The organism is Saccharicrinis sp. GN24d3 (genome assembly GCF_052400645.1).
In the GTDB taxonomy this organism is placed as follows: Bacteria; Bacteroidota; Bacteroidia; order Bacteroidales; family Marinilabiliaceae; genus Saccharicrinis.
Window position 1 is genome coordinate 1 of record NZ_JBQTGI010000037.1, and the last position, 40,748, is coordinate 40,748.

The 40,748-nt window shown below is 38.8% G+C and carries 30 protein-coding genes; 10 read left to right on the plus strand and 20 right to left on the minus strand.

Going from position 1 to position 40,748, the window contains the following annotated elements; translation table 11 throughout:
* The 4 genes from ACT29I_RS23820 to ACT29I_RS23835 all read left to right on the plus strand — a co-directional run.
* A partial coding sequence (locus ACT29I_RS23820) for a transposase (protein WP_444794622.1) occupies window positions 1-948 on the plus strand: 948 nt, incomplete at its 5' end.
* A gap of 177 nt (window positions 949-1,125) precedes the next feature.
* Window positions 1,126-4,230, plus strand: a complete 3,105-nt coding sequence (locus ACT29I_RS23825) for a glycoside hydrolase family 2 TIM barrel-domain containing protein (RefSeq protein ID WP_444794623.1) — start codon at window positions 1,126-1,128, stop codon at window positions 4,228-4,230.
* 292 nt (window positions 4,231-4,522) lie between these two features.
* Window positions 4,523-6,220 carry a serine hydrolase domain-containing protein gene (locus tag ACT29I_RS23830; protein ID WP_444794624.1) on the plus strand — a complete coding sequence of 566 codons (1,698 nt, stop codon included), beginning with the start codon at window positions 4,523-4,525 and terminating at the stop codon, window positions 6,218-6,220.
* 232 nt (window positions 6,221-6,452) lie between these two features.
* Window positions 6,453-6,671, plus strand: coding sequence for a hypothetical protein (locus tag ACT29I_RS23835; protein WP_430936230.1), 219 nt, complete (start codon window positions 6,453-6,455; stop codon window positions 6,669-6,671).
* A gap of 10 nt (window positions 6,672-6,681) precedes the next feature.
* Here ACT29I_RS23835 and ACT29I_RS23840 read toward each other — a convergent pair whose 3' ends face one another.
* The 19 genes from ACT29I_RS23840 to ACT29I_RS23930 form a co-directional block, all read right to left on the minus strand.
* A complete protein-coding gene (locus ACT29I_RS23840; RefSeq protein WP_430936232.1) occupies window positions 6,682-6,936 on the minus strand; it encodes a putative signal transducing protein in 255 nt (84 codons plus the stop codon).
* Between the two features lie 267 nt (window positions 6,937-7,203).
* Entirely contained in the window at window positions 7,204-7,749 is a 546-nt protein-coding gene (locus ACT29I_RS23845) for a YkgJ family cysteine cluster protein (RefSeq protein ID WP_430936234.1), read from the minus strand.
* Between the two features lie 267 nt (window positions 7,750-8,016).
* Window positions 8,017-8,271, minus strand: a complete 255-nt coding sequence (locus tag ACT29I_RS23850) for a hypothetical protein (protein ID WP_430936236.1) — start codon at window positions 8,269-8,271, stop codon at window positions 8,017-8,019.
* 36 nt (window positions 8,272-8,307) lie between these two features.
* Window positions 8,308-10,344: a tetratricopeptide repeat protein gene (locus tag ACT29I_RS23855; protein WP_444794625.1), complete on the minus strand. Its 2,037-nt coding sequence runs from the start codon at window positions 10,342-10,344 to the stop codon at window positions 8,308-8,310.
* The gene (locus ACT29I_RS23860) at window positions 10,331-11,275 is read right to left on the minus strand and encodes a glycosyltransferase family 2 protein (RefSeq protein WP_444794626.1); all 945 of its coding nucleotides are present in this window, start codon (window positions 11,273-11,275) and stop codon (window positions 10,331-10,333) included. Before ACT29I_RS23860 ends, ACT29I_RS23855 begins: the two co-directional genes overlap by 14 nt.
* A 144-nt stretch (window positions 11,276-11,419) precedes the next feature.
* Window positions 11,420-12,550, minus strand: coding sequence for a Gfo/Idh/MocA family protein (locus ACT29I_RS23865; protein WP_430936242.1), 1,131 nt, complete (start codon window positions 12,548-12,550; stop codon window positions 11,420-11,422).
* Window positions 12,551-12,615: 65 nt separating this feature from the next.
* Window positions 12,616-12,978, minus strand: coding sequence for a hypothetical protein (locus ACT29I_RS23870; protein ID WP_430936244.1), 363 nt, complete (start codon window positions 12,976-12,978; stop codon window positions 12,616-12,618).
* Window positions 12,979-13,168: 190 nt separating this feature from the next.
* A complete protein-coding gene (locus ACT29I_RS23875) occupies window positions 13,169-14,503 on the minus strand; it encodes an MFS transporter (protein ID WP_430936246.1) in 1,335 nt (444 codons plus the stop codon).
* Window positions 14,504-14,766: 263 nt separating this feature from the next.
* On the minus strand, window positions 14,767-15,768 hold the full coding sequence (locus tag ACT29I_RS23880; RefSeq protein ID WP_430936248.1) for a sugar phosphate isomerase/epimerase family protein: 1,002 nt from the start codon (window positions 15,766-15,768) through the stop codon (window positions 14,767-14,769).
* 165 nt (window positions 15,769-15,933) lie between these two features.
* On the minus strand, window positions 15,934-17,343 hold the full coding sequence (locus ACT29I_RS23885) for a Gfo/Idh/MocA family oxidoreductase (protein WP_444794627.1): 1,410 nt from the start codon (window positions 17,341-17,343) through the stop codon (window positions 15,934-15,936).
* Between the two features lie 92 nt (window positions 17,344-17,435).
* The gene (locus ACT29I_RS23890) at window positions 17,436-18,845 is read right to left on the minus strand and encodes a Gfo/Idh/MocA family oxidoreductase (protein WP_444794628.1); all 1,410 of its coding nucleotides are present in this window, start codon (window positions 18,843-18,845) and stop codon (window positions 17,436-17,438) included.
* A 30-nt stretch (window positions 18,846-18,875) separates the two neighbouring features.
* Window positions 18,876-20,303, minus strand: a complete 1,428-nt coding sequence (locus tag ACT29I_RS23895) for a Gfo/Idh/MocA family protein (protein ID WP_444794629.1) — start codon at window positions 20,301-20,303, stop codon at window positions 18,876-18,878.
* A gap of 9 nt (window positions 20,304-20,312) precedes the next feature.
* Window positions 20,313-21,068 (minus strand): 3-keto-disaccharide hydrolase, encoded by a 756-nt coding sequence (locus ACT29I_RS23900; protein WP_444794630.1) that lies wholly within the window; start codon window positions 21,066-21,068, stop codon window positions 20,313-20,315.
* 250 nt (window positions 21,069-21,318) lie between these two features.
* The gene (locus ACT29I_RS23905; RefSeq protein WP_444794631.1) at window positions 21,319-22,131 is read right to left on the minus strand and encodes a sugar phosphate isomerase/epimerase family protein; all 813 of its coding nucleotides are present in this window, start codon (window positions 22,129-22,131) and stop codon (window positions 21,319-21,321) included.
* 6 nt (window positions 22,132-22,137) lie between these two features.
* A complete protein-coding gene (locus tag ACT29I_RS23910; protein WP_444794632.1) occupies window positions 22,138-23,361 on the minus strand; it encodes a ThuA domain-containing protein in 1,224 nt (407 codons plus the stop codon).
* Window positions 23,362-23,399: 38 nt separating this feature from the next.
* Window positions 23,400-24,752, minus strand: a complete 1,353-nt coding sequence (locus tag ACT29I_RS23915) for a Gfo/Idh/MocA family protein (RefSeq protein WP_444794633.1) — start codon at window positions 24,750-24,752, stop codon at window positions 23,400-23,402.
* Window positions 24,753-24,891: 139 nt separating this feature from the next.
* Window positions 24,892-26,229 carry a Gfo/Idh/MocA family protein gene (locus tag ACT29I_RS23920; RefSeq protein WP_430936264.1) on the minus strand — a complete coding sequence of 446 codons (1,338 nt, stop codon included), beginning with the start codon at window positions 26,227-26,229 and terminating at the stop codon, window positions 24,892-24,894.
* Window positions 26,230-26,419: 190 nt separating this feature from the next.
* Window positions 26,420-27,949, minus strand: coding sequence for an SUMF1/EgtB/PvdO family nonheme iron enzyme (locus ACT29I_RS23925; RefSeq protein WP_430936266.1), 1,530 nt, complete (start codon window positions 27,947-27,949; stop codon window positions 26,420-26,422).
* Window positions 27,950-28,350: 401 nt separating this feature from the next.
* A complete protein-coding gene (locus ACT29I_RS23930) occupies window positions 28,351-30,906 on the minus strand; it encodes a LamG-like jellyroll fold domain-containing protein (RefSeq protein ID WP_444794634.1) in 2,556 nt (851 codons plus the stop codon).
* A gap of 361 nt (window positions 30,907-31,267) precedes the next feature.
* Here ACT29I_RS23930 and rpsO point away from each other — a divergent pair, with 361 nt between their 5' ends.
* The 6 genes from rpsO (at window position 31,268) to ACT29I_RS23960 (ending at window position 39,825) form a co-directional block, all read left to right on the plus strand.
* Window positions 31,268-31,537, plus strand: a complete 270-nt coding sequence (gene rpsO / locus ACT29I_RS23935; RefSeq protein WP_430936270.1) for a 30S ribosomal protein S15 — start codon at window positions 31,268-31,270, stop codon at window positions 31,535-31,537.
* Window positions 31,538-32,174: 637 nt separating this feature from the next.
* Window positions 32,175-34,313: a polyribonucleotide nucleotidyltransferase gene (pnp, locus tag ACT29I_RS23940; protein WP_430936271.1), complete on the plus strand. Its 2,139-nt coding sequence runs from the start codon at window positions 32,175-32,177 to the stop codon at window positions 34,311-34,313.
* Between the two features lie 182 nt (window positions 34,314-34,495).
* Window positions 34,496-34,987, plus strand: a complete 492-nt coding sequence (locus ACT29I_RS23945; protein WP_430936272.1) for a hypothetical protein — start codon at window positions 34,496-34,498, stop codon at window positions 34,985-34,987.
* Between the two features lie 100 nt (window positions 34,988-35,087).
* Entirely contained in the window at window positions 35,088-37,229 is a 2,142-nt protein-coding gene (locus tag ACT29I_RS23950; protein WP_444794635.1) for a prolyl oligopeptidase family serine peptidase, read from the plus strand.
* Window positions 37,230-37,235: 6 nt separating this feature from the next.
* Window positions 37,236-37,886, plus strand: coding sequence for a deoxynucleoside kinase (locus ACT29I_RS23955; protein WP_430936276.1), 651 nt, complete (start codon window positions 37,236-37,238; stop codon window positions 37,884-37,886).
* Between the two features lie 217 nt (window positions 37,887-38,103).
* Window positions 38,104-39,825 (plus strand): tetratricopeptide repeat protein, encoded by a 1,722-nt coding sequence (locus tag ACT29I_RS23960; RefSeq protein ID WP_444794636.1) that lies wholly within the window; start codon window positions 38,104-38,106, stop codon window positions 39,823-39,825.
* A 430-nt stretch (window positions 39,826-40,255) separates the two neighbouring features.
* Here ACT29I_RS23960 and ACT29I_RS23965 read toward each other — a convergent pair whose 3' ends face one another.
* On the minus strand, window positions 40,256-40,540 hold the full coding sequence (locus tag ACT29I_RS23965) for a DUF427 domain-containing protein (RefSeq protein ID WP_430936280.1): 285 nt from the start codon (window positions 40,538-40,540) through the stop codon (window positions 40,256-40,258).
* Window positions 40,541-40,748 lie beyond the last annotated feature (208 nt).

A 40,748-nucleotide genomic window follows, 5' to 3' on the forward strand; every position in this document is an offset into this window, starting at 1 on the left:
AAACAGCAAAGCAGAAAGGAAGCATACCACGACCTTGAAGACAGGCTGAAAGAATCGGGGCAGTCACAGATTTCCACGTCCGACCCCGACAGCCGTCACATGATCACCCGCAACAACATCACCGAGGTGGCCTACAATGTTCAAACCACGGTTGATGCACAAAATAATATACCGATTGATTACAAAGTGACCAATGTTAACGACAGCAAGGCCATGGGCAATATGTTACAAAGGGCCAAAAGTATACTAGGGAACAATCAATTTACGGCACTGTACGACAAAGGCTATCATACCGGTTCTGAATTCGATACCGCCAATTTACTGGGGATAAAAACCATTGTAGCCATTCCCACTGTAGCTGCCCAAGCTCCAAATCCGGCATATAATGTCGAACACTTTAAATACAATAAAACCAGTGACTGTTACATCTGCCCTGAGCAACAAAAGCTGGTCACAACCGGTAATGTACACCAGGCAAAGACCTACCAATTTAAGCGCTATACAACCAAAGCTTGTTTGTGCTGCCAAGTAAAGGATCAATGCAGTAAGGCCAAGTATGGCAAGGCAATTCAGCGGAGCGGGTACCAAGAGCTCATCGAACTTAACAAAGAAAGAGTAAGGGGAAATGAAAATTATTATAAGCGGCGACAGGCCATTGTAGAACACCCCTATGGTACCATCAAACGGCAATGGGGGTTCAATTACATTATTACAAAGAAATATATTGATCGGGCCGAAGCAGACCTTGGTCTGATAATGAATGCCTATAACCTACGCAGAATTATCAATATAATTGGAAAAGACCAACTGGTAAAATACCTGCGAAGCATTGCCTTTGTGTTAATGCCTCAAAAAGTTATATATCGATTGTTTTTGGATATTTTAAGCCATTTACTTATCAAAACAAATTATTATCATTATTTTCAATTCGTAAATAGAACGGCCTAAAACAAGCTAAAAAATAGCCTGTAAAGCAACAAAAAATCAGTTGCTTTTAGTTTTTAGACAGACTGACGTTGGCACCAAGCAAAATGCATCGATGAAAATTCATTTAATAAGATTTTTTTATAGAATTTAGTTTAAATAGTATCTTCATCCATTATTAATTCTAAGATTATTGACATTATGAAATCGATTTATATAGCGGTTATTATTGCACTTTGTTTCAGCCCATTATTGCAGGCTCAGCAGGCTCTTGATTGGGAAAATCCAGAAACATTTGGTATTAATAAAGAAGAGGCACATGCATATTTTATTTCCTACAATAATGCAGCAGCAGCTATCGAAGACAGTTTAAAAACACCATACTACCAATCTCTCAATGGTGAGTGGTCATTTAACTGGAGTAAAAATGCCGATGAAAGAAACTTGGAGTTTTTTAAAAATGAGTTTGATTTAAAGGATTGGAAAACTATTACTGTTCCTTCCAACTGGCAAATGAATGGATTCGGCTTTCCACTCTATGCTAACATCACTTATCCCTTCCCTTTGAACAAACCGTTTGTACCACATGACTACAACCCTGTAGGTCAATACAAGAAGTCTTTTGAAATACCTATTGATTGGAAAAATAAGGAAGTATTTATCCATTTTGGAGCAGTAAAATCTGCCTTTTATCTGTGGGTAAATGGTGAGAAAGTAGGCTACAGCCAAGGCAGCAAATTGCCCGCTGAATTCAATATCACCAGATATCTTAAGACAGGCATCAACGACGTAAGTATAGAGGTTTACCAGTATACAGATGCCAGTTATCTCGAAGATATAGATTTCTGGAGGTTGGCAGGAATCGAAAGAGATGTCTTTCTACATGCCCGACCAGAATTTATGATCCAAGACTTCTTCGCAAAATCAACCTTAGATGCCAGCTACATAAATGGTGAATTAGACGTGTCAGTTTCACTCAAGAATAATTCTCAAACAGAGGGTATAAAGAAGGTCGAAATTAAACTTTTGGATGGAGAGCAGGTAATTCATAATTCTATCAAAGAAAGTCCGATAGCCGCCAGATCAACATCTACAATAAACTTCCAACATAGTATTCCAAATGTAAAAGCATGGTCAGCCGAAAAACCAAACCTATATACATTGCTTATTTCCTTGTACGATAACAAGGATGAGCTTCAAGAATGCACCTCTCATCAAATCGGTTTTAGAACTGTTGAATTGAAAGAGGGCCAATTACTCGTCAATGGACAAGCTATATTGCTTAAAGGTGTCAATCGCCACGAACATGATCCAAAATTAGGACATGTTACGACTAAAGAAATGATGCTTAAAGATATTAAATTGATGAAGGAATTCAACATCAATGCTGTTCGTACTTCTCACTACCCCAATGACCCATATTGGTATAAACTCTGTAACCAGTACGGACTTTATGTAATAGATGAAGCTAATATTGAATCGCACGGTTATGGCTGGATTGTTAACCAAGTTTCCAGAGATCCTAGTTTTCACGATGCAATGGTAGATCGCATCCAAAGACTTTTCTATAGAGATAAAAATCATCCATCTATAATTACTTGGTCAATGGGTAATGAAGCCGGTACTGGCTTACCGTTTATAGATGCATATAATTGGCTCAAGAAAATGGATGATACAAGAGTGGTTTCCTATGACCGTGCTGAAGTTGATCCTGAATTTGATCACATTAGACATACCGACATCATCGGTTATATGTATGCACCGATTGAAGAAGTTAAGCTGAGTCACTTGCCAAATAATCCAAACCGACCCTTTATCTGGGTAGAGTATGCACATTCAATGGGAAATAGTACAGGAAACCTCAAAGAATTATGGGACTTCGTCAGGTCAGAACCGAGAGTCCAAGGTGGTTTCATTTGGGATTGGGTAGACCAAGGAATAACAAAGACAGACGAAAATGGAGTTGAATATTGGGGTTATGGTGGTGATTTTGAACCTGAGGGCGTAAGAAATGATGGTGCTTTTTGCTTAAATGGTATTGTCTATCCAGATAGGTCAATCCAACCTGCTCTTTGGGAGGTAAAAAAACAGTACCAAAACATACATATATCAGCCAACAATTGGAACGAATGGTCTTTTGACATCTATAATGAGAACTTCTTTACCAATTTATCTGCCTTTGATTTATCTTGGGAGATACTAGAAAATGGACAAAGCATCAAGCAAGGGACAACTGAGCTTAGCTGTAGTCCACAAGAAACTACCACCTTAGTCTTGCAAGAGTCAATGCCAAAGCTTAAACCTGGGTCAGAATACGTCATCAATTTCTATATAAACACATTAGCACAGGAGGGCGTCCTTAAAAAGGGGCATATGGTAGCTTCAGAGCAATTGTTAATTCCTAACGCAGCTTCAATAGAAAATCCTGTTGTCAAGTCTTCAGACATTAGCGTAAAAGATACCGAAGATTACATCGTATTGAGCTGCGAAAACAATATTAAGATCACTTTTGACAAAAAGAAGGGGCAACTAATATCCTTAGAACATAAAAAGCAAAATTGGCTTAAAACTCCTCTTACCCTCAACACTTGGAGAGCACCTATTGACAATGATTTGGGAGCTGGTTTAGAAAAGAGTTGTGAAATATGGAAAGATGTAGAAACTAAACTGGAAACTAAATCTGTTTCTTGGCAAGAAATGGAGGGTGGTCAAGTATCCATTAGTGTCCTTAAAAACAATCCTAAAATGACCAACTTCCATATCAATTACACAATTCATGGAAGCGGCAAAATCATGGTTAAATATGTGTTCGAACGTGTAAGCTCCGTACCCTTTTTACCCAGAATGGGAATGAATCTCCAAATTTTGAGGGAGTTTGATCAAGTCAAATATTACGGTAGAGGACCGCATGAAAACTATCCGGATAGAAACACCTCAGCATTTATCGGAATATATGAGTCGCCAGTGGGTGACTTTTACACCCCATACATCCGACCCCAAGAAAATGGCTACAGAACAGACACCCGCTGGATGGAAGTTAGAAATGCAGAAAACCAAGGTTTGAAGTTTTACAGCAAGAGCAATCTTGGGTTCAATATCAATCATTTTACGAACGAAGATTTCGAACCGAGTACCCTAAATAAGCATACAATAGATATTAAAGAGCAAAACCATACCAACATTAACATTGATTATCGTCAAATGGGAGTTGGTGGTGATACTAGTTGGGGAACAGTCCCATATCAACCATATCTTATTGTCCCTGAGCCAATGAAGTTTACTTTTGTGATTGAGCCAATATTTTAGTTATCTATATGCAAATCATCTGTTTTTTCAACACGATGAGCTGCCAAAATCGATAATTTCAAGTGCTATATATTAAGGAATGGTACTTTGAAATGCCTAGGTGCTAACAATAAATATACGCAAGTTGGGGATGTAGGGTAATTTTGCTTTTATACATTTACTCAAAACAGTAATGGTTTGTCAACTAATATCTTCGAAATACCAACCTCCGCATATTCGAGCCGTTGTGTGCAATTTAAAACCTTATCCCAATTAGATTTGTTTATATAATCATGAATTTAAAAACTGTAAAATGAATTATCTCTATAAACTTTTAATAATATGTTTTTACATACTAATATTTACAACTGACCTTCAATCTCAGGAAAGCCTCGAAAATGAATTTAATATAACTCGAATAAGCGGGGAAATTGACAATCTGTTTAAGGATTATAATTTGGATAATCCGGGAATAGCTATTGGAATTGTAAATCAAAACGAATTAGTAATTCAAAAAGAATATGGACTTGCAAACCTGGAGCATCAAATTCCTATAACCAATAAAACTACCTTCCATGTAGCATCAGTTTCAAAACAATTTACTGCTTTTGCAATTTTGTTGTTGGAAGCTGAAGAGAAACTTTCATTAGATGATAATGTAAGAAAGTACATTCCTGAAATGAATGAATTTAATAATAATATAACTATAAGAAACCTTCTTAATCATACAAGTGGAATAAAAGACCAATGGAATCTCTTAAGGCTTGCTGGATGGAGATTAGATGATATGATTAGTAATAATCAAGTTCTTGACCTTATTTACAAACAACAATCGTTAAATTTTACACCCAATGAAGAATTTATGTATTGTAATTCTGGTTATACTCTTTTAGCTGAAATAGTTGCACGGGTTTCTGAGAAATCATTTGCTGAATATATGAAAGAAAACATCTTTATACCTTTAGGAATGTACAATACACAATTTATTGATAAAGAAGGTTTCGTAATTAATAATAAGGCAAATTCTTATTACAAAAGAGATGAACAATTTGTAGAAGATATTTTTAACAATACAAGTGTAGGAGCAACAAATCTATCCACAACTATTGAAGATTTGAGTAAGTGGACAATTAACTTTACAAAGAAAACAATTGGAAATGAAAGTATCTTTCAAAAAATGAACACTTTAGGAAAGCTAAATAGCGGTAATTCCTTTGGTTATGCACTTGGTCAATTTGTAAATACTTATAAAGGTTTAGCTAGAATTGAACATAGCGGTATGGACGCCAGCTATCAAGCATATTTAGGTAGATTTCCTGAACAAAACATCAGCATTATAATAGCTATTAATCGTTCTGACATTAATGGTGGTAAAATTGTAAGACAATTGACAGACATTTGTTTACAAGAATACTTTTTACAAGAAAAAGGTATATCTGATGTTAAAAAGATTCTTTCACATAAAAAGCCAATTCAAAAAAACACAAAGGAACTTGTATCTTTAGAAGGTTATTTTTGGAATGACAAGGATAATTATTCAAGACAAATTGCGATTTTAGACGATACTTTGTATTATATGCGACCTAATAATGATAATACTGCACTAATTCCTGTTGGAGAAAATGAATTTGAAATGCAAACAGCTGAATATACGTCTGTTTCCTTTAGTTCTAATCAAATGACAGTAACGTTAGATGATGGATATGTTATTTTATTTAACAAATACATTCCTGCAAATTATAACATGAATTCTTTAGAAGAATTTACCGGATACTATTTCAGTCCTGAATTGGATGCATATTATAATTTTTATATCAAAGAAAATATTCTACATGCAAATCACCAAAGGCTGGGTAATTTTAGGTTAAAAGCTGTAATGGCTGATTATTTTATTGGCAATAAAGGTTCTTTTCGGGAAATTAATTTTCAAAGAGATAATTCAGGAAAAGTTGAAGGTTTCAATGTTTCAAGTAGCCGGGCAAAAAATATTTTCTTTGAAAAAGTTAGGTAGTAAAAAAAGCACATAACACGCGGTCATAAAACATTGCGCGGATAGTGCTATATTTAAACGAAATAACATTTAATCAACGGCTTAGCGGGCTGATAAGGTTGTGTTTCAAAATGCGCAACGTTTCATACCGCCACCGTCAGACTGTCTAAAAACCAGACCTCCTGTTGATAACGGTTCATAACTACTGCGCATAAAGCTAGAAGAAGAAGCTGTTGTTTTGTATCTTATAGGTATGAAATTCATACAAGGACAAAACAGGGATCAAACACATCTTTTTCCAATTTCTTTGGAACAGGTCAGTGGCCCGGACAATGAAGTACGCATGATAGATTTGTTTGTTGATAATCAATCACAGGAGGAGGAAGTACATTTAGAGAATGAAAAGAACTGGTTGGGACTTTATTACACTTACACCACACCCGGAATTCATACCATAGCAGGAGTCCTATAAAAAGGAATAATTACTCGCCGGTATTTTGATTTTTAAGATACTCTTCCATTACTATTTTCGCGCTTTCAAAATCTAAGCTAGATATTACCACTTTAACAGATGCTACACCACCTGGAGAAGTATGCCAAGGGGCAATGGTACCCATGAATTCATCTTTTAAAAATGCTTCTATCTCAGCATCGTGTAATAAACTTTTAACAATTCCGGCTTCTATGGATGAGCCGGCGAATATTTCTATTAGTTCGTTTGTTTTACTTGTTCCCATAAAGCAGAAGTGACTTGTTTTAGCTATAAAGTTATCGATTAATTATTGATATTAGTTGGTTGTTTTCTGTTTAAATTTAATCCTAGCGCAAAAGAAAACCTGGCTATTCCGTTGTTTAAATCCCGTGCAATAGCTACTCCGATAAAAGGAGACATTTTTTATCTGGCACCGAGAGTCTGCTTCAATGCTAAACCAATAATATAGCTGTTATTTTCAGGCATATAAAGATAGTTTATAGATCTTTTGGAATCAAATTGTAAAACAATATTAATCATTATCCCAACCTAACTCTATTTTTAAATGCTCGCAAATATTAAAAACAATGGGACATATTTCATAGTTCTGGAGTATGCCAACTATTCTTGAAACAAATTGGGCTCTGTCCATGTATGGATATAAACGGCATTCTTCAGGCCTTTCCAGATATTTGGTGCATTTCTTGTCTTTTACATGTTTACATTGAATGCACATTGCGTATTTAACTTCCTCGATCTTATCAGCATCAACAAACTGACGCAGTACTTCCTCCGATGCCACTGGTCTGAGGTTTAAGCAACAATTGCCACAAGCTGTACAATCTATTTGAGGAGTAATATCTTTGTTGAGCCTATAAACGATGGCATCCACTTTTTCTGAATCCTGTTTTTCAAGAAAAATACTAAAAGATCGATTGCTCTCTCTTTTTTGAATGGCTATTGTCTGGATGTTTTTAAGATTTGTTTCTAATGTCATATCATAAGTGTGCGCCTGCATGAGCATCAGTGCACCCACCCCGGAAGTTGTTGAATGGCCGAAAGTACAATTAAAATTCAACAAATATGGGATTTGGATAGAAATTAGTTTTGCTTGAGTAACCCAAAACAGCACTACAGAATACGGGGCACGACTTTAAGTCGCACCCCAAATAAAATTCGCTCCCTATCAAATTTGGAACTGTAAATAAAAATTCCGTACCCCATCGCATGGGGGAGCTGTAAATAAATAATCCGCTCCCTATCGTAAGGGGGAGCTATAAATAATTATTCGCTGTCGTCGCACCATTTAGGAGCTGTAAATAAATAATTCGCTGTCGTCGCACGACTATTTCTTTTTCTTCAAGGCAACAAAACCGATTCCGCCGATGGCCACTACGGCGATAACAATACCGATAATTACACCATTTGAGCCCTTCTCTTCTTCTTCGTAAGCATCTTCATCATACAATACAGGCGCCATATCGTCAATAGATAAAGAATCCGTTACGGCATCATGATCTTGAGCAAAAACAGCAGCTCCACCGCCTAATCCTGTGGCTAAAAAACACACAAACAATAGTCTAAAAACTAATTTTTTCATAATCGTAAATTTTAAATTGTAAATTTATATAATTGTTTAATTTGTTTCGGTTATCTCGTTTTTAATTTCTTTTTTCATGTCAATGGCCAGTTTGTAATTTGGATTAAGCTTTAAGCATTGATCCAATAATTCGATGGCATTTAATTTTTCGTTTAAGCTTTCTTTTAATTGCGCATAAGCCAAATAAGTTTTATAACTCTTACTGTTATTTTTTAATATCTGCTTATAAAAGTTCTCTGCTTTTTCCGGTTTACCAGTTAGTATTTCTATCTGCGCCAAATAATACATGCTGGGTTCATAATCCGGTATCATGTTTAAGCATTGCGAGAAAGCTTCTTTTGCTTTGTTGTATTTCGACAATTTCAAATATGATTTACCCAAATTGATCCAGGCAATTTCGTTTCCGGGATCTATTTGGGTAGCCATACTCAAATATGAAACTGCTTGCGTATAGTCTTCATTTTCGTAGGCCAGTTTGCCCAAATAATCATCGTGTGTTTGTCTTTTAACGATAACACAAACCGCTATTCCTTCTGTATTGATGCATTTCAGCGTGCCGGTCGGTGGCCATAATTTCTGACTGGTTTGAGAAGGTGCAATGGTGGTACGGTAAAAAATTCCATAATCCCAATCTGTATTTCCTCTTGAATAATATGGGGTGTAGGCAAATGATATTGCCTTATCGCTTTTCTTAAAATAATCACTGATACCATAATTGGAAGCGATCTTTACCTTATTCGCATCATTTTTTTCAATATGATTCTTTAACCAGAGAGAAGCCTCCCTAACACTGTGGTAATAATAATCTAATTCGTAGTTGTTGGCTACATTATTATAATCGCCGGCTAACTTATTAAAGTAAGTATATTCTAAAGGATGATTCCTAATAATAAAAGATGTTGACGGCAATAAGGTCAGCATAAAAACTATAATTATCCCGTTTTTAACAATTTTCATTTTAATAGGAATCATGATGTTTGATAAGCCTATTGCTGCTACAATTACCAGAGGGGGATAGGTAAACAATAAATGACGCCAAGCCCCATACACATTTGAATCGGCAACGATGGTAAACCCAAAGGGGAAAATGATCACAAATAATAGCAGGATTTTTTTAAGAAACGGTATGGGCGACTGTTTTTTATTAAAAATGCAGATAACATAAATAAGCGTAAGTGGTAATATTACTATGGGAATAGTAATGGTAACATACTTAATTAAATAATACCATGGTAGTTGATCGCTCCAAAAAACTACCCCTTCAAACAATTGACGAAGCCTTACCGGGTAATCCGACATCATCTTCATAGAAATAATTGGATTGATGATGGGGTTCTCAAGCGCATAAGGCCAAAATAATAAACCAATAAAATAGGATGATACAACAATGAGGACAAAGGTAAGCAAGAAGATTAAAAAACGTGGTTTATCATTATTTTCGGATTTAATACCTATAAAGTAAGCAATGGCGGCAAACAATACAAAATAGCAGAATACCAGTAGTCCACCAGGCCTGATGCTCAATGTTAAGGCCATAGATAAAATCAGGCCAACGGCATATTTAAGTTTTATATTTTTAAGGTCAGATATCACCTTCATCGTAAAAAAGATAGAAGCAACATAACCTAAGGCAAAAGGAATATCTTTTAGGTTATTTAGCGAATGCCCAATAAACCGTGGAGAAGCGGCCAGAAGAAGCACCGTGAAAATAGCCGCTCTATATCCGCTAAGATGAACGGCAATTAAGGCAGCAAACAAAATACAAAGCCAACCAACAAGCGAATTGCAAATATGGCGGAAAGTATAAATATCTTCTATCCCCAATAACTGGGCCCATAAGGTGGTTAGGTTATCAAATGATTGTCCGTAATATTTTAAATTAGTGACGGGTGTGTTGAGTGCAGCTTTATCCTGGCCGAAACTGGCATAGTATTTAATCACAAATTCAGCTTGTTTCAGATGCACTTCTTCATCGCCGGATATTCCTGCATCCAGGCTTAAAATTGGCATAAGTACAAGTAATACAGCCAACAACGAAAATAGTATATGTCTTGTATCCTTAAACCATTTCATTGTCCTTATTCTTTACTTGTTTTGAATAAAACTCTCGCACAAAATAGATGGGTCTGTTCTGCGATTCCCTATAAATGCGGAATACATACTCACCCAATATTCCCAAGAACATAAGCTGTATTGATCCTAAGAAGAAAATACTGGTTAGGGTTGATGACCATCCTAATGGAGATAGCTCCAGTATTTTAGATAGCAAAATATATATGCCTGCTAAAAATGAAGTGACGATTCCGATAATACCCATGATAAGGCAAAACTTAATGGGCAGTTTCGAGAAGGAGAAGATAGCATCAAAAGCCAGTGCAAATAGCTTTTGAGTACTCATGGAATCGCCTGATTCACGTTCGTCCCGCTTGTAGCTAATGGTTGTGTTTCTAAAACCTATAAAATGACGCAGACCTGGCAGGTATCTGGTTTTTTCTTTTAATGACCGTAATGCTGCAATGGCCGATTTATTCATCATGGAGAAATTGCCAATATGCTCCACATCTTCCAGGCTGGATAGTTTACCGAAAGATTTATGAAACAACCAGCTAAATAACCCTTTAGGTTTATTTGAAGTTTTACTTTTTCTATAGCCATTAACAATGTCAAAATCACCTGCGGACAATAGCTTGAACATTTCGGGAATCAGCTCTGGTGGATCTTGCAAATCTCCGTCCATCAATGTCATATAATCCCCCTGAGCATAATCAATTCCGGCTGTGTAGGCTGCCTGATGGCCAAAATTCCGCGACAGGGAAATCATTTTGATTCGGGCATCATTTTTCTGAGCTTGCAATAACAATCCCAAACTATTGTCGGTTGAACCATCATCAACAAACAATATCTCAAAGTCCTGTTCGGTTTGTTCAAGGGAAGCCACTGTGCGCTTCAACAACTCACCAATCAGTGATTCTTCGTTATATATGGGTATTACTATTGATATCATAATAATAGATAATAGACATGAGACGAAAGATTATCGGTTTTTTTATCCCCATCCCCACACTTTGGGTGTGGTAGTTCCCCTTATCCTCAAGGATAAGGGGAAGAGCTTTTATTGCTTACTGTTGACTGCGTACTGAGAACTTTTTTAAAGTTCCTTCCAAACGTTACCTTCCTTGTTCGATTCTACCACGTTTTTGATGAACTTCATCCCTCTAACGCCATCATCAACCGTTGTAAATTCGCCATCATGAATTTCTTCACCTCGAATAGATTTAGCTGCTCCTGCATACAAGTTGGCAAATGCTTCGTAAATCCCTTCGGGGTGACCAAATGGCATGGTGTGGCTGTTTTCTGCGAATTTTGTATTGTACGGATTACCCGGTTTATATACTACACGCGGCTGGTCGGCAGGAATAAAATGTAAATAATTAGGATCTTCCTGTTTCCATTTTAAACTTCCTTTAGATCCATAAACAGCAATGCTAATGTTGTTTTCTTCTCCGGTGGCCATTTGACTGGCGCGTACCAATCCTAAAAATGGTTCGTCAAAACGTAACATGACCGTTCCATCCAAATCTAATTGCGATTTGTCAACCACATTGTTTAAATCGGCTAGCACTTTGGTGATTTTTTTACCCGTAGTGTACTCAATCAGGTTAAATGCATGAACACCAATGTCTCCCATGCAGCTTGAAATTCCGGCTACCTTCGGGTCGAAACGCCAAACACCCAAACCGGCATCTTCACTATGCATGATTCCGTTAACCCAGCCTTGGTAGTATTGTGCATCCACACGCTGAATCTGCCCAAGTTTTCCTTCTTTAATAAATTCGCGCATCTGACGAACCATTGGATAACCGGTGTAAGTATGCGTTAAAACAAAGGTTAAACCTGTTTTTTCCACAAGCGATCTAAGATCATCAGCTTCTTCCACAGTCATGGTCATAGGCTTTTCGCATATCACATGAAAACCATTTTCTAATAATTTTTTTGCAAATGGATAATGCAAAAAGTTAGGTGTTACGATAGAAACAGCCTGAATGCGTTCTTCTTGCGGTAATGCTTTTTCTTTTTCAATCATGGTATCCACATCAGGATAAGTACGATCTAAGGAAATAGCATCCTGTTCTGCAAATTGCTTAGCTTTTTCATAATTCACATTAAATACGCCACCAACCAGTTCAAATTGGTTACTGATGCGGGCAGCTCTTCTGTGGGTATCACCGATAAAAGCGCCCAATCCGCCACCTATCATTCCTAATTTTATTTTTTGCATGTTTTTTAAATTTTGAGATAATAGATAATAGACCCTAAACGACTTGGTTTAGTGTCTCTTATCTCTTATCTAGTTGTCTGAATAATTTTTCCATACTCTTCTTTCAATCGTTTAGCCCTTTCTGTTACCTTTTCGGGATATTGATTAGCTAAATTAATTATCTCGTTCGGGTCCTTTTTTAGGTTGAACAGTTGCACCGCTTTGGTTGTGTCCTTGTTTCCATGGGGTTGCTCGGCCATTTTATCAATGGCAGGTGTTTGGTAGCCTTTTGCTCCAAAGCAACCAATATCACCATATCCAAGTTCATCGGTAAAAATAATGATAACATTGGGTTTATCAGATCTTCCTGATTTTGCTGATACGGTTAGTGTAATCGCAAAACAACAATATAAGAGAGTGAGAAAGTTTATGAACGATGATGTTTTCATTTAAATTTATTATGAACCTGATAACTAAAGGTATTTGTGAATTATAAGCTAAAAATCCCCTTCTCCACACCTTTGGTGTGGTACTTTCTCGCGAACTTGCATTCGGTAGGCGCTTACTCTCAGGAGTAAAGGGAAGCGCCGAAACGATAGTAGTCAGCTCTGTTTTTAACTGTTTACAGCTAAATGCTGACTAAATACTTTCGGGTTTTCTTTTTCTATAAACAGAATATAAGATGACGAAACCTACCATTAAGATAACTGGTAATGCTCCTATACTTTGTAAGGCCACTTTTTCGTTATGTTCTTCCATGATACGTCCCATTACAGGCAAAAACATAGCTACGGAAACCATTCCTGCACCACCTAATAGTGATAATCCTAAAGCACCACTTTTGGGTATATATTCAGCAATAAAACCTAGCATAGTTGGCCAAAAATAGGTAACACCAATAGCAAATACTACAGAAGAAATAATTACCATCATCGGAGATTCAACTGCACTTAAGGCATAAATTCCAATGGCTGAAAAAACAGACGATAGTAATAAAACTCCCACTGGATTTAGGCGATGTACAAGTCCTCCGGCAAAAAAGCGGCCTACCGCCATAATTCCGGTAATCAATGCTAGCATTAACATTGGACTTACACCGGCTTGGGATAATAGTGCGTTAACCCATTGTGTAGTTACTAACTCCGTAGAAGCAGTCAGCAACATAAAGGTAAACATGATGGGGAAAATCATACTTGTTTTGCGTATCATTAAAGCTTCAATGGCAGAAACAACTACGATGGCACCTACTACGGCCAAGTACATCCATCCTTCAGTAAATTTTACAATATTAATTGCTAATAATAACATCAAAGTCATGGAGGCAATTATGGTTACGGGAGCTCCAGTTGCATCTAACATACCTTTGTAGGTAACACCACTTGAAACGCGTTCTGTCTCAGGTATTTTTTGTCCGAAGAATAATGCCCCATAAATGGCTAGCGGTAAAAATAAAACGCCAATGTATATTTGCCAGCCAATTTCCAGCGTGTCCATCATAAAGAATGCTAACAAGCTACCAATTACGATTCCGCCAGGAAACCAAACGTGAAAACGGTTCAGCATGGTTGTTTTGTTGTTAGGGAAGATGGTGGCGATTAATGGGTTGAAAGCAGCTTCTACACAACCATTTCCTAGTCCAATAAAAATATTAGCTATAAAAAGGGTTTCCTTATCCTTAGCTAAGATAAAAGCAATGGCGCCCACAAAATGCAAGACAAAAGCAGCCCATACTACCGACTTGGTTTTAACGATGTCAATCAGGAATCCACCGGCTACCATGGCTACCGTAAAACCCCAAAAGGCGGGACCAAATGCCCAGCCTATAGATTCTTTGCTTAGTCCGAAAATTCCGCCATTGCTAACCGGGCCAAAAACTTCCTCTATTTTTGCCCTCATGGCAAAAGTTAACGAAGTTACCAGCAAGGCCAGGCAACTCCCAATAAATAGTCTTGATTTGTGAATAGATTTTTCCATATTTTCTAGATTAAACTAATTAGCACCGCGTTTTTAGGAGGTGTTTGAATAAGTTTGTTTCACTCCCCAACCTTTGGCTAAAACTTAGTGCCAGTGAGTAATATTCAATGTCTCTGAGTTTTATTAACTATGATATAAACAGGGATTAATAAAAGAAGTCAAGAACAAGGCTTGTGCAGTCTGTGAAAACGCAGTTTAACTTGTGTAAATGAGTATTTCACAGACAAGCATAACGCAGTTATTGGCTTATTTTGTAATCCCGACTATTGATTTTCTTTGTCGAAAGCTGCATCAAAAGCCAAATTAGAAGGTGTAAAGTCAACTTGCTTAACAAAAGCACACGACTCCTTAGCTCCTTGCTCGCGATCCATAGCGCCATCTTCCCATTCAACAGAGAGAGGACCTGAATATTCGATGCGATTTAAGGCTCTAATGATTTTCTCAAAGTTAATGTTACCTCGTCCCATACTTCTGAAATCCCAGAAACGACGGGCATCACCAAAATCAGTGTGTCCACCAAATACGCCTGCTTCAACTGGAACATCGCTCCAGCCGGCATCTTTCATATGAACGTGTACGATCTGCTTGGCAAACTTATCGATGAATTTTACATAATCAACACCTTGGTAGCCTAAATGACTTGGATCATAGTTAAATCCAAAACAAGGATGGTAATTGATAGCTTTTAATGCTCTTTCGGCAGAAGCAATATCAAAAGCTATCTCGGTAGGATGCACCTCTAGCCCAAACTTAATTCCCAGTTTCTGGAATTCATCCATGATAGGAGTCCAACGGTCGGCGAAATCCTTAAAACCTGCGTTTATCATTTCTTGCGAAGCAGGAGGGAAGGAGTATAACAAATGCCAGATAGAACTTCCGGTAAATCCGTTGACAATTTTTACGCCTAACCTTTTGGCAGCTTCGGCCGTCTTGATGACTTCGGCAGCGGCTCTTTGACGAACTCCTTCAGGTTCACCGTCACCGTATATATAATCGGGCAGAATAGCTTTGTGGCGCTCATCTATTCGGTCGCAAACCGCCTGACCAACAAGGTGGGTAGATATGGCGTAAACTTCTAAATCGTATTTTTTAAGAATAGCCAGTTTTTCTTCGCAGTAGGCCTGGTCGGCTTTATCTACTTCGAAATGGTTTCCCCAGCATGCTAGTTCCAGCCCGTCGTAGCCAAAGCTTTTAGCCTTTTGGCAAATGGTTTCAAAATCCAAATCGGCCCATTGACCGGTAAATAGTGTGACTTTTCTGCTCATTGATTTGTTCTTTAAAGACATTAGATAAAAGACAAAAGACTTTTTCATGCTCTAAAAATTGAATAGTCCTTATCCTTCCCGCTTATACGGGACAGGTTATGCCTTAATACTTAATACTGATTTATAACTTATAACTTTTAACTTGGTACTAGCAACTGTGTTGCGCTATCCCCAAAGGTTTTCGCCATATGCCCAACCTTTTCTAACGGGCTCCTTAATATAGGCATTTAATTCAGGATGGTTGGTTACCTTCATATTCTTGGCATCGAATTCAATACGTTTATCGAAACGTTGAGCCATTACCCCTACAAGCGCCATTTCAGTTAATCCGGCACCATATTCAAAAGTAGATCCAGGCATTGGGCCTTCGCCCCTGATTGCATTAATAAATTCTTTGTACTGATTTTGCTCGGGTATACGAGGTATGCTTTGTTCCCATCCTTTTTTCTTAAAGGCTTGCCATTCTTCCTTAGGCATGATAAGTCTGGCATCATTTGGGCGACCTCCTGTCATTACCGACATTTTTTCACCCACCATAATCATTCCGTTACCGCCTAATTCTTTGGTCAGCCATTCAGGTCTGTTTTCCGGCTTTTCACCTCCCTCGTACCAGTTTAAAGTAACAGGCGCTTTATTTCCTCGCTGGCCAAATTCGAATTTAAGAACAGATGAATCGGTCACTATTTTGTCAGGCATTCCCTCGTTGCGCACTGATAGTATTGGTTCCACTACATTAGGTGAGCCTAGTTCCAAGGACCAATAAGGAGCGTCTAACGTATGACAAGCCCAATCTCCTAGTTCAGCATTGCCTAATTCATAAAAGCCTCTCCATCTGCGAGGTACATAACACTTGTTGAAAGGTCTTTCTTTTGCTGGTCCTAACCATAAATCCCAATCCAACCCTTCTGGCACAGGTTGACTGGTTGGAGGGTAAGCATCGGGCTTAACAAAGTAATTTCCTTTGAAATCCGGTCCGTTAAACCAGGCATGTACTTCTTTTACCTCACCCAGGATACCTGAATCATACCACTCCTTAACGTTTCTGATTCCATCGGAAGCATGTCCCTGATTACCTAATTGGTTGATAACACCATAATGTTTTGCCGCTTTAACAAGTGTACGTAATTGCCATATGTTATGAGCCAATGGCTTCTCAACATAAACATGTTTGCCCAATTCCATGGCTGCCATGGTAACGGCAAAGTGGGTATGGTCGGGCGTAGAAACAATCACCGCATCTATATCCTTGTGCATATTATCCAGCATTACCCTAAAATCTTTAAAGGTCTTTGCTTCAGGGAATGTCTTGCTTACTCCAGCTAGGATGTTGGCATCCACATCGCATAAAGCAACCACTCTCACATTAGGATTCAGAACCCTCTCTTTAGTTTGTTTGTTGTAAGATTCAGTAATAAGTCCCTTCCAGTTACCGGAACCTCTACCACCAACACCAACGATGGCAAGGTTAACGATACCATTTTTTTTAGTACAGCTAACCAGGTTGGGCAGAACAATAGCTCCAGCGGCTACAGCGCCTGAAGTTCGTAGGAAATTTCTTCTTGATATATTTTTCATTCTATTTAGATGTTTGATGAACACTGAGACACACGGACGCAGCGTGTTATTAATTTATTACAATTACCAATGACTAGTGACCGTTAACTAATTTACTTCCAGAGTTTTTCTCCATATTGCCAACCCGGTCGTACTTCTTCTTTTATAAAAGCATTTAACTCGGGATGGTTGGTTACTTTCATGTTAGCAGCATCAAATTCGATTCGTCTATTAAATCGCTGTGCCATAACTCCCATAAGTGCCATTTCGGTTAATCCTCCTCCATACTCAAAGTCGGAACCTGGCATTGGACCTGCACCTCTAATGGCATTGATAAATTCTTTATATTGATTTTGTTCCGGAACACGAGGGATAGTTTGTTCCCAACCTTTCTTCTTAAAAGCTTCCCATTCGCCACCAGGCATCATTAAAACCGGATTGTTTGGGCGTGGCGTTGTAGTCATTAAAGTCATTTTTTCGCCAACCATTATCAGTCCTCCTGTTTTGTTTAGTTTAGGAATGTTCCATTCCGGCTTTAACACTGGTAGCATACCACCTTCGTACCAGCGCATGGTTACTGGAGGTTTATGGCCCCTTTGAGGGAATTCAAAACGAAGGATGGACTCATCGGTTACATATTGATGGGGCAGCATGCTCAACTTGGCATGTTCCGGCTCAATTACTGAAGGAGAACCTAAATCTAAAGCCCAGTAGGGAGCATCTAAAGTATGGCAGGCCCAATCACCTAACTCTCCGTTGCCCAGTTCATACCATCCTCGCCAAAACCGTGGGGCATAAATAGAATTATACGCCCTTTCTTTTGCAGGTCCCAGCCATAAATCCCAATCCATATGTTCGGGGATGGGCTGGCCGACAGGAGGGTGCTTTTGTGGTTTTCTAAACGAACCGGTAATAAAATCGGGTCCATGAAACCAGGCGTGTACTTCTTTTACTTCTCCAAGAATTCCCAGGTCGTACCATTCCTTAATATCTCGGATACCATCTGTTGAATGCCCTTGATTTCCCAGTTGGTTTACCACATTATAATACTTAGCTGCTTTTTTTAAGGTACGCAATTGCCAAACATTATGCGCAAGCGGTTTCTCAACATAGACATGTTTGCCCATTTCCATGGCCGCCATTGTTATGGCAAAGTGTGTGTGGTCGGGTGTGGAAACTACCACCGCATCAATATCCCGGTGCATTGTATCCAGCATTACCCTAAAGTCCTGAAAGGTTTTTGCCCCAGGTAACTTTTCGCTTGTTTGGGCCAGATTTTCTTTGTTTACATCGCATAAGGCTACTATCCTGACATGAGGATTGAGCGTTCGCTCGTTAGTTTTTCTATCGTACGATTCGGTAATCATACCTAACCAGTTGCCCTTGCCTCTTCCATTAACTCCTACTATGGCTACATTGACAATGCCGTTTCTGGAACAGCTCATTAAATTGGGTAGCACCATGGCTCCAACAGTAGCAGCACCCGTATTTTTCAGGAAATTTCTCCGAGATATATTCTTCATGTTTATTTTATAAAGACAAATAACAATTTATTACCATAACTCCTCGCCGTACTGCCATCCTTTTCTAGCCGGTTCTTTGATGAAATTATTTAACTCTGCATGATTAGTTACTTTCATGTTGGCTGTGTCAAATTCAACCCGTTTATTAAAGCGTTGTGCCATGGCACCAAGCAGCACAGTCTCTGTTAAATCGGCTCCATACGCAAAGCTGGAACCTGGTTTGGGTCCGTAGCCCCTGATAGCATCAATAAATTCATCGTGCGGACTTTCCCTGGGAATTCTGCGAATAGATTTTTCCCAACCGTTCTCCTTAAAATCTTTCCACTCATTATTGGGCATGATTAAGTGTGCATCCCATGGTTTTCCTCCTGTCATTGCAGACATTTTGTCGCCTACCATAATCATTCCCGATCCGGGAAGTTGCTTACGTAACCATTCAGGCCTGTTTTCTGGTTTTAAGCCACCATCGTACCATTTGAGTGTTACAGGAGGTTTGTTTCCCCGTTTTGGGAATTCGAAACGTAAAATGGATTTATCCGTGATAAACTGACTGGGCATTCGGGAATTGCGTTCTATTTGTTCCGGTTCAACAACGTCAGGAGAACACAGGTCAAGAGACCAGTACGGGGCATCCAATGTATGGCAGCCCCAATCACCTAGCATTCCTGTTCCAAGGTCGTAGTAGGACCTCCATAAACGAGGTAAATATTCAGGGCTGTACCCTCTTGCTTTTACCGGGCCTTGCCATAATTCCCAGTCTAGTCCATCCGGTATAGTTTGCTGAATTGGAGGGTAGTTGGCTGGTTTTTTAAAATATATGCTGCTAAAGTCCGGTCCACTAAACCAGGCGTGTACTTCTTTTATATCTCCAAGCATGCCTTGGTCGTACCATTCTTTAATATTTCGGATTCCATCGGAAGCATGTCCCTGGTTGCCAAGCTGTGTGACAACACCATAATAATCGGCTGCTTTTTTAAGTGTTCTTAGTTGCCAAATATCATGGGCCAAAGGTTTTTCAACGTATACATGTTTCCCCATTTGCATGGCTGCCATGGTAGCTGCAAAGTGCGTATGGTCGGGAGTAGAGACGATAACGGCATCAATGTCTTTATGCATTTCATCCATCATCACTCTAAAATCTTTATACTTGCGAGCTTGCGGAATCAGTTCATAAGCTTTGGCTGCCGCCCTGTCATCCACATCGCACATGGCTACAATTCTGACATGTGGATATGGTTGTTTGGGCTCGTCCTTATCCAACCCCAGTCTGATTCTTCTTTTGTCCTTCCAAACACCAATCATGCTGGTCCAGTTGTCCATTCCGCGACCACCAACCCCAACAACGGCAACGTTCACGGTACTGTTGGCCGAACAGCTGATAAAATTAGGAATGATCAAAGTGCCAGCAGCGATCCCACCTGAGGTACGCAGAAAGTTTCTTCTCGAAATACTTTTCATAGCAAAGACTTATAGTTCTCTAATCCAGATGTTGCGGTAACTTACCTCGTTAGTGTGGTCTTGAAGCGCAATGGGCGCTTTCGCCTCATGGTAGCTGTACGACGGATACCCTTTGAAAACAGTAGGACCTTTTATCTCAACATGGTTTTGAACCAATACACCATTAAGAATGACAGTTACATATGCTGGCGATTTTAGTGTTTTGTCGGCATTAAACTTAGGTGCCGTAAATATAATGTCATAGCTTTGCCATTCGCCTGGTTTTAAAGTAGCATTAACCAAAGGAATATGTTGCTTGTAAATACTTGAAGCCATACCGTTGTAATAGGTTTCGTTCTCAAAAGAATTCAATACTTGCACTTCGTATCTGTCCATTAAAAATATACCACTATTGCCACATCCTTGTCCTTTTTTTCCGGCCTTAACATCTTTTTTCGGTGACATCCACTCAATATGCAACTGACAGTCACCAAACTTCTGTTTGGTTTCAATACCTCCACTTTTAGGAACTACATGCATTGCTTTTCCTTTTACTTTCCATCCGGCAGGCTCGTTACTGCCCTGTTTTTTCCATTGATTCAAATCTTTACCGTCAAACAGAACGATGGCATCTGAAGGGGCTATTGACTTTTTGCCTGGTGTAACTACTTCAGGTTTTCGGCTCCAGTCTTCGGTGTCTTGGGGTTTTATTTCTTCTTTGTTTTGTGCAAATGAAGAAATCCCTCCTAAAAATATAAGCGATAGTGTAAGTGACTTTAATTTCATTGGTATGTAGATTTTATGATGGTATTAATTAGCCCTAATTGAGGGACTTTATCTAATATTTGACGTAAACTGAATTTGTATAATAAATGAACTTAGCGGTGTGTCGATTTTAATTTGTTGAATAACCCCGGGTTAAAAACCCGGGGTTATTCATCTTTAAATCACGAAGTGGTTTTTATAGTTTTTTTAAAATGGCATGTAGTCTCTTATCTAGTGTCTCAGGTAATGCTGACGGCCAACTGCTGACTGACTACTTTGTTTTGGCATTAAAAAATGCGACGTTCTTCTTTAAGTCAGGAACTGGTTTTTCCCAGTTATATTCGTGTTCTATAACAAATTTACCTTTGAATTTTTGACGTTTTAACTCACCAAAAACTTTTGTCCAGTCTATAACCCCCTCGCCCCAAACTACAGCGTGACCTTCTTTGTCTGTTCTGTTCACATCTTTCATATGAATTTCAAAAACACGTCCTTCCAGTTTTTTAAGGCATTCTGTTGCATCTAGGCCTGAACGGGTCCAGTGACCAACGTCCGTACAGGCTCCCATGTATTTGCTTCGTCCCTCCAGTGCTTTTAACACAATTTCAGGGTTCCAATAACGCGTTGGATCAGGGTGATTATGAATGGCCACTCTGATTTTGTATTCCATGCATAAACCATCAATCATTGGAAGCAGTTCCTGAACGGGCTCAGAAACAATAGTTTTGATTCCCATTTTTTTTGCGAATTCAAATAATTGCTTCCATTCTTTTTCCTTTTTGGGAGAAATTACGCCGTAACTCTTTACTTTTATACTGTGTTTTTTAAGCATAGCCTTTAATTCAGCTATTTGCTTGTCAGGCATACTAAAATGAGTGGTACGATTATCGTCGGCAGCAATTTTTTGATTAGGAAACATTTCAATGTATTTGATACCCAGCTTTTCCATCTCTTCCAAGGTCTCGGTTAAGGTGAACCTATTAAAAGTCCAGGCCTGACAGGCTAGATCCCATTTGTCTGCCTTTATGTTGGATGTGGATATCATAAGAATAGTCAATATTGCGATTAATTGTAAGTTTTTCATAACCATTTAGTTTTGTGAAGTTAAGCGTTCAATGGCGAATTTGGCCATGTCAGCTGTCTCAGGTTGATTTGATAAAGCTTCCAAAGCAGCTAAGGATTTTTGAGAGCCGATCCAGCTGATTTCTTTGCAGATAAAGTTCTTTGCATCAGGAGTACAATCGTCAGTGCTTAATAACTCGATCATTTTACCTTCTATTTCGGCCAGGTATTCAGCATCATTGCTATGGTTTTTAATGCGCTGAAGGATTAGGTTTAAGTACCTTTTGGTTTTACCAACTTCGTATTTTCTGGCATTCTTAAAAAGGCCATCGAGCGTGAAGCCTTTGTATGCAGGTAACACTAAAGGAGTGCTTTGGTTTGGAAGGTCCTCAGGAGTAGCTTGGGTAACCTGTCCTGCAGCCGCCCACTCGGTTCCTCTTTGCATGGCATAAATAAAGTAGGCGCTTTTGTAGGCAATCATTTCTTCATCTTTGCCTACATGGCCTAACACGTTATGAAAGATACGTCCTTTGCCATAATCCACGGTGAACAAAACCGGCTCATGTTTTCCGGTTCCCCGTGTTTTAGGGTTTGAATAAGCAGTGGCTAAAACAGTCATATTTTCAGCAGGACCTCTTAATTTACCATACAATTCATCTGTAGTATGCATGCTTTTTAATGGCAAACCTTTCATGATAGGATGTTCAGGCATTCGGGTGTCAATCACAAACGGATTCTTTTTTCCGTGTGTTCCTCCTTTTCCGGGAGTATTATCTTTTACAATTTTACCATTTTCCCAACGTACGTAAGGGCCATCTTTTTCCGTTCTGCCTTTCCATCCGCCAAGAGCCGTCATTTTATTAAACTCTTTCCATTCGGGGAAACTATTGTTGGTACCATGGAATACCACCAAACCACCGCCATTTTTAACATAGTGTTCAAAATTTGCTTTAGTGGCATCCGACCAGGAATCTCCATCATAATCAACTATAACTACATCATATGATTTAAAATCAGGATTAAAAGTTGACATATCAGCTCCTTGTTCCGGACTTATTGCCACATCCACAGTAAACAGTTCGGTGTTTTCGATGATTTGCTTAACAGCTACATGGGATGCTTTCCAATTGTGCGATTTATTACTTTGTCCGGTTACAATTAACGCGTCGTACTTTTTTGTTCCACATGAACTAAATGCCACGATGAAGCCAAGTAATATTATATATATGGGTGATTTAAAATAGTTTTTCATTTTTAAGACTTTATAACTTTCAACTTTAAACGGATTACTTATTGAGCAAGTTGCCATGGCGCACGGAAAGGACGACTTAACAAACGGTTTGCTCTTTCACTGTTTGTGAATCGTTCGGTTTTACCATCCCACCTAAGTTTCTCATTGGTAAGCATAGCAATTTCGCCTAATAGCCCAACGCTTATTGAATTATGCGCTACATGTGCAGGGGTAATGGTTTCTTTACCTGATTTGATACAATCGATAAAGTTTTGCCAGTGGTTATCGCTTTTGTAAATAGGCGCTTTAATTTCAGAAGTTGGTGTGTCCAAAAAGCTTTGTTCGCTGGCCCATATGCCACTTCTATCTACGTGAATCCAGCCTTTGTCGCCATACCAAACGGTACCCATTCCCCATCTTTTATGCTTAATATCTGTTCCCTGACCTTTCCTGTTAGGGTAGGCACTTGCATTGGCTACACGAACGGTAACTCCGGTATCATATTTACAAGTAAAGTCGTATGCGGTAGGAACGTCGTAGATTCCCTCAATAGGATAAACTCCTTTTCCTTCCACCTCAATAGGTGCTTTATCGTCATAACCCAATCCCCAGTGAGCAATATCAATATGATGTCCAGCCCAATCTGTTAATTGACCGCCAGAGTAGTCCATAATCCATCTCCAATGAAAATGTAAAACACCGCGGAATGGTACTTTAGGAGCAGGTCCTAACCACATATCAAAATTCACACTTTCTGGAGGAGTTTGAACAGCAGGGGTTCCTATGGATGCTTTTCCGTCGGGCAACCCAACTTCTACATGGTTTACCTTACCTATAACACCATTTCGAACCAACTCGGCTGCCTTATGGAAATTTGATACAGATCTTTGCCAACTTCCGGTCTGCCAGGTGATATTGTTTTTTTGCACAGCATCTACTATAGCTCTTCCTTCTTTTATGGTGCGCGCAAGAGGTTTTTCACCATAGATATGAATGCCTTTATTGGCAACATGAGTAGCCATAACACTGTGCCAATGGTCGGGCAGGGCAAGAATGGCAGCGTCCATACTTTCAGTTTCAAGTAAATCTCTAAAGTCACCATATTCACGGGCATCTGATTTACCGCGTATATCTTTAATTATTTTTTGCGCATTGGCAATTTGCTTGGTGTCCACATCGCATAGAGCAACTATTTCAACCTGCTTGTTCTTAAGATTAAGCAGGTTCTTCATGTTAGCGCGGCCCATACCTCCTGACCCAATAAGTGCCATTTGCATGCGGTCGCTCGGGGCAATGAAGCCACCTCGGCCTAATGCAGATGCAGGTATGATAGAGGGAAATACAGTTGCGCCAACAACTGCGGCAGCACTCTTTTTTAAGAAACTTCTACGACTTTGAGATTTATCTTTCATGGTAGTGTATGATTTTTAAAGGATATTCTTTTATGTAAAATTTGACAACCTGTTTTTTTGAAGGGAACGATTCGTTAATCCACACGAAAAAGAACCGCCCCTATAACCAATACAAAATATCAATTTGATTCTTTTTTTATTACGATTTGATTGCTGTACCAGGCACGGGCACGGGAAATTCCATATCTACATCACCCATATGGTATTCTTTAGGACCAAGGCGCATTTCAGACTTCATGATTTCTTCCCAGGTAATTTTTTTACCTGTATAGGCAGATTCACGTCCCATGATAGCCGTTAAATTCGATAAGGCAGTTTGCTCTGCCTCGTTAACATATTTATTAGTTCGGATAGCGGTAACCAAGTGGATGTGTTCCTGGATATATGGAGGAATCTTAACAACGTTGGTCGATTTTCCCTCTTTGTCTTTGGGATATTCATATTGCCATTTTATGCTTCCATCATGATTGTAAATGGTGTTTTTGCAATTGGTATAACCTTTTGTGCCTACAATTACCTCACCGGTTGCATTAGCACAGTTATCGATCTGACGACTCATGCTATGAGAGAACAATCCATTACCATAGTCAAAATCGATGCTAAAAAAGTCGTACTGATCACCGGTTACCCTTCGATGCCGACCTCCATACCCAACAGCACTGATCGGATGCTTACCTGTAAACCAGTTGATGATGTCGATGTTGTGAATGTGCGTATCCAGAATATGATCGCCACATAACCAGCAGAAATTATTCCAGTTGCGGAGCATATATTCCATGTCAGTCCAACCTTCCTGTCTTCTGCGGAACCATACATGTTCCTGGTTCCAGAATGCTTTTGCACCAACAATATCTCCGATAGCGCCGTTAGCAACTTGCTTGTATGTGGCGATATAATCGCGCTGATGACGGCGTTGAGTTCCGGTAACTACATTTAATCCTTTTACTTTGGCTTTTTTTCCGGTCGCGATAACAGAACGTATGCCAACAGGATCTACGGCAACAGGTTTCTCCAGGAAAACATGCTTGTTGTGCTCAACTGCCGTTTTGAAATGCTGAGGACGGAAATGAGGTGGAGTAACCAATAAAACCACATCAACATCGGTTTTGATCAGTTTTTCGTAAGCATCCAATCCCACAAAACAATTTTCTTCAGGCACTTCTAATTTATATTTTTTAAGCCTGGCCTTGCAGGCCTGTACCTTATCTTCAAAAACATCTGCCAAAGCACCAACTTCCACACCAGGCCCTGTACTTAAAAAGTTAAGCAAAGCTCCGGTTCCCCTATGGCCACATCCTACTAAACCGGCTTTAAGCTTTTTACCTTTGGGAGCTCTGTCCAACAAAGGAGGTAAACCTAATTCTTCGTTTGATTTACCGCCACAAGACGATAAAACGGATGAAAGACCTGCTGCCCCAATGACTGTTGCAGCTGTCGATTTCCTTAAAAAACTTCTTCTGGATTCCTTATTTTTCATGATCTCTGATTTTTCTTTTTTTGTCTAATTTCCGACGTAAAGTTTTTGTATATCAAATTCGTTTTGTAATGCGTCGGTATACCCTTTTTTAGACCTTGGGGCGATGCCCCAAGTATCGCCAAGGCTTTCAGCCTTATGTTTTTTATTAATTGATACTAACAACTTATGACCATTGACTACTGACCAATTACTATTCAACTATATCTGCTTCACAAACTACCCTGAAGCCAACATCAATACAGTCGGAGTACCACCAAATACTTTTAGGCATTTGTGGATCGGTCTGTAACCACTTTTTTGTTTCAGTATGTCGACGAGCTGCACTTCTTAGTTCGCTGGCATCCGATTTAAAAGATCCTCCACGTACAACATGTTCTCGTCCTTTAGCCGGACCTTTGGGATCAACCACCAACTCTTCTTTATACTGAGCATAAGCTTGTGGATGATAATAATCGGAACAGAATTCGTACACATTACCCGACATGTTTTTTAGTCCGAACGGATTGGCTGCTACCGCAGAAGGCTCTTGTGTTTTTCCTTCACTGTTTGCATCAAAAATGGCATTGGATGCAATAATAGCGGTATCAACCCCAAATATTTTGTTCCAGGTTCCTTTTTTAGAATAATCTGAGGGTTCACCTTCAAAGAAATAGGAAGTTTTTGTGCCTCCACGTGCGGCATATTCCCATTCGGCTTCGGTTGGTAGGCGATATTTTTTACCTGTTACTTGTGACAACCATCTACAGTAAGTTACAGCTGCATGATGACTCATGGTGATAGCGGGTCGTTGACCTTTGCCCCAGCCTTGGTCCGGAGCTCCCCATGGTGGTGTTGCACCGGAGATAGCATCCACTTCCGATTCGGAATGCTCCTCTTCTTTAACCGTTTCCTTGCGACCTTCTGAGGCAGTTGCATGAAAGAAAGCCAGGTACTCTTCCCACGAAACTTCTATTTTCCCCATAAAAAACTTATTCACTTTAACTTTTCTCTGAGGACCTTCGTCATCACGCCTGAAATCTTCTTTCTTGTTACTCCCTATCAAAAACTCACCTCCCGGAACAGCAACCATATCGAAGGAAACACTGGTGCCCGGTATTTTTTCGGTAAAGTTTTTGAACTCGCTTACATGGAAGGCTTCCGTAAATATTTCTTTTGCGCTATCGCTTATTCCAAAATCGACGTTATGCGCATGCAGGGCATTAGGGTTGTAATGACCAGTGTACATATGACAATTCAGACAGGTCATCTCATCTTTCTTAGATTCATAATATAAATGCGAATCTTCACCTTTCACGGATAAATCGGAGGGGAATAAATTTGAGTGACATTTTAAACAAGACTCCTCGTAAACAAATTTATTGGCTTTTTCCTTTGTTCTTTTTGATTCCCATTTATAATCTGCAGAATCTTTGAACATCATGCCATAAGCATCTTTGGCTCCATGTTTTGCCTTTGCCATTAAATGTCCATGTCCTTTCGGTGGCAGATGACAATCTACGCAATGCACAATAACTCCAGACTTGTTGTCTACATGGGCAGATAATCGCCACGATTCCTCGGCATGATCATGTACGTGACACGAGAAGCAATATTGATCGGTAGATGTAAACTCAACTACTTCTCCGCCTGAGTAACTTAAAATAATAGCTGTAATAATGCCCAGTAAAAATATAATGTAGAATTTTTGGAATTGTCTCTTTATCCAAGATTTTTTTGCCATAGCGTGCCTAGTTTTCTTTTTCGTGATTTTGATAATGAGCATTAAAGTAAATGTTACAGCCTTATTCATGTATTAAAACGGTATTTTATACATGTTAAAATTATATTAATATGATATTAATATATCACTTATATATAAGAATATCAGTTGTATGTGTGGGTTGTAAATAAATGTAAAATTATTTTTACAGAAATGATAAATGCCGATTAACAAAGCAGATTGTAGCATTTTATAATAAAATAGAGAGGAGGGGTGTTTTGATGATATAAGAGGGGGTAATCCATTTTTAAATGGCGTAACGGATTGATTAATAGATTAAAATATGAGCAAAAAAGGTTGGCAGATGATCCATAATCGGTGATTTCCAAAGGCCATCAATATTTAATAACTCACAAATCAAATTAATGTATCAATTCTTCGAAAGAGATAGATAATTCCTCGTTGTAAATTTCCTTGTAACGATCTTTGTAGGATTTGAATAAAAATCGGGCTTCGTTATTTTGGCGTAGGATAAATAATGCTTTGATCTTGTATTTTAATGCATCCTCGTTCAGGTCGTCGGTTTTCAAAATTCGGTTGGCAATTTTAACCACAATCTCCGGGTTTTGGTTAATGTCAAAGTCCGACAATAAGCGTGTAAGAACGTCTATGATCTTGTTAGAAAATTTTCCTTTGATATCATCAAAAGTACTTTCTTTACTGTCCTGTAGGAAGGCCCCGCGTTGCACAGTGCTCAAAAAATCGTTAAGGGTTTGATGGTTGTTAAACAGATTGCTTTCAAGCTTATTTGTACATGCGTAATAATCACAATAAACATTCTTTGACATTTCAAGCTGCCATCTCTCCTGATGACACGTGATGTTTATTTTATCCATGGCTTCCAGCACCCTGCGCAGTTTGCTAATGGAAACCCCTCTGTTGTTTATGGCTTTTTTGCGGTCGAAATTTGGCCATATCCTAACAATAAACTCATCAGATGAAATGCCATGAGGTTTTTCCTTGCTGTAAATAAGCAGGTAGATGAATATTTGCTTCAGGCGTGGGGTGAAACAATGGGTGATATCTATTCCGTTTTTATCTAAAATCTGAAAATCGCCAAACAAATAAATTGCATTTTTATGGGGTATTTTATGTTTTATCTCGATATTTTTGATCACGCTGCTTTGGTAAGGTATATTATTTTTTTTTCGTAATATCAATAGTAAAAAAGCTACCGTGATAAATAATAAGGCCCCGATCCAAAATTTATTTCTAATAAGATAATCAAGAATAGAGCTGTTGTTAATGTATGAAACATCCTGATATATATTCCAAATTTCTTCTTCACCAAGTGCCCTGTTCCAGATGATTAAATCGTCAATTTTTCCTTCGAAAAGGTTATCCTGGCTAATGGAGCGACCAATATATATATTGGAGTTACTGACAAACGGTGGGTGATTGAGAGAAGAAACGTCTTCTTTGCCATCTACAAAAATGGCTTGTTCCTGGTTGTATTTGGTATACCTCCAAACCACATGGTACCATCTGCCTGGCACAAATTTAGTGTTTCCCCATAAGTCGTTAGAAAAGAAACCGAAATAAGGTCTGTTGTCGCGGGACTGTAGATGGAGTCCACCTCTATAATAATTTTCCTGGGTTCCCAATATGGAGAAATCGCGTCGTCCCGGCGTATTGTTTCTGGCTAATTTAATCCAGGCACTTACAGTAAAGTCTGAATCTGAAATGCCCAGTTCGTTCGCTTTGGCAATGGTCATATAAGATTGGCCATCTAATTCCAGTACATGGTTTCGCTTGCCATCACTTACAATTTTACAGCCGTTGTTCTCCAGCTCGAACTGATTAGGGCCCTCATCACTTATTTCTTCATTGAAAGGATAGTAGGCACTCATCTTATTGTTAAGAGCAAGAGGTATAGCGATAAAATTTTGTGTAACGTCTTTTGAAATTCCTTCAATAAGAATTTCCTCAGGTACAAATTTAAACCCGGGACATTCGGGGCGCAGCTTAACTACCTCGCTTAAGGTAGCCGGGAAATTATATTCACCATAAGTAACAGCATAAAAATCGCCCTGCCAAAATACCTTGTCCAACGGTTTTCTGTTATATGAAATCGTTCCTGAAATGGTACGTTGGGTTAGCAAGTGGCCCTTAAGGCCACGATAGTTCTTGTTGTAATCTTTGTAAACTAAGAAAGTGATGGCTTTGCCTGTGTTTTTCCACGTGTTTAAAGCGTGCGAAATAAAAAAAGGATCCTGGTTGGTGTCCACCCTTCCTCTGTGGTTGATGGTTGATGGTTTGTTGGTAAAGGTTTGGTAACTGGTTAAATACAGTAATTTGTTATGTATGGTTCCTTTGCAGAATTCTCCGTTAAGCTTCGGTTCTATTTCTTTCGAATCGCATGGGTTAGCAGCATATGACCATAGATAGTTAATGAAAGGAGAAAGCGATTTTGAGGGTGTGTATGCAAAGCAAACAATCTGTTTATTGTCCGCAACAAGATTGCCTATCGTAGGCCATCCGGTATTAAAATCCCCTTCCCAGATGCATTTATTAATTGGATGTGATTTTAATGAGTCAACAAGGATGTTGGCGTTGAAATTATAGTCGAAAAACAGGGTTATTACATTTAGCGTATCTTGCTGGCAGTATTTAAACAATGAATCGCAAACTAATCTAAAGTCAAGGGTCAATGCTTTGTTTTTATGAAGAACTTCTATCCGGGTAGAGTCTTCATTGAGCTGAAGGTCAAAAATGAAACCATTGATTCCTTTATTGTTAATTTCAGCAACACCATGTGATTTGAAATTATAATAGCTATTCTGGCCATAGTGATTAACCAAGTTGATTGCTTCGTTGTATTTAGCCCGAAGCAACTCCTGCTGCCCCATAGTTGTTTGTATGGAGAACAAGAAAGTGGTCAGTATAATTAAATATAGTTGAAAGCGAAAAGAACGCATAGATTGTTTTATTCCCGAAAAATTTGCATTAAAAATAGATATTCCTGCCAACTTAACCAACTATAAGTTTAACATGTAAGATAACGACGCTATTATTAACTGCTTTGCTGTTTGTATTCCTATTCTGTCCGCAGGTTACGCAAGTTAAAGTAGGTTTAATTGTTTTTCCGTGCAGAAACTTTACTGTAAACCAGACTGTGAAAATCTGTGATAGCCCGAGAAATCCTTGTGCTAATTTTAGGTTGCGAAGAAGTTGCTAATACTGGAGGGTAAATGACTTTTGAATTTATTTTGTTTTAGTTCTTGTAACTTGTAATTTATTGATTATCTTTGCACCGCAAATTTTTTAAATATATACTTTATGTACTTGACAGCTGAAAAGAAGCAAGAGATCTTTGAGAAGTACGGAAAGTCGAATACTGATACTGGTTCAACAGAAGGCCAGATAGCATTATTTACCTACCGTATCGCTCACTTAACCGAACATTTAAAGGTTAATAAAAAAGATTATAGCACAGAGCATGCTTTGGTTAAGTTAGTAGGTAAGCGTCGTAGCCTTTTGGATTATTTGAAGGCTAAGGATATCGAAGGTTATCGTACTTTAATTAAAGAATTAGGATTACGTAAGTAATCTCAGTCTCGGCTAAAAAAACAAAAGGCAATCCAAAATGGGTTGCTTTTTTTTGTGCCTTAAAAAGTGATTAAACCCGGATTATGTATTGGAGGTTCGTCATGTGCATTGCAAGTACAATAAAACAAGGCATTACTGAAACGAGGCATAACTTGTCCCGATTACTTTTGGGAGCACCGCTCTGGTGAGTTGAAGTGATGCAACGAAGTGTCTTGTTTTAAAGTAATTTCAATGTGTAATAGAATTTCTAATGCATATTGCGGGTTTAATCATACTCGATTCCGCATATACACATGCTTTTATGAAATATCAGGATGTGAAGTGGTTATTACATGGTGTGACCTGTTTTCTTAATAAGTCCGGAAAAGTACTCCTTGAAACATTTTCCGAAAAAAGAAAACCCCGCTGATAGCACAAGATTAGTTGGGTGGAACCGGTTGCCAGAAATTATGTTAAAATTTGAATGGCAGCAGACATACATCATTTTGATGACCCAATTGTTGGTGAGGTTATAATCGGATTGCTCCTGAGGGATTTCGTAATGATAGTTTTCGATTAAAAATAAATTACCTTATCTCATTATAATATAATCAGATTGCATATATTTGGGGCGACAAAAAGAGATAAAGAAAAAAGTATGATTACTCCAATTGAAAAAAAGATTGATCTGGGTGATGGAAGGTCCATTACCATTGAAACCGGAAAATTAGCTAAACAAGCTGACGGTTCGGTCGTTGTTAAAATGAACAACACTTATTTATTGGCTACTGTAGTGTCTGCCAAAGATGCAGCTCCAGGTGTTGATTTTATGCCCTTATCTGTTGAGTACAGAGAGAAATTTTCGGCCATTGGCCGTTTCCCGGGTGGTTTTATGAAAAGGGAGGCTCGTCCTTCAGATAATGAAATATTGGTGTGTCGTTTGGTGGATAGGGCTTTACGTCCATTGTTTCCGGATGATTACCATGCTGAGACATTTGTGACAATCAACCTGCTTTCAGGTGATAAAGAAGATTTGCCAGATGCGTTAGCAGGGTTAGCTGCTTCAGCTGCCCTTGCCGTATCAGATGTTCCATTTAACGGACCTATTTCCGAAGTGCGTGTGGCTCGTGTAAACGGAGAGTTGGTTATTAACCCGACTCGTTCGCAAATGGAAGAGGCAGATATGGAACTTGTAGTAGGTGCAACCATGGAAAACATTTTGATGGTTGAGGGAGAGATGGAAGAAGTTTCGGAGCAAGATATGCTCGAAGCTATGAAAGTGGCTCACGAAGCGATCAAAGTTCAGTGTAAGGCTCAGATTGAGCTGATGGAAGAAGTTGGGAAGACTGAAAAACGTGAGTACAATCACGAGGAAAATGACGCCGACCTAATGGAGCACATTAAAACTGCAACCTACGACAAAGTGTACGAAGTAGCAAAAGCCGGTCTTCCGAAACACGAGCGTGCGGATAAATTTGCGGCTATCAAAGATGAGTATGTAGCAACAAATTATGCCGATGTGGAAGAGGGAGATATTCCAACCGAACTAATCGGAAAATACTATCATGACGTTGAAAAAGAGGCGGTACGTCGATGTATTCTTGATGAAAGAGTTCGTTTAGACGGGCGTAAAACGGATGAAATTCGTCCTATCTGGAGTGAGGTGGATTACCTTCCGGGACCGCACGGATCAGCCATCTTTACACGTGGTGAAACACAGTCGTTATCAACCGTTACTTTAGGTACCAAATTAGATGAAAAGATTATTGACGATGTGCTGAACAAAACGGCAGAGCGTTTCTTATTGCACTATAATTTCCCTCCTTTTTCAACAGGAGATGCAAGGGCTTCCAGAGGAACAAGTCGTCGCGAGATTGGTCACGGTAACCTGGCATTCAGGGCACTTAAAAATATGTTACCGGATGATTATCCTTATACTGTTCGTATCATGTCGGATATTTTAGAGTCTAATGGTTCATCATCTATGGCTACAGTTTGTGCCGGAACGTTAGCTTTGATGGATGCTGGTGTGCCTATCAAAAAGCCCGTAACAGGTATCGCGATGGGATTGATTACGGATAAGGATAAAAACTTTGCCGTTCTGTCTGATATCTTGGGTGATGAGGATCATTTGGGTGATATGGACTTTAAGGTAACTGGTACCAGGGATGGTATTACGGCTACTCAAATGGATATTAAAGTGGACGGTCTTTCATACGAAGTGTTGGAAAAAGCACTTTTACAAGCTAGAGACGGGCGTTTACACATTATGGATAAGATCATGGAGACTATGGATGAGCCTCGTGCTGATCTTAAACCTCATGCTCCACGTATGGAAACCATCATCATTCCTAAAGATATGATTGGTGCTGTAATCGGACCGGGAGGAAAAATTATTCAGGAAATTCAAGCAACCACCGAGTCAACCATTACTATCGAAGAAGAAGGAGATACCGGTAAAGTAAGTGTGTCTGCAAACAATGCTGATGCCATTAATGCCGCTATGGGCAAAATTAAAGCTATCGTAGCTGTGCCCGAAGTAGGTGAGGTATATAAAGGTAAGATCAAGTCAATTGTTCCTTTTGGTGCGTTTGTTGAAATTATTCCAGGTAAAGAAGGTTTGCTTCACATTTCAGAAATTGAGTGGAAACGTCTTGAAAAAGTGGAGGACGTGCTTAAAGAAGGCGAAGAGGTGGAAGTAAAACTGATTGAAGTAGACCAACGATCAGGTAAGCTAAAGCTTTCGCGTAAGGTATTATTACCGCGTCCCGAGCGTAAGCCGAAAAGAACAGAGTAAATTATTTATTACTCATCGTATAAAAAAGGCCGCAAGGCCTTTTTTTATTGCCCACAATTAAGGTTATTTTAGCACTTGGTTGTTTGAATGCCAATAATATTGTTAAATGTATAGTACATACTTAACAGCACAATGCGTAGAATCGAAAACCAATAACAAATGACTATTGAACGCCGACTTATATGAACGACTTATTACCATACGACCAATGGATGGATACTTTGGAAGAAAAAGCGACCAGAATCCCAAAAATTCAAGGTGTTTTCTCCAATTTTGAAGTTTTGCCACGTTTAGGCAAACTGCTTTCCGTAAAATCAGTAAAATGCCCGGAATGTAAAATTTATTGGCAAAAGCTGCAAGAATCAACGGAACATCTCGATGAGTTTTTCAATGATGGGAACAGGTATTCTATCGATTTTGATAACTTGGTTGAGGAAATTCTACATCATTTAAAGTCGCAGCACTCTATCCGACCCAGGGGCTTGGTGTTGTCTGTATATACTGTTGTCGGAATGGCTATTGGACTTGGTGTTGGGGGTGCTTGGGGGTTATTGTTTCGGCCTGATTCTTTAAAAGGTGGAATAATTTTAGGCTGGTTGTTAGGTGTAATGATTGGATGGTTTGCGGGTAAGTATAAAGAAGGAAAAATGCGCAAATCGAACCAAATCTTTTAAACCGTGTTATGGTGTGAATAAATATAATAAAACCTGAGCTATTGCAGGGTCGGAGAATATTGCTTTCGGTCAGATTTAAAGCTCGCCAAAAAATAACTTTATGAACCCTAATTTAATCAACAAACTCACATGTTTGGCTATTGGCATGTCAATGATAGCTTGTAACTCAACGCCAACAATGGAAAAACTAACTTATCCTGAAACTAAAAAAGTAGATACAACAGATGTTTACTTCGGGACAGAAGTGCCTGATCCTTATAGATGGTTAGAAGACGATATGTCTGAAGAAACGAGGAATTGGGTGGTGGAACAAAATAAGGTCACGGATTCATTTCTTGGAAAAATACCTTTTAAAAATGCTATCGAGGACCGGCTGACTAAAATTTGGAATTATGCCAAGATGGGAACCCCTTCCCATAAATCGGGTTTGCTGGTATATGCCAAAAACGATGGACTTCAAAACCAATCTATCTATTATTACAAAAAAGGAGCAGATGGGGAGGAGAAGATTCTGATTGACCCCAATAAGCTTTCCGAAGATGGAACAGTATCGCTGGGATCACTTAGTGTTTCTGAGGATGGCAAATATCTTGGATACACGGTGTCGCGCGGAGGTTCCGACTGGAGAGAAATATATGTTAAAGAAATTGAGACAGGCAAGATGCTAGACGACCATATTAAATGGGTCAAGTTTTCCGGTATTTCCTGGTTTAATGACGGGTTCTTCTATACCCGTTTCGATGAACCTAAAAAAGGTGATGAACTTAAGGGGGAAAATAAGAACCCCAAAGTGTATTATCATAAGTTAGGAGATCAAATCAAAAAGGATAAAGTTGTATTTGAGGATCCTGAGCATCCTGAAAGAATAACTACTTGTGGAGTGACCGATGACAATAATTATCTTGTTTTACATCAAACGGAATCGACAAGTGGCAACGCGATTTATATTAAGGATCTATCAGAAAAGTCAGCAAAGATATTAAAGGTTGTGGATGATTTTGAGAGCGATAATAACATAATCGATCACTCAAATGGTGTGTTTCTGATGTCTACTAACTATAAAGCCCCTAAGGAACGTATCGTAAAATTCACTGTAGACAAGATAAATAAAGATGAATGGATTGATGTTATTCCGGAGCAAAAAGACGTGTTAAGTGGAATATCGGTTGTGGGCGAGAAAATGATCACAACTTATATGACAGATGCACATGATATTGTAAAGGTATTCGACTTGCAAGGTAAATATTTGTATGACGTGGAATTGCCAGCAATTGGTTCTGTAGGTGGTTTTGGGGGTAAAAAGGGAGATATGGAAACTTATTTTTCTTTTAATTCATTTGTCTATCCTTCAGCTATTTATAAATACAATATTGCAGAAAACAAAACTGAGCTTTTCTGGGAGCCTGATATTGATATTGATTTCGACCAATATGAAACCAAACAAGTATTTTTCAGAAGTAAGGATGGCACTAAAGTTCCTATGTTTATCGTTCATAAAAAGGGTTTGGAGTTAGATGGGACTAATCCAACGATGCTTTACGGGTACGGAGGTTTTAATATCTCTCTTACACCTTCGTTTTCTGTAAGCAGAATGGTGTTGCTAGAGAATGGGGGAGTTTATGCTATGGTTAATTTACGTGGAGGCGGCGAATACGGAAAAGACTGGCATCAGGCAGGAACCAAACTTCAAAAGCAGAATGTTTTTGATGACTGTATAGCAGCAGCAGAATATTTAATAGACAATAAATATACCTCAAACGATAGGTTGTCGTTAATGGGAGGATCAAATGGAGGCTTGTTGGTAGGTGCAGTAACCAACCAACGTCCCGATTTATTTAAAGTGTCGATTCCTGTGGTAGGAGTGATGGATATGTTACGTTATCATAAATTTACAATAGGTAGGTTTTGGGCAACGGATTATGGTACTTCAGAGGATAACAAAGAAATGTTCGATTACCTCTACTCATATTCTCCGCTTCACAATGTAAAAGAGGGTGTAGCGTATCCGGCTGTAATGGTGATGACGGCCGATCATGACGATAGGGTTGTACCTGCACATTCGTTCAAGTATATTGCTGCACTTCAGGATAAATATGCAGGGAACAATCCGGTTGTAATCCGGATAGAAAGTAAAGCGGGTCATGGAGCTGGGAAACCAACCAGTAAAAAAATAGAAGAGGCAGCGGATTTATATTCCTTCATATTTTATAATATGGGAGTGAAGCCTTTATATGAATTTTAATATTTGATGAGCAAAAAAACGGGGTCAGAGAACAGATTTGTAGTAATCGAAGGAAATATTGGTGCAGGCAAAACATCTTTGGCAACAAAAGTGGCCGGAGACCTCGATGCCAAATTAGTACTGGAAACTTTTGACGATAATCCTTTTCTTCCAAAGTTTTACAAGGATCAGGAACGCTACGCCTTCCCGTTGGAACTTTCCTTTTTGGCGGCACGATACAAGCAGTTAAAAAAAGACCTGGAACAAGGCGATTTGTTTAATAGCCTAATAATTGCGGACTATTATTTGATGAAATCCTTTATTTTTGCTAAAATTACGCTGTCGGATGATGAGTTCAAGCTTTTCAGGCAGTTCTTTGATATGATTCGATCCTTCTCGGCCACGCCAGACGTAATGTTTTATATCCACAGAGACGTGGATGTGTTAAAAAAAAATATTATGAAAAGAGGCAGAAGGTACGAAAAAGATGTGAAATCAGTATATTTGTCATCCGTCACTAAGGGCTATTTTAACTACTTTAAGGAGGTAAGGGATTTTCCCGTGGTTGTAATTGATGCGACCGAGGCCGATTTCCAGAAACAAAATCATTATGCTGAATTTGTTGCATTGATGAATGAAAATTTTCCTTCAGGGGTAACAAAAATCAAAATCAATTGAGTAATACATTGCTTAAAAAGTAATTTTGTGTTTAACAACATAAAAAATGACTTTATTTTGTAAATATTCTGATTAAATATTGAGGTAATTGCTTTTATTTTCATATAATATCTATATTTGCAATAAATGAGAGGAAGCCTTTTATTTTTTTAAAACATTATTAAATTTGTAAGAACTAATCGAAAGTTAATTGAAAACACATAATTAGGTTAATATTATGAAACAATCAAGAATCAACGTTTTTGCTTCGATAGCTTTGGCAGCCATACTAGCTAGCTGTGCAGGCTTAAACAAAATGAAAAGTAAGGCAGAAGACGTAACGTATACGGTTACTCCAGAAGTATTGGAAGCTCATGCTGGTAAAGTAGATGTTACTGTTAAAGTAAAAGTGCCTGAAAATTACATGGACAAAAAAGCTACCGTAGAGCTTACTCCTGTATTAAAGTATGAAGGTGGAGAAACCGCATTCGCCTCAAAAACTGTCCAAGGAGAGAAAGCTGAAGGTAACAATCAGGTGATTTCCTATCTTAACGGCGGTCAGTACACTTATACCGGTTCTGTACCCTATAACGAAAACATGAAGGTGTCAGACCTTGTGGTTCGCATTAAAGCTACAAAAGGCGGTCAGAGCATGGATTTTGATGATGTTAAAATCGCTGAAGGTGTTATCGCAACTGCTGATTTAGTAATGAATGAAGGCGCTGCTGTTGCTCTTGGGAAAGACAATTTCAAAAGAATCATCCCGGAAAGCAAAGACGCTGATATCTATTTCTTAATCCAACAAGCTGCCTTACGCGGCACCGAGTTAAGAAAAGAAGAAATCAAAGCGCTTAAAGATTATATTAAAGAGGCTAAGGCTGCTGAGAACAAAGAATTCAAAGGAGTATCTATTTCGGCTTACGCATCTCCTGATGGCCCAACTGACTTGAACACTACGTTGTCGGAAAAAAGACAAAAAGTTGCAAAAGGTTATTTGGAAAGAGAGCTAAAGAGAGCCAAAGTTGACAATTCAGCTGAGAATTTCTTCGATCTAAAAAATACTCCGGAAGACTGGGAAGGATTTAAAGCTTTAATGGAAGCTTCAAGCATCCAGGATAAAGAGCTTATTTTAAGAGTTCTTTCTATGTATTCAGACCCTGAAGTTCGTGAGAAAGAAATCAAGAACATGTCTGAAACTTACAAGGTAATTGCTGACGATATCCTACCTCAATTGCGTCGTTCCAAAGTTGCTGTTAACGTTAATGTTATCGGTAAGACTGACGCAGAAATTGCAGAGTTAGCTGCCTCTAACCCAAGCAAATTAAACGTTGAGGAGATACTTTATGCTGCTACATTAACTGAAGATTTAGATGCTAAACTAGTTATCTATAAAAAAGCGGCCAAGCAGTTCCCTAAATGTTGGAGAGCTCAAAACGATATCGCTTACATTTTGGTTAAGCAAGGTAAATTAGACGAGGCTAAAAGTGTGTTGGAAAAAGCGAATAATATTAAACCAAATAACGCTATCGTAAACAATAACTTAGGTGTAATTGCTCTACGTCAGGGTGATTTGGCAAAGGCTGAAGAGTATTTTGGTGCTGCTGCGGGTGCCGGTCCGGAACTAGACAACAACTTAGGTATTGTTTCAATCCACAAAGGAGACTACGATGCTGCTATGCGTTACTTCGGAAACAGCACTAACTGTAATGCTGCTCTTGCTAAAATCTTAGCTGGTAAGTATGATGCCGCTCTTTCTACATTAAACGCTAATACAAAAGAAGTTGGTTTTAAATATTACCTAAAAGCTATCGTTGGTGCCCGCACTGCCGATAACGATATGGTATTTGATAGCCTTCGTAAAGCTGTTGAGCTTGACGGTTCTTTAAAAGCGGAAGCTGCAAAAGACAAAGAATTCGGTAAATTCTTAGAAGATGCCAGTTTCAAAGCTATTATCCAGTAATTAATACTTATCTGATATATAAAAGGCCGATCGTTGCGATCGGCCTTTTTTAATTGAGGATAATATTAATGTTTAAATACCTGCCCATGGATGATAATAAATAAGGGCAAGTAATTACACCAGAAGAAATCATAAAAACTTCGGAACCAGGTCTTATATTCTGAACGCATCTTGTAGTGATTTGGATGAGCTAAAAAAAACAGGAAAATAAAGAGTCAGGAAAGGTTCATAAGATACCATCAAAAAGAGAAGCAGGGATACGTATTAAATGTAATTGTCATCTGCAACCTCTGCCTCTTTTCAATGCAAAACTCCTTGTTCGGTTTAAAGAATAAACGATAAAACAATGGCATACATCTCGGGCTACGGAGAACTATGAAAAAATAGCCAAGCTTGGTATAAAAACAAATTCCTGATACAAAGCAATACCCTATTCATTTGTTATTTCTACACCTTTCCAAAAGGCAATCCTGTTAGTAATATTTTTCGCCAGTTTGCTTGGCGTTGGATAATACCAAGCTGCATCAATATTTATTTTGTCGTTTACTTTTAAAGTATAATACGAAGCCGTTCCTTTCCACGGACAAACAGTATGTGTGTTACTATCTTGCAGGAACTCCTTTTTAACCGATTCAACGGGAAAATAGGTGTTTCCCTCAACGGTTACAATATCAGCACTTTCTGCAATTATAGTGTCGTTCCAAATAGCTTTCATGTTATTTTGATTTAATTAGTTATCATTCATATATCTAATTAAACCCGCAATATGCATTAGAAATTCTAGTACGCATTGAAATTACTTTAAAACAAGACACTTCGTTGCATCACTTCAACTCACCAGAACGTTGCTCCCGAAAGTAATCCATAGCCGTTAACTTAAGGGAACCTATTGGTACAAAAACACATACACAGACGGACTTCCC

What these genes read in the sequence shown, in the direction of transcription:
- ACT29I_RS23825 (WP_444794623.1), top strand. Translation starts at nt 1,126, where the DNA reads ATGAAATCGATTTATATAGCGGTTATTATTGCACTTTGTTTCAGCCCA.
- ACT29I_RS23830 (WP_444794624.1), top strand. Translation starts at nt 4,523, where the DNA reads ATGAATTATCTCTATAAACTTTTAATAATATGTTTTTACATACTAATA.
- ACT29I_RS23835 (WP_430936230.1), top strand. Translation starts at nt 6,453, where the DNA reads ATGAAATTCATACAAGGACAAAACAGGGATCAAACACATCTTTTTCCA.
- ACT29I_RS23840 (WP_430936232.1), bottom strand. Translation starts at nt 6,936, where the DNA reads ATGGGAACAAGTAAAACAAACGAACTAATAGAAATATTCGCCGGCTCA.
- ACT29I_RS23850 (WP_430936236.1), bottom strand. Translation starts at nt 8,271, where the DNA reads ATGAAAAAATTAGTTTTTAGACTATTGTTTGTGTGTTTTTTAGCCACA.
- ACT29I_RS23855 (WP_444794625.1), bottom strand. Translation starts at nt 10,344, where the DNA reads ATGAAATGGTTTAAGGATACAAGACATATACTATTTTCGTTGTTGGCT.
- ACT29I_RS23860 (WP_444794626.1), bottom strand. Translation starts at nt 11,275, where the DNA reads ATGATATCAATAGTAATACCCATATATAACGAAGAATCACTGATTGGT.
- ACT29I_RS23865 (WP_430936242.1), bottom strand. Translation starts at nt 12,550, where the DNA reads ATGCAAAAAATAAAATTAGGAATGATAGGTGGCGGATTGGGCGCTTTT.
- ACT29I_RS23870 (WP_430936244.1), bottom strand. Translation starts at nt 12,978, where the DNA reads ATGAAAACATCATCGTTCATAAACTTTCTCACTCTCTTATATTGTTGT.
- ACT29I_RS23875 (WP_430936246.1), bottom strand. Translation starts at nt 14,503, where the DNA reads ATGGAAAAATCTATTCACAAATCAAGACTATTTATTGGGAGTTGCCTG.
- ACT29I_RS23880 (WP_430936248.1), bottom strand. Translation starts at nt 15,768, where the DNA reads ATGAGCAGAAAAGTCACACTATTTACCGGTCAATGGGCCGATTTGGAT.
- ACT29I_RS23885 (WP_444794627.1), bottom strand. Translation starts at nt 17,343, where the DNA reads ATGAAAAATATATCAAGAAGAAATTTCCTACGAACTTCAGGCGCTGTA.
- ACT29I_RS23890 (WP_444794628.1), bottom strand. Translation starts at nt 18,845, where the DNA reads ATGAAGAATATATCTCGGAGAAATTTCCTGAAAAATACGGGTGCTGCT.
- ACT29I_RS23895 (WP_444794629.1), bottom strand. Translation starts at nt 20,303, where the DNA reads ATGAAAAGTATTTCGAGAAGAAACTTTCTGCGTACCTCAGGTGGGATC.
- ACT29I_RS23900 (WP_444794630.1), bottom strand. Translation starts at nt 21,068, where the DNA reads ATGAAATTAAAGTCACTTACACTATCGCTTATATTTTTAGGAGGGATT.
- ACT29I_RS23905 (WP_444794631.1), bottom strand. Translation starts at nt 22,131, where the DNA reads ATGAAAAACTTACAATTAATCGCAATATTGACTATTCTTATGATATCC.
- ACT29I_RS23910 (WP_444794632.1), bottom strand. Translation starts at nt 23,361, where the DNA reads ATGAAAAACTATTTTAAATCACCCATATATATAATATTACTTGGCTTC.
- ACT29I_RS23915 (WP_444794633.1), bottom strand. Translation starts at nt 24,752, where the DNA reads ATGAAAGATAAATCTCAAAGTCGTAGAAGTTTCTTAAAAAAGAGTGCT.
- ACT29I_RS23920 (WP_430936264.1), bottom strand. Translation starts at nt 26,229, where the DNA reads ATGAAAAATAAGGAATCCAGAAGAAGTTTTTTAAGGAAATCGACAGCT.
- ACT29I_RS23925 (WP_430936266.1), bottom strand. Translation starts at nt 27,949, where the DNA reads ATGGCAAAAAAATCTTGGATAAAGAGACAATTCCAAAAATTCTACATT.
- ACT29I_RS23930 (WP_444794634.1), bottom strand. Translation starts at nt 30,906, where the DNA reads ATGCGTTCTTTTCGCTTTCAACTATATTTAATTATACTGACCACTTTC.
- rpsO (WP_430936270.1), top strand. Translation starts at nt 31,268, where the DNA reads ATGTACTTGACAGCTGAAAAGAAGCAAGAGATCTTTGAGAAGTACGGA.
- pnp (WP_430936271.1), top strand. Translation starts at nt 32,175, where the DNA reads ATGATTACTCCAATTGAAAAAAAGATTGATCTGGGTGATGGAAGGTCC.
- ACT29I_RS23945 (WP_430936272.1), top strand. Translation starts at nt 34,496, where the DNA reads ATGAACGACTTATTACCATACGACCAATGGATGGATACTTTGGAAGAA.
- ACT29I_RS23950 (WP_444794635.1), top strand. Translation starts at nt 35,088, where the DNA reads ATGAACCCTAATTTAATCAACAAACTCACATGTTTGGCTATTGGCATG.
- ACT29I_RS23955 (WP_430936276.1), top strand. Translation starts at nt 37,236, where the DNA reads ATGAGCAAAAAAACGGGGTCAGAGAACAGATTTGTAGTAATCGAAGGA.
- ACT29I_RS23960 (WP_444794636.1), top strand. Translation starts at nt 38,104, where the DNA reads ATGAAACAATCAAGAATCAACGTTTTTGCTTCGATAGCTTTGGCAGCC.
- ACT29I_RS23965 (WP_430936280.1), bottom strand. Translation starts at nt 40,540, where the DNA reads ATGAAAGCTATTTGGAACGACACTATAATTGCAGAAAGTGCTGATATT.